The sequence below is a fragment of the Algoriphagus sp. AK58 genome, from assembly GCF_014324365.1.
GTDB lineage: Bacteria > Bacteroidota > Bacteroidia > Cytophagales > Cyclobacteriaceae > Algoriphagus.
Map to the genome: position 1 here is coordinate 346,029 of NZ_QEIG01000008.1, position 57,671 is coordinate 403,699.

The 57,671-nt window shown below is 45.1% G+C and carries 48 protein-coding genes (2 of these 48 cut by a window edge); 19 read left to right on the top strand and 29 right to left on the bottom strand.

Annotated elements, in window-relative coordinates; all coding sequences use genetic code 11:
* On the top strand, positions 1-201 hold the end of the coding sequence (locus DDT91_RS08350; protein ID WP_187175721.1) for a DUF6797 domain-containing protein. Its footprint begins 2,517 nt before the window's first position; the window shows 201 of its 2,718 coding nt (coding positions 2,518-2,718); its start codon lies beyond the left edge, outside the window; the stop codon is at positions 199-201.
* Between the two features lie 180 nt (positions 202-381).
* On the opposite strand, the gene DDT91_RS08355 is transcribed toward DDT91_RS08350, so the two are convergent.
* Positions 382-1,950 (bottom strand): L-serine ammonia-lyase, iron-sulfur-dependent, subunit alpha, encoded by a 1,569-nt coding sequence (locus tag DDT91_RS08355; protein WP_187175722.1) that lies wholly within the window; start codon positions 1,948-1,950, stop codon positions 382-384.
* A gap of 194 nt (positions 1,951-2,144) precedes the next feature.
* Between DDT91_RS08355 and DDT91_RS08360 the strand changes: the two genes are divergently transcribed.
* From DDT91_RS08360 to DDT91_RS08380, 5 genes are all read left to right on the top strand, one after another.
* Positions 2,145-3,020 (top strand): AraC family transcriptional regulator, encoded by an 876-nt coding sequence (locus tag DDT91_RS08360; protein WP_187175723.1) that lies wholly within the window; start codon positions 2,145-2,147, stop codon positions 3,018-3,020.
* Between the two features lie 216 nt (positions 3,021-3,236).
* Positions 3,237-5,480, top strand: a complete 2,244-nt coding sequence (locus DDT91_RS08365; RefSeq protein ID WP_187175724.1) for a S9 family peptidase — start codon at positions 3,237-3,239, stop codon at positions 5,478-5,480.
* 82 nt (positions 5,481-5,562) lie between these two features.
* Positions 5,563-6,483 (top strand): dihydrodipicolinate synthase family protein, encoded by a 921-nt coding sequence (locus DDT91_RS08370; protein ID WP_187175725.1) that lies wholly within the window; start codon positions 5,563-5,565, stop codon positions 6,481-6,483.
* Between the two features lie 76 nt (positions 6,484-6,559).
* Positions 6,560-7,948, top strand: coding sequence for an aminopeptidase P family protein (locus DDT91_RS08375; protein ID WP_187175726.1), 1,389 nt, complete (start codon positions 6,560-6,562; stop codon positions 7,946-7,948).
* A gap of 63 nt (positions 7,949-8,011) precedes the next feature.
* Positions 8,012-8,884 (top strand): PIG-L deacetylase family protein, encoded by an 873-nt coding sequence (locus DDT91_RS08380; protein WP_187175727.1) that lies wholly within the window; start codon positions 8,012-8,014, stop codon positions 8,882-8,884.
* A 16-nt stretch (positions 8,885-8,900) separates the two neighbouring features.
* On the opposite strand, the gene DDT91_RS08385 is transcribed toward DDT91_RS08380, so the two are convergent.
* The 9 genes from DDT91_RS08385 to DDT91_RS08425 all read right to left on the bottom strand — a co-directional run bounded on the left by DDT91_RS08385 (position 8,901) and on the right by DDT91_RS08425 (position 21,848).
* Positions 8,901-9,515 carry a tetratricopeptide repeat protein gene (locus DDT91_RS08385; RefSeq protein WP_255502052.1) on the bottom strand — a complete coding sequence of 205 codons (615 nt, stop codon included), beginning with the start codon at positions 9,513-9,515 and terminating at the stop codon, positions 8,901-8,903.
* Positions 9,516-9,544: 29 nt separating this feature from the next.
* Positions 9,545-10,888 carry a tetratricopeptide repeat protein gene (locus tag DDT91_RS08390; RefSeq protein ID WP_187175728.1) on the bottom strand — a complete coding sequence of 448 codons (1,344 nt, stop codon included), beginning with the start codon at positions 10,886-10,888 and terminating at the stop codon, positions 9,545-9,547.
* Positions 10,873-13,077, bottom strand: a complete 2,205-nt coding sequence (locus DDT91_RS08395; protein ID WP_187175729.1) for an urea transporter — start codon at positions 13,075-13,077, stop codon at positions 10,873-10,875. The genes DDT91_RS08390 and DDT91_RS08395 overlap by 16 nt, the downstream gene beginning before the upstream one ends.
* The gene (locus tag DDT91_RS08400) at positions 13,077-14,435 is read right to left on the bottom strand and encodes an alanine racemase (protein WP_187175730.1); all 1,359 of its coding nucleotides are present in this window, start codon (positions 14,433-14,435) and stop codon (positions 13,077-13,079) included. Before DDT91_RS08400 ends, DDT91_RS08395 begins: the two co-directional genes overlap by 1 nt.
* A gap of 13 nt (positions 14,436-14,448) precedes the next feature.
* Entirely contained in the window at positions 14,449-15,495 is a 1,047-nt protein-coding gene (locus DDT91_RS08405; RefSeq protein ID WP_187175731.1) for an ATP-grasp domain-containing protein, read from the bottom strand.
* Positions 15,482-15,739, bottom strand: coding sequence for an HPr-rel-A system PqqD family peptide chaperone (locus tag DDT91_RS08410; RefSeq protein ID WP_187175732.1), 258 nt, complete (start codon positions 15,737-15,739; stop codon positions 15,482-15,484). Before DDT91_RS08410 ends, DDT91_RS08405 begins: the two co-directional genes overlap by 14 nt.
* 774 nt (positions 15,740-16,513) lie before the next feature.
* Positions 16,514-18,205 carry a SusD/RagB family nutrient-binding outer membrane lipoprotein gene (locus DDT91_RS08415; RefSeq protein ID WP_187175733.1) on the bottom strand — a complete coding sequence of 564 codons (1,692 nt, stop codon included), beginning with the start codon at positions 18,203-18,205 and terminating at the stop codon, positions 16,514-16,516.
* A 24-nt stretch (positions 18,206-18,229) separates the two neighbouring features.
* Positions 18,230-21,616, bottom strand: a complete 3,387-nt coding sequence (locus tag DDT91_RS08420; protein ID WP_187175734.1) for a SusC/RagA family TonB-linked outer membrane protein — start codon at positions 21,614-21,616, stop codon at positions 18,230-18,232.
* A 19-nt stretch (positions 21,617-21,635) separates the two neighbouring features.
* The gene (locus DDT91_RS08425) at positions 21,636-21,848 is read right to left on the bottom strand and encodes a hypothetical protein (protein ID WP_187175735.1); all 213 of its coding nucleotides are present in this window, start codon (positions 21,846-21,848) and stop codon (positions 21,636-21,638) included.
* A 129-nt stretch (positions 21,849-21,977) separates the two neighbouring features.
* Here DDT91_RS08425 and DDT91_RS08430 point away from each other — a divergent pair, with 129 nt between their 5' ends.
* Positions 21,978-23,759, top strand: coding sequence for a metallophosphoesterase family protein (locus DDT91_RS08430; protein ID WP_187175736.1), 1,782 nt, complete (start codon positions 21,978-21,980; stop codon positions 23,757-23,759).
* A 166-nt stretch (positions 23,760-23,925) separates the two neighbouring features.
* Here DDT91_RS08430 and DDT91_RS08435 read toward each other — a convergent pair whose 3' ends face one another.
* From DDT91_RS08435 to DDT91_RS08445, 3 genes are read right to left on the bottom strand one after another with little or no spacing between them, the layout of a single operon-like run.
* Entirely contained in the window at positions 23,926-25,194 is a 1,269-nt protein-coding gene (locus tag DDT91_RS08435; protein WP_187175737.1) for a hypothetical protein, read from the bottom strand.
* A 39-nt stretch (positions 25,195-25,233) separates the two neighbouring features.
* The gene (locus tag DDT91_RS08440; protein ID WP_187175738.1) at positions 25,234-26,415 is read right to left on the bottom strand and encodes a DNA-binding transcriptional regulator; all 1,182 of its coding nucleotides are present in this window, start codon (positions 26,413-26,415) and stop codon (positions 25,234-25,236) included.
* Positions 26,416-26,418: 3 nt separating this feature from the next.
* Positions 26,419-27,675, bottom strand: a complete 1,257-nt coding sequence (locus DDT91_RS08445; protein WP_187175739.1) for an MFS transporter — start codon at positions 27,673-27,675, stop codon at positions 26,419-26,421.
* A gap of 176 nt (positions 27,676-27,851) precedes the next feature.
* Between DDT91_RS08445 and DDT91_RS08450 the strand changes: the two genes are divergently transcribed.
* The 5 genes from DDT91_RS08450 (at position 27,852) to DDT91_RS08470 (ending at position 34,663) form a co-directional block, all read left to right on the top strand.
* Entirely contained in the window at positions 27,852-28,946 is a 1,095-nt protein-coding gene (locus tag DDT91_RS08450; RefSeq protein ID WP_187175740.1) for an exo-alpha-sialidase, read from the top strand.
* 12 nt (positions 28,947-28,958) lie between these two features.
* Entirely contained in the window at positions 28,959-30,020 is a 1,062-nt protein-coding gene (locus DDT91_RS08455) for a polysaccharide deacetylase family protein (protein ID WP_187175741.1), read from the top strand.
* Complete coding sequence (locus tag DDT91_RS08460) at positions 30,017-31,216, top strand: exo-alpha-sialidase (protein ID WP_255502054.1); 1,200 nt, start codon at positions 30,017-30,019, stop codon at positions 31,214-31,216. The genes DDT91_RS08455 and DDT91_RS08460 overlap by 4 nt, the downstream gene beginning before the upstream one ends.
* A gap of 2 nt (positions 31,217-31,218) precedes the next feature.
* Positions 31,219-33,423: a hypothetical protein gene (locus DDT91_RS08465; protein ID WP_187175742.1), complete on the top strand. Its 2,205-nt coding sequence runs from the start codon at positions 31,219-31,221 to the stop codon at positions 33,421-33,423.
* Between the two features lie 709 nt (positions 33,424-34,132).
* Positions 34,133-34,663, top strand: coding sequence for an RNA polymerase sigma factor (locus DDT91_RS08470; protein WP_187175743.1), 531 nt, complete (start codon positions 34,133-34,135; stop codon positions 34,661-34,663).
* A 169-nt stretch (positions 34,664-34,832) separates the two neighbouring features.
* Here the strand turns inward: DDT91_RS08470 and DDT91_RS08475 are convergent, their stop codons facing one another.
* The 9 genes from DDT91_RS08475 to DDT91_RS08515 form a co-directional block, all read right to left on the bottom strand.
* On the bottom strand, positions 34,833-35,600 hold the full coding sequence (locus DDT91_RS08475) for an ABC transporter permease (protein WP_187175744.1): 768 nt from the start codon (positions 35,598-35,600) through the stop codon (positions 34,833-34,835).
* Positions 35,593-36,336 (bottom strand): ABC transporter ATP-binding protein, encoded by a 744-nt coding sequence (locus DDT91_RS08480; protein WP_187175745.1) that lies wholly within the window; start codon positions 36,334-36,336, stop codon positions 35,593-35,595. The genes DDT91_RS08475 and DDT91_RS08480 overlap by 8 nt, the downstream gene beginning before the upstream one ends.
* Positions 36,323-37,555, bottom strand: a complete 1,233-nt coding sequence (locus DDT91_RS08485; protein WP_187175746.1) for a nitrous oxide reductase family maturation protein NosD — start codon at positions 37,553-37,555, stop codon at positions 36,323-36,325. The genes DDT91_RS08480 and DDT91_RS08485 overlap by 14 nt, the downstream gene beginning before the upstream one ends.
* Before the next feature lie 19 nt (positions 37,556-37,574).
* Positions 37,575-38,009, bottom strand: a complete 435-nt coding sequence (locus tag DDT91_RS08490; protein ID WP_187175747.1) for a nitrous oxide reductase accessory protein NosL — start codon at positions 38,007-38,009, stop codon at positions 37,575-37,577.
* Between the two features lie 51 nt (positions 38,010-38,060).
* Positions 38,061-38,630, bottom strand: coding sequence for a hypothetical protein (locus tag DDT91_RS08495; RefSeq protein ID WP_187175748.1), 570 nt, complete (start codon positions 38,628-38,630; stop codon positions 38,061-38,063).
* A 132-nt stretch (positions 38,631-38,762) separates the two neighbouring features.
* A complete protein-coding gene (gene nosZ / locus DDT91_RS08500; protein WP_187175749.1) occupies positions 38,763-40,721 on the bottom strand; it encodes a Sec-dependent nitrous-oxide reductase in 1,959 nt (652 codons plus the stop codon).
* Positions 40,722-40,741: 20 nt separating this feature from the next.
* A complete protein-coding gene (locus tag DDT91_RS20595) occupies positions 40,742-42,520 on the bottom strand; it encodes a c-type cytochrome (RefSeq protein ID WP_255502055.1) in 1,779 nt (592 codons plus the stop codon).
* A gap of 28 nt (positions 42,521-42,548) precedes the next feature.
* The gene (gene ric, locus DDT91_RS08510; protein WP_187175750.1) at positions 42,549-43,268 is read right to left on the bottom strand and encodes an iron-sulfur cluster repair di-iron protein; all 720 of its coding nucleotides are present in this window, start codon (positions 43,266-43,268) and stop codon (positions 42,549-42,551) included.
* A 49-nt stretch (positions 43,269-43,317) separates the two neighbouring features.
* Positions 43,318-43,749 (bottom strand): Rrf2 family transcriptional regulator, encoded by a 432-nt coding sequence (locus DDT91_RS08515; RefSeq protein ID WP_187175751.1) that lies wholly within the window; start codon positions 43,747-43,749, stop codon positions 43,318-43,320.
* Positions 43,750-44,154: 405 nt separating this feature from the next.
* Between DDT91_RS08515 and DDT91_RS08520 the strand changes: the two genes are divergently transcribed.
* The gene (locus DDT91_RS08520; RefSeq protein ID WP_187175752.1) at positions 44,155-44,577 is read left to right on the top strand and encodes a GreA/GreB family elongation factor; all 423 of its coding nucleotides are present in this window, start codon (positions 44,155-44,157) and stop codon (positions 44,575-44,577) included.
* A 400-nt stretch (positions 44,578-44,977) separates the two neighbouring features.
* Here DDT91_RS08520 and DDT91_RS08525 read toward each other — a convergent pair whose 3' ends face one another.
* The 6 genes from DDT91_RS08525 to DDT91_RS08550 form a co-directional block, all read right to left on the bottom strand.
* Positions 44,978-45,652, bottom strand: a complete 675-nt coding sequence (locus DDT91_RS08525) for an HPP family protein (RefSeq protein ID WP_255502056.1) — start codon at positions 45,650-45,652, stop codon at positions 44,978-44,980.
* Between the two features lie 37 nt (positions 45,653-45,689).
* Complete coding sequence (locus DDT91_RS08530; protein WP_187175753.1) at positions 45,690-46,079, bottom strand: DUF302 domain-containing protein; 390 nt, start codon at positions 46,077-46,079, stop codon at positions 45,690-45,692.
* Between the two features lie 23 nt (positions 46,080-46,102).
* The gene (locus DDT91_RS08535; RefSeq protein ID WP_187175754.1) at positions 46,103-46,720 is read right to left on the bottom strand and encodes a trans-aconitate 2-methyltransferase; all 618 of its coding nucleotides are present in this window, start codon (positions 46,718-46,720) and stop codon (positions 46,103-46,105) included.
* A gap of 158 nt (positions 46,721-46,878) precedes the next feature.
* Positions 46,879-47,580: an anaerobic ribonucleoside-triphosphate reductase activating protein gene (locus tag DDT91_RS08540; protein ID WP_370539302.1), complete on the bottom strand. Its 702-nt coding sequence runs from the start codon at positions 47,578-47,580 to the stop codon at positions 46,879-46,881.
* Complete coding sequence (gene nrdD, locus DDT91_RS08545; RefSeq protein ID WP_187175755.1) at positions 47,546-47,716, bottom strand: anaerobic ribonucleoside-triphosphate reductase; 171 nt, start codon at positions 47,714-47,716, stop codon at positions 47,546-47,548. Before nrdD ends, DDT91_RS08540 begins: the two co-directional genes overlap by 35 nt.
* Positions 47,700-49,820 (bottom strand): ribonucleoside triphosphate reductase, encoded by a 2,121-nt coding sequence (locus DDT91_RS08550; RefSeq protein ID WP_187175756.1) that lies wholly within the window; start codon positions 49,818-49,820, stop codon positions 47,700-47,702. The genes nrdD and DDT91_RS08550 overlap by 17 nt, the downstream gene beginning before the upstream one ends.
* Positions 49,821-50,037: 217 nt before the next feature.
* On the opposite strand from DDT91_RS08550, the gene DDT91_RS08555 reads away from it, so the two are divergent.
* The 6 genes from DDT91_RS08555 (at position 50,038) to DDT91_RS08580 (ending at position 56,932) form a co-directional block, all read left to right on the top strand.
* Complete coding sequence (locus DDT91_RS08555) at positions 50,038-51,825, top strand: hypothetical protein (protein ID WP_187176138.1); 1,788 nt, start codon at positions 50,038-50,040, stop codon at positions 51,823-51,825.
* Between the two features lies 1 nt (position 51,826).
* Positions 51,827-52,237: a 6-carboxytetrahydropterin synthase QueD gene (gene queD / locus DDT91_RS08560; protein WP_187175757.1), complete on the top strand. Its 411-nt coding sequence runs from the start codon at positions 51,827-51,829 to the stop codon at positions 52,235-52,237.
* Positions 52,238-52,345: 108 nt separating this feature from the next.
* Entirely contained in the window at positions 52,346-53,074 is a 729-nt protein-coding gene (locus tag DDT91_RS08565) for a DUF542 domain-containing protein (RefSeq protein ID WP_187175758.1), read from the top strand.
* Between the two features lie 11 nt (positions 53,075-53,085).
* Complete coding sequence (locus DDT91_RS08570) at positions 53,086-54,222, top strand: hypothetical protein (RefSeq protein ID WP_187175759.1); 1,137 nt, start codon at positions 53,086-53,088, stop codon at positions 54,220-54,222.
* A 13-nt stretch (positions 54,223-54,235) separates the two neighbouring features.
* The gene (locus tag DDT91_RS08575) at positions 54,236-54,592 is read left to right on the top strand and encodes a hypothetical protein (RefSeq protein ID WP_187175760.1); all 357 of its coding nucleotides are present in this window, start codon (positions 54,236-54,238) and stop codon (positions 54,590-54,592) included.
* 75 nt (positions 54,593-54,667) lie between these two features.
* Positions 54,668-56,932, top strand: a complete 2,265-nt coding sequence (locus DDT91_RS08580) for a TonB-dependent receptor domain-containing protein (RefSeq protein WP_187175761.1) — start codon at positions 54,668-54,670, stop codon at positions 56,930-56,932.
* Between the two features lie 57 nt (positions 56,933-56,989).
* Here the strand turns inward: DDT91_RS08580 and moaCB are convergent, their stop codons facing one another.
* A protein-coding gene (gene moaCB, locus DDT91_RS08585; RefSeq protein WP_187175762.1) for a bifunctional molybdenum cofactor biosynthesis protein MoaC/MoaB crosses the window boundary here: on the bottom strand, positions 56,990-57,671 show its 3' portion. 230 nt of this gene lie beyond the right edge of the window; 682 of the gene's 912 nt are visible here — the last part of the coding sequence; its start codon lies beyond the right edge, outside the window; it ends in the stop codon at positions 56,990-56,992.

The window sequence follows — 57,671 nt, forward strand, 5'->3', positions numbered from 1 at the left end:
TATGGTTCCAAGCATTACAACGAGCAGACGCTGCAAGTCACCAAAGCAGAACTGAGTCCGGACAAAAAAACAATCAATCTTACCATCCCGAATATCAAGCCAACTTGGGTGATGGAGATCCAATACCAAATCAAGGATGATCGTGGAAATGCAAGGGAAGGATTGGTTCAGAACACCATTCATCAGTTGGGAGGAATGTAGCAAAGCGGACCGAAAAATTTGGAAAAAATAAAAATAGATAGATCGGGTAATTGAAAATCAGGCTGCTCCTTGGGCAGCCTAATTTTATTTTAAACAGGATGTAGATTTAGACCATTTCCGAAAGGAGACTTCCATTTACCTAGGGTAACGATCAAAAAATGATCGAGAATGTTAAGATCCTCAGCAGCTTTTATAAAACTGCTTTTGTCCCAACTTCAGCTCAATCTCTTTGGCTGCTTTGGTAATAGAAAGACCTCCCAGATTGGTACATCTCAATGTATTGGGAATACTTTTCCCCACTTCATACATGGTCTCAATCACCTGATCAAGTGGAATCAAATGATCGTAATCGGCCAAAGCCATATTGGCACAGGAGAGGGCATTGGAGGCGGCCATTACGTTACGATTGAGGCATGGTGCTTCCACCCGGTTTCCTATCGGATCGCAGATCATTCCCAAAGAACTCTGCAACGCCATAGAAGCAGCGGAGATGCTTTGGTTTAAGTTGCCTCCAGCCAGGTGTACTATCGCCGCTGCGGCCATGGTTGCCCCGGAACCGCATTCTGCTTGGCAGCCTCCGACCTCCGCAGCAAAAGTGGAATGGGCTGCTATGAACACTCCGATCAAGCCTGCTATGAGTAAGGCTTTATTTGTTTCTTCATCCGAAAGCCCCAAAGAATCCGCCACACCCAAAACGGCACCGGGCATTGCCCCGCACGATCCAGCCGTAGGGGCGGCGACTATTACACCCATGGAGCTTTTCACCTCCATGATGGCTGAAACATACATGATGATCCTGTTCAAGACATCCCCATCTACTAACTTCCTTTCCTCCATCATCGATTTGAATTTCACAGACTGTGGGCCAAGAATTCGGTCCTCGAATTTCGTTCCCTTCAAGCCTGTCTCCACTGCATTCTTCAGGATAAGCCGGATGTCGTTCATTTTGGTCAACACCTCCTCTTCCGAAATATTGCCACGCATGCTTTCATACCTTGCCGCGAGTTGCCAAAGGCTGAGGTTCTTGCCTTCATTGTAGGCAAACATTTCATCGCAGGTGATAAAAGGAACGCTGGTGTTTTTCCTAGTGAGTACCGGTAAAACAGGTTTCACTTGTTTAATAGAAATGACGCCGTCTATTGCTTTCAATTCTTCCAGGTAGGCTTCATCCAGAAAAGCCTGAGATTTCAAAATCAGGATTCCCTTTTCATTTGCATGAACTTCCAGGTCCTCCGGCAGCTTTGCCTCACTGAGGTACGCATTAAGCTTTTGAGAATCTGAAGAATAGACTAGCGTCAAAAAGCAGTCTCCTGCCAAGGATACCTTCACTCCATCAATTTCCAATACCTCAATCATTCCGCCTCCGGTGGAAATGGCAATGACCTGATGGGTTTCCCAAGGATTACGAAGGGTGATTTGATAGGTATTCGGGTGTTTTTCATTCAATTCCTTGATGGTAATGGTAGCCCTGATTCCCGCGGCACCCAGATGCATTTCAGAATCGACCAATCGTTCATCATAAGCCTCCCAACCCAAAAATCCCCCAAACAAACCCATATCCGATCCTTGGTCCTTGTGCGTAGTGGCCAAGGAACCCTCCGGATCAAAATCGATCCCAATGTCAGAAATACGACCATCCATTAGGTCATGGCAAATTCTCCCGATTCTCAATGATGCAGCGCAGTGGGAGCTGGATGGACCTCTCATCACAGGGCCGATCACGTCGTTAAAAATGCTAGGGTAAGTCATACTTCATTTGGATATGGTACATGTTTAAAGGTAGGCAGATTCTTATCTGAGGTATTGTGGAATTTTATCCAATTTATATACTATTTTAACATTTGCTCTTTTTACGAATCTCACAAATTGCTTAATACCGGTCAGAATGATAATTTAAGAATACATTATCTTAACTATCCCCGCACTATCAATTCTTTTATGTTATGCATCCGCTCCATTTTAAAGTACCTCGACAAAAGGAAGAAACCATTAGAGTAGAATGTTGGGACCTTGAAAATTTCTTCGAGCCCATTCACTTTCACGAGGAGTTCCAAATCACCTTGATCCTAGAAGGAGGGGGATCCCTATTTGTCTCAGACAGTGTGATAAACTTCAAGAAAGGAGAGATTTTTCTCTTCGGAAAAAACCTGCCTCATGTATTCCGAAACAGTGAAAATGATTATCAAAACAACGGACAGAAAAAAGCCCGGGCAATTTCAATTTTTTTTAATCAGGATGTGATCAACAATTCTTTGGGAGATATTCCAGAAGCATTTGCCATACGGAAATTGATTGATGGAGCAGTCTATGGAATCCGGGTATCCACAAGTATACAAGACAAAATAAGTCCACTCTTGATGAAATTGCCGGAGAAAAACACCTTCGAAAAATTTCTCTCCATTCTGGACATCCTCAATTGCATCTCCAAAGACAACCAACTTGACTTTATTTCTTGTTTGGGAATTCCAATCCACACCGTCCGGGAAAACATTCCGAAAATCAACATGGTATTTGATTTTATCCGGACAAACTATTCTGAAAAAATCACTTTACAGCAGGTAGCAGATTTGGTGAATATGACTCCCACAGCTTTTTGCAGATTTTTCAAGTATAAAAGCCAAAAAACATTCTCCAGGTTTCTGATAGAAGTCAGAATAGCCAACGCATGCAGGTTAATTTCAGAGCAAGACTACAACACCTCAGAATGTTGCTATAGTTGCGGATATAATAACCTCTCCAACTTTCATAAGCATTTTAAAAGTGTCACCGGAATGACTCCTTTAGAATTCCGAAAGAACATTCTTCTTGCGTCAAATTGAGTTTAAGAATAGATAGAATCTTCTTTGGGGATAGAATTATATTACTTACTCTTTTGTGAGTATCGCTCTCTTTTTGTATTTCAAAAAAATCATCATCAGTTAAAATACCACACCTTTTAGGTAAAATTTTACAGTAATACTTTATCTCGCCAAGTTAACTTTATCAGAAAGGATCAACGGGACAAAGCCCTGATTAATCCAAAAAACAATGCTAAAATGACCCATTTAGAAAGATTTAAACCTTTACTTACACTCTTCCTCGTTCTCATTTTTGGCGGCCAAGTTTACTCTCAAACAAAACTTACCCTCGAAGCTACCTACCGTGACGGAGTTTACAGACAAAACCGATTTGGACCAATCAGGTGGATGGAAGATGGATTGGGTTACTCAAGCATTGAAAAAAGCAATCAATCCGAAGGGGATGATATTGTAAGGTATGAGGCCTTGTCCGGAAAACGTTCGGTGTTGATCTCTGCTAAAGAACTGATTCCGACTGATAGCCAATCACCCTTGACTATCTCGGATTATCACTGGTCAGAGGACAACAGCAAGCTGTTGATTTTTACCAATACCCGAAAAGTATGGCGCTACCATACCCGAGGAGATTATTGGGTGTTGGATTTAAAAACCAGGAAACTCAGCCAACTGGGCAAAGGAATTCCAGCCACCACCTTGATGTTTGCCAAATTTTCTCCTGATGCCACAAGGGTAGCTTATGTTAGCGAAAACAACATATTTGTGGAATCCCTCGAATCGGGAAAAATCACCCAAATCACCACTGATGGCGACAAAGACATCATCAACGGTACCTTCGACTGGGTCTATGAGGAAGAGTTGGATTGCAGAGATGGGTTTAGATGGAGTCCGGATGGGAAAAACATCGCCTACTGGCAGTCTGACACCAAAGGTGTAGGCACCTTTTATTTGATCAACAACCTCGACTCCATCTATTCAAAACCTATTCCTCTGCCCTATCCTAAAGTCGGACAAACTCTTTCTGCAGTAAAAATCGGTGTAGTCTCCAGCGAAGGCGGTGAGACCAAATGGTTTGATTTCCCAGGTGATCCGCGAAACAATTACCTGGCAAGGATGGATTTTATCCCCAATTCTCAGGAAGTGATGGTGCAGCAGCTGAATCGTCCCCAAAACCAAAACACGGTCTGGGTTGGCAATATCCAAACCCTGTCCTTGTCCAAAATCCTGGTCGAAAAAGATGCTGCCTTTCTGGATGTACATGACAATATCCGATGGTTGGATGGGGAGAAATTTTTCACCTGGACCAGTGAACGGGACGGTTGGATGCATTTGTACAAAGTCTCCAGAGACGGGAAAACAGCAGAATTGGTAACAGAGGGGGAGTTTGATGTAGAGCGAATCAGCCATATCGACCCCGCGAGTGGTTTTGTCTACTACATTGCCTCTCCTGAAAACTTTACCCAACGCTACCTCTATCGCAGCTCACTGAACAAAAAAGGAAAAGCAGAACGAATCACTCCAATGAGCCTTTCCGGGCAAAACGGCTATCAGATTTCCACCGATTCAAAATTTGCCATACACACGTTTCAAAACACCACAACTCCGCCCGTTTATTCTTTGGTCAGCCTGCCAAAACACGAAACAGTCCGAGTTTTGGAGGATAATCAGGCACTTAAATCCAAATATGACGCATTAGGTCTTAACCCCAAGGAGTTTTTCAAAGTGGATATTGGTGATGTAGTTTTGGATGGATGGATGATCAAACCCAAAAATTTTGATCCCACTAAAAAGTACCCACTTATTGCTTTTGTCTATGGAGAACCTGCAAGTTCTACGGTTCAGGATAATTGGGCAGATGGAGACTTGTGGCACCACTATATGGCAGATTTGGGATATGTCATCATCAGCATTGACAACCGAGGCACCAAAACTCCACGAGGCCGGGATTGGCGAAAATCGATCTATGGACAAATCGGGATCTTAGCCTCCTATGACCAAAAGGCAGCTGTGGAACAAGTCCTGAAAACCTATCCGTTTATTGACCCTTCCCGAGTCGGTTCTTGGGGATGGAGTGGAGGCGGACAGATGACCTTGAATTTGATGTTCCGTTTTCCGGAGCTTTACAAAGCTGGAATAGCACTAGCCTTTGTTTCTGATCAACGCCTTTATGATGCCACCTATCAGGAGCGTTACATGGGTCTATTGAAGGATAATGAAGAAGGGTACATCAAAGGATCTCCGATCTCTTATGCCGAGAATCTACAGGGCGAACTCATGATTATCCACGGCACAGCAGATGACAACGTGCATTACCAAAGCTTTGAAATGCTGGTGGATAAACTGATCAAACTCAACAAACAATTTTCCATGATGTCTTATCCCATGCGGTCCCACAGCATCAACGAACGGGAAAATACCTCACTACACTTAAGGGAAACCATGAAAAACTTCTGGCTGAAAAGTTTACCGCCTGGGGGAAAGTAAATTTTTTAAAAAACAGCCCGCAATTCTATGAAAGTTACCAGCTCTAATAAAAACCTAAAATTTTAAACTTAAACGCAGCACTATGATTAATTGGAAAGGAGTATACCCAGCCATTACCACCAAGTTTACCTCTGATGATCAGCTTGATCTTACTGCTTTCCAATGTAATCTTCGGGTGCAGATGGAGGCCGGAGTTCATGGAATCATCCTCGGAGGGAGCTTGGGTGAAGCCAGCACATTGACTAATTCAGAAAAGCAGAAATTGATCCAATCCACCTTAGAAGTTGTTGGGAGAAATATTCCGGTAGTCCTCACGATAGCCGAGCAGTCTACCAAAGGAGCAATTGAGGCAATAACTTCTGCAAATAACAGCGGGATAGAAGGTTTCATGGTTTTACCCCCAATGCGGTATAAAGCAGATGACCGGGAAACTGTCACTTTTTTTAAAGAAATCGCCAAATCCACTGATCTGCCCATCATGATCTACAACAATCCTGTGGATTATAAAATTCTGGTGACCTTGGACATGTTTGAGGAATTGGCGGAGTATAAAAATATCCAGGCAGTCAAAGAATCGACAAGGGATCTTGGAAATATTACCAAAATGATCAATCGATTTGGCGATCGATTCAAAATCCTATGCGGAGTGGATCCTTTGGCCTATGAAAGCTTGGCACTTGGAGTAGATGGATGGGTCGCTGGTTTGGTTTGTGCTTTTCCCCATGAAACAGTTGCCATTTATAACCTCATGCAGGAGGGCCGATTTAAGGAGGCTTTAAAAATTTATCGTTGGTTCTTTCCTCTTTTGGAATTGGATATTCATCCAAAACTGGTTCAATACATTAAGCTCGCCGAGGTAGCCACCGGATTGGGCACAGAACATGTTCGGGCACCTCGACTACCTTTGGTCGGAGAAGAAAGACAAAGGGTATTACAGGTGATCCAAACCTCACTTGCCTCCAGACCCGTCTTACCCACAGTAGAGAAAGTAAGCATTTATTAACTTTAAATCCCTTCTACTTCCAAGGAACAAGACTTCGAAAATTGATCATTAGGCCTTAAATCACGGGATTTCATAAATGAAAAAATTCAGCATAGAAACTTATCAAGGAAGAAGAACGAAGTTGAAGCAGAAAATGGGGTCTGGAATATTGCTTTTCCTCGGCAATGAAGAAAGTAGCAGTAACTTCAAGGACAACTGGTATCCTTTCCGTCAGGACAGTTCCTTCCTCTATTTTTTTGGATTGGACATGCCCGGACTCGCTGCGATCATCGATATTGATCAGGATTTGGAAATCATCTTTGGGGATAATTTAACTACTGAGGAGTTGATTTGGCAAGGAGCCCATCCCCCTCTTTCTGAATTAGCTCAAGAGATCGGAGTCAAGCTTACCAAATCCAAAAATGAGCTGCCTAAGTTTTTGGAAAAGAACACTAAACAGAAAATCCATTTTCTTCCTCCTTACCGTCCGGAAAACAGACAGAAACTTGCCGAGTGGCTTTCTATATCCTATTCCGAAATCCCGTCCCAAGCATCGGTTGCCTTCATTAAAGCGGTGGTAGCTTTACGGTCAATCAAGACTGATGAAGAAATCAGGGAGATCAACAAAGCTGTGAACATCTCCGTGAGCATGCACAAAAAGGCGATGAAGGAAGCCCAACCCGGCATGAAGGAATACCAACTCTTGGGATTGGTAAATGGGGAAGCCCTCGCTATGGGAGGACATCTGTCCTTCCCCCCCATCATTACCATTGATGGCCAGATTCTGCACAACCACAACTATTCCAATACCCTGATTCCGGGAAAAATGCTTTTGGGTGATTTTGGTGCGGAATCAGCCATGCGATATGCAGGGGATATTACCCGGACATTTCCCGTGGGACCTGAATTTTCCTCCTCTCAAAAAGAAATCTATCAGATCGTATTTCAGGCCTACCAAACTGCCGTTGCAGCACTGAGGCCAGGAATTCGATTTAAAGACGTGCATTTGCTAGCCTGCAGGAAACTGGCAGAAGGCCTGAAGGAATTGGGGCTTATGAAAGGCAATTTGGACGATGCGGTCGATAAGGGCGCTCATGCCTTGTTTTTCCAATGCGGATTGGGACATATGATGGGCTTGGATGTGCATGATATGGAGGATTTGGGTGAAGAATACGTAGGCTACACCGACGAATTCAAAAAAAGCAAGCTGTTTGGACTGAAATCCCTCCGATTGGGGAAAGAACTCGAAAGCGGTTATGTGATTACCATCGAGCCCGGTATCTATTTCATCCCGCAACTGATCGATCAGTGGCAGTCGGAGAACCTCCACAGCGAATACATCAATTATGAAAAGTTGGCCCAATACCGAAATTTCGGAGGCATCCGGGTGGAAGACGGCTATTTAATTACCGATTTAGGTTCCCAGATTTTAGGAGATCCTCTGGAAATTGAAATCGCAGATGTAGAACGGATCCGGAGAAAGTAGACTCGGTCGATTCTTTGATTTCCACAATCCTTTTGGTAGCTTATTCATTCCAAATCCCCTGATATGAAAAAAGCTCTCCTGCCCTTCGTCCTACTGTACTTTGCCTTTTCCCTTGCATTTTCACAGGAAAAACCGCTCCGAATCCTGATGATCGGAGCTCATCCGGACGACTGCGACATCAAAGGCGGAGGCACTGCGGCCCTTTTTGCCAAGATGGGCCATGAAGTCAAGTTCCTTTCTATCACCAACGGAGATGCAGGGCACATGGAAATGGGCGGAGGCATGCTTGCCAAGCGGCGCTATGCCGAAACGCAAGAAGTGGCAAAGCGACTGGGAATCCAATACGATGTCTTGGACAATCACGATGGGGAACTGCTTCCCTCTTTGGAAATTCGACTCGATGTGATCCGAAAAATCCGGGAATGGGGTGCGGATGTGGTGATTTCCCACCGGCCCAATGACTACCATCCCGATCACCGATACACCGGCGTTTTGGTGCAGGACGCGGCCTTTATGGTGGGTGTTCCCAATATCGCTGCCGATACTCCTCCTCTTCGCAAAAATCCGGTTTTCCTTTACTACCAGGACAATTTTCAAAAGCCCAATCCCTTCTCACCGGATATCGTGATCGATATCACTTCGGTGATTGATCAGAAAATCTATGCCTTGGACGCGCACACTTCACAGTTTTACGAATGGCTTCCTTGGATCGGAAATGAGACCGATGTGATTCCCGAAGAAAAAGAAGAGCGTATCGCTTGGCTGAAATCCAAGCGGGCTTTAGCTCCAAATCCAAGCGTACAAAAAGCACTGGAAGAATGGTATGGAAAAGAAAAAGCGGCTCAGGTGAAGTTTGCCGAAGCTTTTGAAATCTGTGAGTACGGAACGCGGCCTACTCGGGAAGACATCTTAAGGCTGTTTCCGATGCTGAAATAAGGAAAGAAAAGCCAGACTACTTCAACAACGACAAACCTTCCAATGCCGAAGCATCTCCCGGGTTATTCAAAAGCACTTTTTGGAAAAGGACCGTAGCCTCCCTGGCTTTCTTCAGTTTGAGCTTGGTCCACGCGAGTAGAAGCAACCCGTCATAATCGAAAGGATAGAGGTTGACAACCTTTTCAAGGTAGGAATCTGCCTTTTCAAAATTGCTGCGGTTGTAATAAATCAAACCCAACCGATAATTAACCACGGAATTCTGAGGATCTATCTGAAGCATTTTAAGATAGATTTCCTCTATAGCTGTCCATTTTCCTTGCACGGAAAGTGGTAATACCAAACCAAACTTTGGCTCTAAAGCATATGGTTTCAGGTTAATTGCTAGGTTATAGTAATCCAAAGATTCTTTCAATTGTGATGCCTGATAACTCAACCATCCCAACCTCAGGTTCATTTCATAGGAATCGGCCTGATAGACAGATTTAATTTTATCGATTGCCCCTTTGAAATTTCCTGATTTCTCAAACGCATAACTTTCTTTGAATGCATCGACTATTTTATCCTGGGCTTGTGCCAAGGTAAAGCCTGAGAGCAAAAGGATGAACCCTAGCACCATTATTTTCTCAACCAAGGTTTGGGAGAGGCGAGGTTTTTTTAAAGTTAAAATGTCCATGATAGTATTGCGGTTATGGATTGGAGAGAGTAGGACTTAACGTTTTGCTCCACCGAGGGCGGTAGAGTCTGAAAGCTGCTGGTATTAGAGAAATTCGTATAATCCAAAGTCAGTTTCCATTGGGGATTAGGAAGAATAATTACCCTGCCCCCCCAACGGTTCTGGATTTTGTCGAGGCGGTTAAATACTACCAGACCTTGCTTGTAGAAATAATTCTCAAGCTCTCCAAATGTGGCGTATCCTTCCAACCAAATGAATTCTGTCACTTTACCTCCGAGTTCCTGATTGAAAATGATTCTCTGGGAAGAACTGGCATTAGCAAACTCTTGATTCTGATAGGTTACGACTGAAAAGGTGTAAAAATTCAGGTTTCCTCCCGGAAAGAGCGTCAGATTCAAATCCGACTGGACTTGCTTGCCATTGTTAATGGTACCGTAAAAAATATTCGCTCCTAAATTGAGATAGGTTAGATTTTTGGAAAGCCCTCCAAACACCAAATAGTCAGAATCCTTTTGATCTTGAATTACTACCAGGGCTTGCTGACCATTACCCATCTGCTGCACTTCCTGCAGAGGGAAGGTATTATTTATAAAATGCCCGCCTGCGGTAAAATGAAATCCCTGTCCTAAGTAGTAAGTTCCTGAGAGAAAATATTGCCAACTGTCAGAGATGTAAGAGGGGTTTTGAAAGGAAACCCCATTCCCTTGACTGTATAATAAATGAGTCGCCCGGAGAATGCTAAATCCCTGATATAGTTTAAATCTATCACCAAGATTCAGATCCAAACCCAAAAAGCCATAATGATGAAAGCGGGGGATAAATTGATACCCTTCTGTTTGCGGATTTGTACTCGCCGAAAAATTATCAATGACCTGTTGATTCACCTGACCGGTGTAATTGTAGGCAAACTCCAACCCATCCAACAAATCGGCGCCATCTGTTTGAGTTTTGTTTTTCATTTGCGGGGAAAATCCTGCTGAAATCAACCTCGCTTGAAATTTTCTTCCCGACCAGAGGTAAGCATAGTACAGGTATTCCCTGACATATTCCTCCTCATCGTTGATTTCCTTTGCTATTTCTAAATGGTGTGCGGCCTGATGATAATCCCCTTTTTCAAAATAAGCGACTCCCAACCTAACCCTGAGGTAATAGTAATCTATTCCCTGATCAATCGCCGACTTGCCTTCATTGATCAAGGCATTCCAATCCTTTTTGACAAAAAGCTCAGAGGTTTTTGCGTCTACCAGAGACAAACTTGTATTTCCCTGTCCCAAGGCACCACCTAGCGGTAAGAGGATACACAACCAAACCAAAATTAATCCCTTATACATGATGCATTGATTTTTTGAGTTCCTCGCTCAAAGGAAAATGACACAAGCCCTCCCTGATCGATAACAAGTTGGAATTTGGAAACTTCAAGAAGCTTTCCTAGCCTTCGTTTTTTCACCTCCCCATTCATAATCAGAGGCTTGGCTGAAAAGCCCCGAAAAGATTTAGGGTAATTCAACTCATAGTCTGCCCTTAAGTATGAATAAATAGGTGCCAGAAAATCCTGAATAAAAATCCTCTTAGGATGAAAGATCAAATGAATCGGAAAACTGTCCTGTATTTTGAGATTGGGAGTAAATCCAAAACTCACCTTGAAAGCTGAAAGAAAAAAGTGGTATAAAAGTGACTTTCTACTCCCCTCAAAGTGGGTAAAATGCAGCATTAAATCATCCACTTTGAAATAAGCCTTGGCACCTGATTTCTCACATTCAAGGTATTTATTCAAGTAATAGTCACGCTTCACTTCCCAAGACACTTTCCCTTCTTGGGTTTCAAAATCAAGCTTATCCCCCACCACAAATGAAAATGCCTTTTTCAATTCTGCCTGAGGCACAAGCGAGGAAACCAGGGCGTTTTTGGGGGGAATTGAGACCGCCATTAGTTTTTCCTTTCCTTCATGCCGAATCCAAATGTCTGAGATGGGATAATCAATTGTCGCTGAACCTACGTAGGGAGTCGCCTGCATCTGAAAGTGCAAATGAGGGTAAGGAGAATTTCCGGAATTTCCACACTTGCCTACTACCTGTCCTTTTTCCACAGCATCTCCGGGCTTTAGAGGGATAGACCCCTTCTTCAAATGGCTCAATTTGGAATATAAAAATTCACCATGCTTGATGACTATGGTATTCCCCCAATTATTTTCCAGATTTCGATGGCCTATGACATTATCTTCAACTTCATTTACCACCTCTTCTACCACTCCTTTGGCAGGGGCAAGTACATTTTTGTTGAAGCAATAATAGTCCTCGGCAAAATCTCCTTCCTTTCGGAAGGTGCTACCCTCTTCGTCTTTTATTTCAAAATCCCAGGCATATTTCCAATCATCTTTGTGTGTGTATTCCCCATTGTGCCCTTGGGTTACGGTCCATTCTCCAAAAAAAGGCAAATAAATCGGGACTGGACTATTCTTCCCAAACCGCTTCATGAAATTGGAGAAGGAATAGAGATTCCTTTCTGGAGAATTTTGTTGCCAAAAAATTGTACTCAGTCTTATCCTGTTGTCTACTCTAAACTTTAGTGCATACAAAACAATAAGGGTAGAAACATTGAAGGGAAAAGAATGAACCGGAAGATTAAATAATGAAAATACCTCCTGAAGAGATATGCTGATCAATACTACCAATGGGATTATCAGCAATACCATTAGATAACTGCTCCGGTTGGGTATAATAAAATAGCCCCCCAAAGCAATGGCTACCAATATGTAATTAAAAGCAACGTAACTAAACGTCACTTCGGAAAATGAAACCCCAAGCAAGAGGTAAAAAAAATAGGCTACATAAAATCCCAGAAAAGAAAGTGTGAAAGCGATTCTGGAATATATCAAAAGACCTACCGCCGCTATTATTCCTGCAATGAGTGTTTGCTGAAAAAAAATAGCCCCCAGAGAAAGAAAATAAGACTTTAGAGAAGGGGGAATTCCTAATTGATTGACCCATTCATAAAGCTGAATCAAGCTGCCTCCACCTAAAGTGTAGAGATCGTTGAGGACATAGACTCCTCTTTCACTAAGTCCCAAAGCTTCAAAGTGTCCGGAAGTCAAACGAATCATCCAAAAAATCAGAATAAAGGGAATGCTCAAAAAAGGCAATCCATATTTACCCAAAAATCCTTCCAAGGTCACGGAAAATAAAACCGCCAAGACTCCTGAAAGAAATACAAGGATCAACAGCAGTAGGCCGGGTTCGAAGTATATCCCCAATCCCACTCCGATCAAAAGAGCATTAAACCCATAAAATCCTTTTCGGATATTTGACTCATAGAATCCCAACCCATTGGCAGTAAGCAAGGCTGTACAAACCGCTAATAGACCATAGATACCCACATAAAGGTCAATGAAAGTTAAAAGAAGGAGAGCTACTCCAAATCCCTTATTATCCGAAAAAAAGACTTGAGCATAACTCTTGGTCAGGGATTCCCAAAACCAGCCCCATGCTTTGTAAGACAGCCGTACAGTCAAGGCAGATGACATTACAGGTTGAAATTTTTCAAATGATCAGGAATTTCCTCTTGGGAATTGATGGTCTCCAGGCTTTCTCTCCTTCTGATCAAATGCGGCTTACCTTTCATATCCAGCATTACCACGTTTGGTCTGAATGTAATAAATTGAAGCCATTGGGTGTTGTTGTAAGCACCTACCCTCCGGATGACATAATGATCGCCCTTTTTAAGAAGGGGAAACATGAGATTGCCCCTGACTACATCGATATTCATACAGAGAGGACCGTAAAGGGTCGTATCCTCAGTTTGGTCTGAGACAATCTCCACAGGTCTGATGTCATGGTCATACCAAAACGAGGTAAATAACAAATTGACACCTGCATCGATAATGGTCGCTCTTCTCCCATCTGAAAGTCTTTTAGTAGCCAATACGGTACCTGCCAGATATCCAGCTTCATCAATCAAGGCCCGCCCTGTCTCCAAAACCAGCATGGGAAGATGATCCGGTTTGATTTCCGAACTCATTAATCCCGAAGTGATGGCTTCGGCAAAATCATCAAAAGAAGGGGCTGTATCTGTGCCGGGATAATAGGCACCACGAAGGGTGTTTTTAGAAGCAAACCCTCCTCCCATGTCGATGTACTTAAGGGCAAGACCATATTTTTTCTCCAATTTTACGGCCAAGCTCGCCAGCTTTCCCGCAGCAATGCGATAGGCTTCCGTACTGAGAATATAAGTACCGATATGGGTATGCAGCCCGATCAAATCGAGTGTTTTACTGGCCATTACCCGATTGATGGCGTCCCAAGCTTCCCCATTTTCATAATTGAACCCAAACCGGTCCCAAATCGGATAGATCCCCACATCCATATTTACCCGGATTGCCACTTTTGGTCTTTCATTCATTTCCCTGCTCAAATGGATGATATCATACAATTCATCAAAATGATCGATATGAATCAGGGAGTTGTTGGAAATAGCCAATTTGAGGTCTTCAATAGATTTGTCCGGACCATTGAAAATGATTAACTCCCCCGGCACTCCATTCTCAAGAGCTTTATGGTATTCAAATCCAGACACGACCTCTGCCCAAGCTCCCTCCTGATGGAAAATATTGCAAACCGCATTGAGGTAATTGGTCTTGTAAGACCAAGAAAACTGCACATTAGGATAGCGGGAACTAAATGCCCGGTAGGCTTCCCGATAGGTCTTTCGGATGGTTTGCTCGGAGAGGACAAACAAAGGAGAACCAAACTCCTCTAGTAGAGATCGAATGGAGCTTCCATCAATATGGCTGATGGGCTCCAATCTTCGTGGGATTCCGTATTTACTGGGAAGACCTGCATTCACTCGCTGGATAATGGGCCTTTCAAATGTCAGCTTGCTCATAGTTTTCGGGATTTTATACTTCTCCTCTAGTAGAAAAATGCTCGAATTCTTTCAGATCACAGATCATGTCATAGGAATATCGGATAAACATCTTTCCAACTTCATATCCCTCAAAGGGATTTACCTCTTTTCCCAAAGCCAACAAAACCAAGGCTTCGGGAAGATTCTGCCCTGCAGCTACCGCCAGATAAACCCACGCAGGCAGCCTTGGATTAATTTCGATCATGTACAGTTCGTTGGATTTGGTGCGGATCAATTCGAGCTCCATCCCTCCCCTCCAATGGGTTTGGGAAAAAATCTTTTGGGTCAAGTCCATCATATCCTGATCCTGTAAGGTAATTCCTCCCCATCCTTTTCCTTTGTCAGTGATATAGGTTTTTCTCATGGGAACGGCTCCTACTACATTCCCTCGCCCATCTCCCAATGCCACCACATTGACTTCGGTACCTCTTACAAATTCCTGAATAACGATGGGAAGACCCCACTTCGCGGCAATTTTGTGAAAATAGATAGAAACCTGTTCCAGATCATAAGCAATGTAGGCATCATAAAACTTGCCCTTCACGACTACTGGATACTCAAATTGATCTTGAATTTTCAGGAAATCATGGATGCTTGCGACTGTATCACTGTAGGGTACTTTTACTCCATATTTTTTACCGTATTCCGGTAAGTTGGATTTATGCCTTTCTTCAAATTGCTGGAGTGTAGGCAAGAAAGTATTAATTCCCAGCTCATGAAGAACTTTTTCAGACTTCATCACCGTGAAAAGCTCGGAATCGAAATTGGGCACCAAAACCTGAATATTTTCCACCTGATGGATATACCGAATTCGATCCAAGAAGGGCTCTACTCCATCAGAAGGATAAGGTACTTTATAGGTCTTGTCCACCAGATCATGCATGTAAATGCCCGGTTCCAAATTTTCATAGGCCAACCCTACTACCCTCACATCCAACACCCTAGATTCTTTCAATCCTCTGATCACAGGAATCCCCGGCCCAGGGCTATCTATGTTGTTTAGCCCGGAAAGTGCGACGGTGACTTTAATCTTCTCCATTTCCTTCAATCAGATTCATGTGCTTCAGGGTTGCTACAAAATCCAGGTAATACCTTTCAAAACTTTCTGGATCTACTTCGTATTTGTCCAAAAAAACCTGCAGGACTCCTTGATAATCCTTCCCTTCCTTTATAAGTTGGACGATCTCAAGACCTGTGGTATTTAGCGTAAAGGAATCCCCCGTCCGTGCATCAAACACAAACCCTGAATCACTGATGGCGATATTATTTTTTATTTTGAGCATAGCATTCTCATTTTTCTCTCACATCCAACACTTTATCAGATCCAAGAAGGGATAAATTTCCTCTGTCATAAGGTATTTTTTCACTTCCCCCAGAATTGTACTAAACTACGACCGACCTTCTTATTTTCATCCAATTTTCAAGAGAAAATTCTGGATCTTTACCTGTCAAAAGAAAAAAAAGTAACTGTTATTTTCTATGACAAAAGTCTCATTGTGAGATTTTTTAAAAAATTAATTCCAAATCTTGAAAGGAGGCAAAATGACCGGATAAGGTAAAAATTAACCACCATTTAAGGCGGAATTATTCCTCATATTAACTCCCTTTGAAAACAATTAGTCAAAAAATTGTACAGCTAACTCTTAAAAAAAATCAACCTGAATAATCAAGCAGAACTAAGAATAAAAAACGACTCATCAATTCAATTTGTCTACAAAATACATCTAGCTCATAAGATAGATCCTTATCAAAATTATGGAACACTAAAAAAAGGGAACTTCAATTTACTCAAACCATAGTCCATCCTATCTCTTATCTTCCCAAAGGAAAATGGCTTCAATTGATTTATGCAATAAAAAACTTAGTCCCAAGATTAATCCAAAACACCCTGTTTTCAGGAATTGGAAAGTTGAAAAACCATGAATAATGATCAAGCCTACTCAGAAAACACTTTTTGATAGCTGTATAGGTTAGGCTATCTGGACAAAAAAACAAGATAAAAGAAAAAGTTGCCTTTATAAAAGGCAACTTTCTCAAATCTCTATCTAATTTCTTTTTTACCAAGGCTTATTAGTCCCCTGATTAATCCAAGTCTTAGACCATTGATTATTAGGACCTCTTCCTCCCTCATAGGGCGTTACTTCTAATCGATTGATAGCCTCGGTTACCCGTTCGTTGTTGAAATTGATTTCGTTTCCTCCATAGATAAATCTAACAGGCAGCACAGGTTCAGGAGATGCTGGACCAACTTTCAAAACTGGGAAACCGGTTCTTCTGTAATCAAACCAAGCTTCAGAGGCATTAGTCCAGCTGGCAATCCATTTCTGTTCGATTATTTGCTTGACAGTTCCGTTATATGCCACTTTTGGCTGCTTGATGTAAGCATCAAACCCATTTAAAACTCCCCAAGTTTTCAACGAGGACTGTACCCCATTTCTGTAATGGGATTCCGCATTCCCTACAGCATACCCCTTGAGAGATGCTTCAGCAAGAATGAAATAGACTTCGGCAGCGGAAATAATTCTAGCCTTTAGCAAGGCATGCTTAGTTTGTCTATAAATATCCGCCAATTGGGAGGCGTGCTGGTTTTCAAGGGTCTGTCCGGGAGTAGGATTTCTATTGTATTCTGACGGAGACAATGCTCCTGGAGGAAGTCCTACAATCGACCGGGTGTCCAATTTTGATCCTAAAATATCCGGATTATAGTGCCTTGTGAACTTATTTCCTGCCGCAATTTGAACCAGGTACTGCTCATCGGTCAATGAAACCACGCCCTGCTGCAACACACCATTACGTCGTATAAATGGATCTACTGCGGTTGTCAGAGTCTTGTCTTCCACCCATTGACAATGTACCTCTCTAAACCAAACTTTGGTACGAGGATCTTGAGTTTCCAGCATATAATCCAAAAGAGTATTGCAAGGCTTAAGTCGACGAAAATTGGAACCCGCATCGAATGAAGTCGCTGTTGGCCAAGAATCAGCCGCAGAAGCTCCTATATAATCCATGACCACGTCTTCAGAAGCATCTGTCAGGTAAATCCCGGTTTTTGCCACTTCTTCAATACCTGCCTTTGCGAGATCGGGCAATTTGTCCGAAACCCGTAAATAATAGCGAAGAAGCAGAGAATTGGCAAACTTTTGCCATCTGGCCACATTTCCTCCAAAATAAACATCGTACTGTGGAATTACAGTTGCGTTCGTTGAGGTAGCAAATAATGCTGAAGCGGCCTTCAAGTCCGCAATAATTCCTCGGTAAATTACCTCTTGGCTATCAAATTCAGGCAATTGGTATTCTTTTCCAGGTTTATCCCCCTGAAGAGCTTTGGTATAAGGAGCATCCCCCCAAAGGTCTGTAACCATCCCAAAAATCAAAGACTTCATGGTCAGGCCAACGGCTTTATGGAAAGGAGAATTAGTCTCTTCGGCACGCCGGATCATAAATTCATTGGTACGAAGTAACCCATACCAACCTGTCCAATCCTGAAGTCCCCATTCGTAGTGATTATGTCCCCCATTCCAGCCATCTTTCTGAGTGTGCTGTACCACCCCAGCAAGATCTTGATAGCCCAAATTGACCAAATTTTGACCCACTCCTACCAAAATGGTGGGCATCAGCATGTTTACGTTTGCATTGGAGGGAGATACTCCATTTGGGTTTTCATTGACTTCATCCAAATCTTTACATCCTCCTACAATCAAAGAGAATAACAAGACTAAGGTTCCGATTTTTATATTGATATTTTTCATGACTTAAGCTGTTTCGGGTGGAGATTAAAAGTTTGCACTAAACTTGAATCCAAAAGGCATCGTCCAAGGGTTAACATTTTGGAGTTCGATCCCCTGCCTAAAGAGGTTTGCTGAATCTCCTTGCTTGGAAGCCGTCACTTGGAAGGCTCTTTCAGGATCGATTCCTATGTCTGCCTTAGTCCAAAGAATCAGATTTCGGGTGTAGACGGAAAAATGAGCATTTTGGAATCCTTTAATATTTGGCAATTGGTATCCCAAGGACAATTCTCTCATTTTCAAGAAAGAAGCATCAAAGGTAATCTGCTCATTGTAGCTCCAAGGGTACGCAGATGATGCAGGGTAAATCTTGGTTCCTGGTCCTCCCAAATGTTCGACATACTCGCCATTTGCATTTCGAATGACCCCTGGAACAAAAACACCATCATATCCAGCCGCAGCCATGTTGACAGGCAGACCTCCTGATTCTTTATCATACCCACCCACTCTGGGGAAGTTTCCATTTTGAGGAATGATATATTTTTCAGGGTTGGACTTAAGTAATGCGATAAGTTCTTCCTGAGAATAAAGTCCTCCCGGTATCAATTGGTCCATCTGCCTCTTTGACTTCCAATCCGACTCTCCATATCGGTAGGTGTAGGACATAAAATCTCCTCCCAATCTCAGATCGAAACTCGCATCCAAGGTGAATCGCTTATAGCTAAGTCTGGTTTGAACCCCTATCAATGCATCCGGATTGAAATTCCCAACCTTTCTTCTGTCCTCTCTGCCATTGAGAGGAATCCAGGAGCCGTTGGCATTGAGAATCGGCCAGCGATAGTAGGGGGAATTGGGATCCGTCACCGTGGCGAATCCTCGGCTATACAAATCCCCAATCTGCCCTCCTACAAATGTGGATGCGCCTCCGTTGTTGTCTTCCCACAAAGTAATGAAGTCCATTCCGTCGGCAAGCTCCTCAAGAGTAGTCCTGATGCGGGTATAATTCGCATTTATATCGAGTGTAAACCCATTGGCATTTTTAATCGGAGTGCCTCCAAGTTGAATTTCCCATCCTTTGGAAGAAAGCAATCCTGCGTTTACTTGCTTTTGAGAATAGCCGGAAGAACTTGGTGTAGGTACACTTAGAATTTGATTCTCATTTTTCTGGTAGAAATAGGTTCCTTCAAACCTCACTCTGTTGTCCCAAAGATTAAAGTCTAACCCCAACTCTTGAGAGGTATTGATTTCTGGTTTAAGATTTGGATTTAATAATGTCCCCGGATAATTGGTTGTAATAAGGCTTCCCCAGTTTGAAGTTCCCAATATCGGCTCCAACGCATAAGGACTGGTGTCATTACCTGCCTGAGCAAACCCTGCTCTCACTTTAAGCATAGAAATGGTCTCCGGCAAATTGAAGGTGTAATTTGCCAACCAGCTTAAGGACACTGAAGGATAAAAATAAGACCGATTAGATGAAGGAAGAGTGCTTGACCAGTCATTACGGCCAGATAAATCCAGATAGAGTTGATCCATATATCCGATGGATGCAATGGCGAATAAGGAATAGATCGCTTTTTCGGAATAGAAGTTTGAATACCTCAGTCCAGTATTGGGAACATTACTGATTCTATACAGTCCAGGTACAATCAATCCCGCATTTGGGGCACTTCCCATGTAATTGTCTCGGTAGTATTGTTGCATGATATTTCCTCCACCACTGAGAGAAATGTTGAAATTGGAGATGGACTTTCTATAGGTGGTCAAAAACTCAATATTGCTTTCGGTTCTTCCAATATCCTGAAGGTGGTAAGCCCCTCTTCGTTCTCGGGTGTAGGACCATGGAATTTTAGTCTCTCTGTTTTCGGTATAAGTGTCTAAAGTTAGCCTTACATAAGAGGAGAGAACTTCAGAAAACTTGTAGTCAAGTTTTACATTACCAAAAACCCTGTCCCTTACAAATCCATTATTTATACCGTAGGCAATGAAGTATGGATTGTCGTGATTTACTGAGACGGTTTTTTGCTGAATTTCTTCTTGACCTTCCAGCCAGTACTCCTTCAATTCCCGAATATCCACATGCGACCAGTTATACACCGCTTCCAGAGGATTGGCTCCTCTATTGGTGGTAGCGGCCCGGTTATTGGACTTGGATCGGGACAGGTTGACGTCTGCGCTTAGTGATAATTTGGAAGTAAATTGGTAAGTATTTGAAAGGGAAAGATTGTTCCTATGCAAGTCCGTATTGGGAATCATTCCCTTGTGAATCATATTGGAAAAACCAAGCCTATAGGTAGCCTTGTCTGTAGACCCAGCCACGCTGACTGAGTTGGTAGAGGTCACGCCGGTTTCTAAAAAGTTCCTCATATTGTCAGGGTAGGATTTCAATTCGGTTGGAATCTTTTTCCCATCCTCTCCCATAGGACTGTTCCATTGCACGGCCTTATTCCCTGCGTCCAATTTCAGCCCTGCCCAATAGGCTGATCGCTCATCCAATTGGTCGTTTCGGACCCCATTGGCATACATGTAATGAAAATCAAGAAATCTATATGGCTTTTCGAACACATTGCTGGTAGTAAAATTGACTTTGAGAGATTCTCCCTTTCGACCCTTTTTGGTGGTAATCAAAATCACCCCGTTTCCTGCCCGGGAACCGTATAATGCCGCAGCACTTGGCCCTTTCAGCACTGTTATGTCTTCAATATCGTCAGGGCTGAGATCAGAGATCGGGTTACCATAATCGACTTCATTTCGATCACCCATGTTTCTCACATTGTTCAGGGTATTAGATACCGGAACACCATCTATCACAAACAAAGGCTGATTATCACTGCTCAAAGAAGTAGCCCCTCGAATCACTACACTGGTTGAAGATCCTACCCCACTGATCTGATTAATCGAAACACCAGCTACCCTTCCTGCCAGGGCGTTGATTGGATTTTCCTGAGCTACTGTTCTCAAATCTTCTCCCTTTACCTCTCCTACAGAATATCCCAAGGATCGTTTTTCCCTTTCAATCCCCAAGGCAGTTACTACTACCTCACTCATTGCCTGAATATTTTCTTCCATGGTTAGATCGAGTGTGGACTGTCCTGACACAGGAACCTCTATGGATGTAAATCCGATGTAAGAAAATACAAGAACAGGCTGTGGGCCTCGAACTGTGATCGAATAGTTTCCTTCTATATCTGACACCGTTCCATTGGAAGTCCCTTTTTCCAAAATAGTCACTCCCGGAAGGGGAAGTCCATCTGTTTTGGAAGTTATTTTCCCTCTTACTGCCACCGATTGGGCTTGTAAAAAATCCTCAGGAATGCCTGAAGCACCATAGGCCAATGCCACTGCACTTGGAGCAAGAAGCAACACAAAACCACAGATCAGACACCAGGATAATACCTGACGCAATTTGGGTTTAATCGGGTAAATAAATTGTTTCATATGTATGAATTTGGGTTGGTTAAGATTTGGGGTTTTCAAGAGTCTTTTTTTCCTCATCAAGGCTAGGGTCAGGTCCTTTCATAAATCGGTCAAAGGATTTTCGGAATTCAAGATCAAAATCATCAGCTTGCTTTGGGTCTTCGATTCCTTCCAGAAACAGCGTGAATTCTTCCCTTGTAATCTTTCCTGACTCCAGCTTTTTGAGTAAATCAGATGCGTTGAGCCTTTTCATAATGATCTCATTCACAAGAATTACTGGCGTAATGAAAAAAGAGACTATCCTTGATTGAAAAAATCTGAAATAGTCCCTTTCACTGGATTTTGAGTATTGAAATGGATTAGTCCCCGCATTATCCACACCATGAACCACTACCGATCGAATTATCCTAAACACCTTTTGACACTAAGTCTTGTAGCCTTCACTTTTTGCGCAGCCCCTCCCAAAAATCTTCCCGACCTCAAGACTACCGTAGATCAGATCGTCACCTGGCTCTATGAAGAAATTCCCTCCGACAGCCTCAATTTGCTGGATGAAGCTTTTTTCGACTCCTATTTGACCGAGGAGGAAAAGGCGGTGATGAGTACGCAGTACTGGATTTTTGAAGTCAACCAGCCTGTGAGAATATCACTCATGCGCCATGTAGACCAAAAGACGGTTCCCTTTTGGCTTGAAAAATCGGGTTTTGTCAAAACCAACCTGCTGGTCAAAAATGAACTCTCTTCATATGAGGTCTGGCAAAAAGAAGAGCACTCGGGAAAAGTCAACTTGGGCATCAATGGACTTGACAAACACCGACCGGTGTATTTTATCAGTCTCAAACCTTTGGAAAAAGGAAAAAAACTGGAAATCACACCGATTTTTCCCGCGCAACAGCATTTCGAAACTTTGGAACCCGGAGCATTTACCTATCACGACTGGGATGGGCTGAAAATCACCGAAGTCCCCGATGAAATCCGTGGAGAAATACTCTTTACCACCATCCGTGGACGGGCGAGAGAAGCTCATTTGGTCGAGGCCTTCCGAAGTACCGATTTTCCATCTTCGGAAGTTCCGGATCTACCGGTGTTGCACTGGCATGCTGATCCCAAAACCTCCATTTCCATCAATTGGCGCACTTCTCCAAAATCTACGACAAGTAAGGTCCTCTATTGGAAAAAAGGAGGAAAAGACACGCTCAGCTTGGCATCTTCCCCTCAGGAAATAGAAGACCGCCTACTTCAGAACGACCGCTTTACCCTTCGCCATACCGCGCGAATCTCCGGTCTCAATCCGGGAACTGCTTACCACTACCAAATCCAGTCCGATGACGAGCTCAGTCCGGTTTATTCCTTTGAGACAGCAGCTGACCGCACACCCAATTTTTCTTTCATTTGGTTTGGTGATATGCACAACGATCCCAAAACAGGCCAACTGGCAAAAGATGCTACTACGCGTTTTCCTGAAACCAAATTCTACATTTCCTCAGGCGACTTGGTCAATACCGGACTTCATCGGGATGATTGGGACAAGCTGTTTGCCTTCACCGGAGAAAGCTTTGCGCATCGCCCCTTTATGCCCGTACCCGGCAACCACGACTCACAGGATGGGTTGGGCGCAGGCATGTTTCAGGCGCAATTTGACCTTCCTGTCAATGGGCCCGGAGGAGAATATTCCGAGAGAACCTATTTTTTCAGATATGGTGAGGCTCTTTTCTTGATGATGGATGGCACGCTTTCTATCCCTGACCAAGCGCCTTGGTTGGAAAAAGTACTCGCCGAAAATCCTGCCCGTTGGAAGTTCTTGACCGTCCATTTCCCTGCTTACAATTCTGTAGAACCTTATCCCGAAATCCAGGACTTCTGGGTTCCCATTTTGGAAAAGCACGAGGTGGACCTGTACTTCAGTGGGCATTTTCATTACTACATGCGATCCAAACCTTTGAGGGAATTCAAGCCCGGATCAAACTCCAACCTGATTTTTGTCCACTCGGCTTCGGCACATGGGAAGGGTTTCGAAAGCGATAAGCAGGACCAGTCCTTCACCGTTCTTTCCTACCCCGATGATTACCTCTACCAAAAAATCGACATCGAAGGAAATACCCTGACGCTGAGTTCCTATCTCGCCGACGGCAAACTCCTGGATCAATTCACCATCAAAAAGTAAAGATGTTGTCCGCAGAAAATTCCCTTGTTTATCATTCAGACGGTCTGGCGCTTTCAGATCTCAGGTAAATGCATGTCAAAACGATAGTAATCTCTTTGGATTTAGTCCTGCACTCAATGACCTCAATTTCTAAATATCAACCATTCACATAACCTCAGCCCATCATTCAAAACCGCGTCTGCATCCCAGGCAATCCTTCATGAAGGGAAGAGGAAATCGCCGCCAACAAGATCAAAAGGCCCAAAATCAGAAAAAACAACTTCCAGATTCCAGCCCCTTGGATTCCCTCCCCTGAGAATTGTGCAGAACTTTTGGGGACCAAAAACCAAATCAGCCCAAAGTTGACCAAATACAAAAATTGCTCAGGTCGATATCCGCTCATGAATGAGCCCGTAATCAAAAACGTGTAGGCCAAATAAGCCAAAAACAAAGACCAACAAACCGATTGAAGAACCGAAACCGTACTGACTGCCAGATCATTTGTCAGCGTTTTTGCTTTTTTCCAGGCTAATCCCAGCAATCCTAACCAGATCAAAAATGCCAGCGCGGGTATGGCTTTAGCCCAAAATTCCATTTGTCCAGGGGCTACCTTTTCCAGCATTGGGGTGATCTCTTTTTCCCAAAAACTTTGCTCCCACACGAAAAACGGTATCAGTACAGCTAATCCATAAATCGGCCAAACGGACTTCTCAGCTGCTTTTTTAGCAGGCTGCCAAGAGGATGTCAAAGCCCCATAGGCCATCCCGATTCCGCCAAAAAATCCCAAGGAATACTCCATCACATTCCAAAAATTGAATGTCAAACCGGACAATTGACCCATCGTTTGAAGAAAATTACCAAAGCCAAAACCAAACCCTGCACCCAACCCTGAAAACAGAGCTACACGGAGGGCATTTCGATAGCCGCTCCGGTAAAGAAAATAAGCCAAAGCCAAGGCGGCACCGGCACATACTCCCCAGGCCTCAGACCGTGGCGGAGTCATCAGCCAACCCAGTTGCTCGATGATGAAATAGTAAAAAATCAATCCGCCAACAGTCAATTCTACCGTGACCTGATGCCAAGGAACTTTCCTCTCTTCCGAATCAGTCAATCCAAGTCCAAACAATCCCCCTCCTAAAAATCCGTACAATCCCCCCACCACCAAGAGACTCAATAGACCATAGGAAGCATTCAGAAAATCCGGGGATTTGCCATACCCGACCAACACGCCATAACTCATCATTCCTCCCAATCCCCAGCCCATCGCTCCAAAAAAAGAGGCTTTCAGTCCCGATTCCGCCCATTCACTCCTTTTGGCCACCATCACCAGCATCAAACAGGCTATCGCTCCAGCCCAGGCAGCCCCTTGCTCATGTCCAAATTGCCCGCGAATGGCCCAGGTGGTACCCAAAGTCATGGCGGTAAGAAGAATAGGAAGTAAATTTTTCTTAGGCATGGCGTTTATTGGTAGTTACCTCCCCGACCCAAAAAGAGACTACTTAAACATTTTATCTGCCTTGGCTTTCTCCACAAATCTCCTTCGATACTCCAAGGGAGTGCATCCCATCACCTGTCTAAACTGACGGGCAATATTTTTACTGTCAGAAAGACCCATTTCCAATGCAATTTCGAATACCGACAACTCACTGCTGACCAGTCTCTGGGCCAGCTTTTCGATCCGCAGCTTAAAAATGTACTTGTAGATGGGAAGCCCCGTCACCTCCACAAATCGTTTTTCCAGGGACCTCCTTGACATCGGAACCTCTTTTACGATATGATCTACGAGGAGATTTTGGTCGATATTTTTATGGATAAAATCCAACACGGTAGCTACATAGTCATCCTGAGAGGCATAGATATCGGTGGAGTTTCGTGTGACCACCTTCAGGGGAGGCACCAAAATATCCCGGTAAAACTTGGCCCTTCCGGTGATCATCAAGTCCATCGCCCGAGCCGTATCGTAGCCCGCCCGCTCGATATCCAATTCGATGCTCGACAGCGGTGGATCGGAAAGTTCACAGAGCATGACATCATTATCCACTCCCAAAACAGCCACCTCCTGAGGCACACGGATATTGTTTTGCTTGCAGGCTTCGGTGATATGAACCCCCTGATTATCATCACAGGCCATCAGCGCGATGGGCTTGGGCAGACTTTTCAGCCATTTGCTGAGTGAGTTGCTTTTGTAGTACCAGATATCAGTGGAGCGGGCTTTTTTATGCTCAAAATAGTGCACATGAAATCCCGCCTGATTCACTGCGGATTCAAATCCCTCTGCCCGTTCACGGGACCAGACGATGTTGTTGAATCCATAAAAGGCAAATTGGGTGTACCCTTTGTTCAAAAAATACTCCGCACCGAGCTTGCCTGTCTCCCGATATTGCCCGGTGATATTGGGAATAAATCTGAACCGCTCCTTGAAATCCTGTGCGATCACCGGAATGGGAGATTGATACAGATCATTCTCCATCTCATTGTACAGCTGCCCGATGATTCCATGCGCCTTCCAGTCCTTGGCCCAGTTCAAAATTCCTTTGGCCCCCAGTGTCTCCCGATAGTACAAAGGCATTCGACAAAAACTCCAATGTCCATGTTCAGCGGAATATTTACTGATCCCCTTCAGCAGGCACTTGCTGTATTCTTCGGCAAAATCCAAGAGCAAAATGATCTTGTACATGACTTATTTGGCAGAAAAGGGATCCTTCAAAGAGTTGACCCGCGCATTGCTGACCAAGGGTTTGGCCCAGATGCCTACCGAGAAAATGTAAGCCAATGGCAAAAACAAAAAGAACATCGCCGACTGCAAGCCCATCCAATCAGCCAGACCACCTACAATCAAGGGCATGACCGCACCTCCCATGATCCCTGAACACAGAATCCCGGCCAAAGTCCCATGTGCAAAATCGACCGAATTGAGGGCAAGGGAAATCAAAATCGACCACATCACCGAAAGGAAAAAGCCACTCAAGGCATAGGCCACCAATACCGCATCTCCCGAACCAAGCAAGCCCATGCCCAAACACACCATGGCACCCAGTGTGAAAATCATCAAAACCCGCTTGCTGTCCATCAATTTAAGCAGGACCAAGCCCAACAAACATCCCACCGTCAGCAATCCCCAGAAATAGGAAATCACCTGAGCTCCGGTGGTAGCAGGATCCACGCCATGATAGTCCTGCAAATACTGACTGACCCAATTGGCGATCCCCTGTTCTGTCCCCACATAGCAAAAGACTCCCAAGAAAAACAGCCAGACTTTCCCTCGACTCAGTAATCGGCCCAAGTCTCGGCCTAAGTCGACTTTTTCATCGGATTTCAACTCCACCTCGGGAAATTTCACCCGCGTAATCACCAAAAACATCAGCAAGGCAATCACCGCAAAAAGGAAATAGACCGACACCCAAGGCATAGATTCGGGCACCCATTTTTCCAGGATTCGGATCATAAAGAAGTCATTCCCTGAAAAAAGATTCTGCACCAGATAGCTATACAACCAAGGGCTCATGAAAGACGCAGCCCCAAAAGCCAGCTGCCCCAACACGGAATTGAATGCAAAATGCTCCTCCCCTCCCGCAACCCGAAGAAGAGGATTGATCACCACCTGCAGCATCGCCATCCCGACACCGATGATAAAAAGCGAAATCAAAGCAAACTGGAATTTAGGATTCAGTGCAAAAACCAAAGCGCCCAAAGCTCCCAGAAAAAACGCCAGCAGGAGGATCCGCTTTTCCCGATACTTCTCCACCAATAGACCGGAGGGCAAAGACATCACGCCATACGCCACAAAAAAAGAGAACGGCAAAAAACCCGCTAATCCCATACTCAGCGAGAAACTCGATATCAGATCCGGAATGATTGGCCCAAGGATATTTGACATCAGGGAAATGACGAAAAATATCAGGAAAATCAATAGGAGGATCAGGGTTCGTTGCTTCATCGTGCTGGGATTGAGGGTGTACCCCGTCAATATACAAAAGCCCGAAAGGAAAAAAATCCTGTTCGGGCTTGAGATTCGATTTTTAGCAACAAAATAAAATTTCGACAAAAGAATAGCCTGATTTGGAAACAATCAGGTAATATTCCAGACAAACCACATTTATTTCCCCATTTGACATGCGTACAAACAGGTACCTGACCTCAGTTTCGATCATTCTCACCAGCTTGCTGATCGCTTGCTCCTCCCCCAAGACAGATTCCGAATCCAACGCTAACGCACCTACTGTCACCCTTCAGGAGGTAAGCCGAAGCATGATCTTCGATTCCCATCCGGGCTTTGCTCAGGCACATGCTTCCACCGTTGAATCCCTGGGAAATGGCACTTATCTCGTCGCGTGGTTTGGAGGATCTTATGAAAAGCACGACGACGTGGGAATCTGGTTGTCCAAAGGTGACGGCACTACCTGGTCTGAACCTCGGGTGGTAGCCAAAGTCCGCAATGATCCGCATTGGAATCCGGTCCTTCATCGGGATGAGAATGGCAAAATCGTGCTTTTCTTCAAAGTCGGAAAAGAAATCGACCACTGGGAAACTTGGATTCAATATTCGGAAGATGGAGGCGAAACCTGGTCCAGCACCACCGAACTTGTTCCCGGTGACAAAGGAGGACGAGGTCCCGTGCGTAATCACCTGACGATTCTTTCGGACGGCACGTGGCTGGCTCCCGCTTCCCATGAGTTAAATAAAGTATGGAATGCCTTTGTGGACCTCAGCAAGGACCAAGGAAAAACTTGGGAGCGAACTCCCTACTTCGATATCGACCGTAATCTGATTCCTGAGGAAGGAATCATTCAACCTACTGCCTGGGAATCTTCACCGGGAAAAATCCACCTTCTCCTTCGAAGCTCTGCCGGAAAAATCGCCCGTACCGACTCCAATGACGGAGGAAAAACCTGGGCACCGGTGTACCTCACTGACCTACCTAATAATAACAGTGCGATCGAAGTCGCTCATCTCGGCGGAGAAAAAATCGCGCTCCTCTACAATCCGGTCGAAGGCAATTGGGGCGACCGAAACATCATTGAACTGGCCGTTTCCTTGGACAACGGAAAAACTTGGCCTGTCCGTCACACGGTGGAAGAGACTCCCGATCCTGACGGAGAATTTTCCTATCCCTCCCTGATTTTGGATGGGGACCACTTGGTGTACACCTATACCTGGAACCGTAAAAAGGTGGCATTTGGCAAAGTGAAAATCGAAGGACTGCAATAACCAAGGCCGAGAATGAGAAAGTCTATTTTTCTAAGTCTATGTATAATTGTTTTTTTCTGGACAAGCTCCAGCCCAGCTCTTGGGCAAACCTATGCCGAAAAGCTAGGGTATCCCAAGGGCAAAAAAGTGGTCATCTTTCATGTGGATGATGCAGGCATGTCCTATGAGTCCAACCAAGGGACCATGCAATCATTGGATTTTGGAATTGCCACTTCCTGCAGCATCATGATGCCTTGTCCTTGGGCTGCAAATTTTATCCATCAGGCCAAAGCGCATCCGGAATGGGACTTAGGCCTTCACCTCGTCCTGACTTCCGAATGGAAAACTTACCGTTGGGAGCCTTTGGCTGGAAAGCAATTGGTTCCCGGACTCCATGACCCGGACGGTGCGTTTTGGCACACCGTGGAGCAAGTCGTCCAGCATGCAAGCCCAGAGGAAGTTTACATCGAACTCAAAGCTCAAATCGACAGGGCATTGGGTCTTGGACTGAAGCCCACACATCTCGATTCGCACATGGGGACACTCTTTGCCCATGATAAATTTTTGGAGAAATACATCCAAGTCGGTGTGGAGTACGACATCCCGGTGATGTTTCCCGGAGGCAACAATGTCCTTTTGGAGGAAAGTATGACAGCCCCCATCATCAAAAAACTCAAAGCAGAAGGAAAATACCACGACGGTATGCCCATCCCCAAACCTGAAATCCTCCTCAAAAGCCAAGCGCTGGGAAAGCAAATCTGGGAAAAGGGCCTACCCGTATTGGATGACCTTCATACCATCAGCGGAGATTGGAAGCCGGACCACGCCCACTCCCATGAGGAACTGGGGCAATACAAGGTCAACCAGTTTAAGCGGATTTTGGAAAAAATGGAGCCCGGTTTGGCGATGATCATCATTCACAGCATCGAGTACTCAGACTTTTTCAAAAGGATTTCCGGATCCGGAGACTCCCGATACGGGGACCTGCTTGCGATGACCGATCCGGAGTTGAAATCCTATATCGAAAAAGAAGGAATCATCCTGACCACTTGGAGGGAAGTGATGGAGCGAAGAAAAAGACTCATTCAACCATGAAAAATAGATTAAAGACACCGATTCGTAGCTGGATAGGTAGATTGGTGATGTGGTGCTGGGCTGGCCCTGTGCTCGCCCAGACCACTATCCTTCCTGCTGAGGTTCGACAGGAGATTTTCCCTCCTCAAACGCAGCATGTGCATGGCAGCAGTTTAGCGGCCTTGCCAAACGGAGATTTACTCGCGGTTTGGTTTCAAGGATCGGGTGAGCGCACCGCCAATGACGTCAAGCTCATGGGGGCCCGGAAAAGCAAAAATGCCGACACTTGGTCAGCGCCTTTTCTTATGGCAGACACTCCTGATGTCCCCGACTGCAACCCGGTGCTTTTTCTCAATCAAAAAAATGAATTGTTCCTCGTCTGGATCGCTGTCCTGGGCAACCGATGGGAGCATTCGGTATTGCGGGTTCGGAGAAGTACCGACTTCCAAAATCCCGGGGCGCCTCGCTGGCATTGGCAGGACAATATTTTACTCCAGCCTGGAGAGGAGTTTGTCGAAGAGGTAAAAATCCGGATGAAAGAACTTCCCGACTCCCATCAAGGCTGGTCAGAATACGCCCCTTCCTACGAAAACCTGATTCTCGAAGCCATCACCGATTCCAAAAAGAGAAGCATCGGCTGGATGACCCGGATCAAGCCATTGATTGCCGAAGGAAAGATCATTCTTCCCCTTTATTCTGATGGGTTCAACTTTTCCCTGATGGCCATCTCCGAAGATGAAGGAAATACCTGGAAACCCAGCAAGCCTGTGGTAGGGAAAGGCCCTATCCAACCGGCTTTGGCCCAACGGAAAAACGGGGACATCGTCGCCATGATGCGGGATTCAGGGGATTCTCCTACGAGGATTCAGCAAAGCATTTCCAAAGACAGGGGCATCTCCTGGTCCGCTGCTCAAAAGACTTCTTTTCCCAACACTGCCAGTGTGGAACTAGCAGTATTGCAGGATGGTCGCTGGTGGATGGTCGGCAATGACCTGCATGATGGGCGCTATCGCTTGGCACTTTGGATTTCTTCAGACGAAGGACAAACCTGGTCCAATCCCCGGTATTTGGAAGATGATCCGGAGAAAAAGGGGGGCTTCTCCTATCCAAGCCTGATTCAAGACAGTTCGGGCAAAGTGCACCTGAGTTATTCCAGGCATTTTCCCTCCGCTAAGACCATCCAATACCTTCAACTCGATCCTCAAAAAATCCGATAATCATGCTATTCAACACCTGCGTCAGACTACTCCTAGGATGCTTCTTTTTACCGCTTTTTGTTCACGGCCAAACAGCCAAGCAAGTACATCGTGACCGGGTATTTCAACAGGATTATGCTGTGAAATATGTGGGCGACAATGAGGCAAAAGAGCGGTTTAGCCTGGCGGTTGATCGCAATGGGACGATTCAGGTTTTGGAAAAAGGGAAGTTGCTCCGTCCTGCATTTGGAGCATTTCAGCAAGATGGCATTTTGGTCGCTGATCAAAGCTACCTCCCGATGAAAGACAAAAACATCCTTGCCATCATCCAGCATGAAGATCAACTGGTCTACTTGGACGATAAGGCCGTCCTCAGCAATGCCTGGGCAGGTGATCTGTATTTGATGCACGATCTGAAAAATCCTTATGCACTGACTGGAGGAAAAGAGATGGATTTTGTAGTCGTCAGTCCAAATCAACTTCAATACCTCAAAAAAGGACAAAAGACCTCAGCCATCTCCATTTCTGAGCCGATTTTGGACCTCCGGTTTGATTCCAAAAGAAATCGGTTTTTGCTCTTGCAAGCTTCAGGCATTTCATCCTATTCACCAGGAGGAACCCAAATTTCACCAATCGCCAAAGGAGAAAAACTAAAAGCTTTTGCCTTGGACACTCAAAAAGACTTGGCCGTAATCGGGACTGAAAACGGATTTTTCACCCTGAATCTATCTACCAATCAAGCCTCTGGACTTCAGACCAAACTCCCTTGGACCGAAATCACAGCAGTGGAGGTCAATGGGTCAGATTATTGGTTTGGGAGCAAAAAGGGAGTATTCCGATTGGATGAAAAAGGCACGGTTTCCTACTATTTCGGAGACCGATGGATACCGGGAGAGGAAGTACGGGATTTGGCTTTGGACAAAAATAGGGTCCATGTGCTGACTGAAAAAGGGCTTTCCACCCTGGTGTTTGAGAAGATGACTTTGGCACAAAAAGCAGAAATACTCGAAGCCCAAGTCCGAAAAATGCATATCCGAAACGGGTTTAACGCCTCCCTCCAACTCGCTGAAAAGGGAAATATCAGCACGGGCCGGCTCAAAGATTCCGACAACGACGGACTTTGGACCGCCATGTATTTGGGTGGACAGGCATTCCGATATGCAGTAACCCAAGATCCTGAAGCTTTGGCCAATTGCAAAGAATCGCTTTTGGCCATGGAGCGGCTCTACACCATCAATCCGGTCGAGGGTTTTCCTTCCCGATCTTTCGAGAGAAGTGGCTACATCAACCAACTATCGGATCCCGATCGCTGGCAACATGCCTCAGATCCGGAATGGGACTGGAAAGCCACTACCAGCAGCGATGAAGCCATCGGACATGTGTTTGTATTTGGAGTCCTGGCAGAGATCGTCGATGATCCCTGGATCAAGGCCAAGTCTATTGAGCTTCTCGACGCACTCATGAACCACATCGTCAAAAATGACCTGTACCTGATCGACTACGATGGGAAACCTACGCTTTGGGGCAAGTGGCATCCAGACTATGTCAATGGATTTCCCGAGCAAGTGGGGGATCGTAAGCTGAATTCCTCCAATATCATTGCCATGCTTCAGACGGCCTTTCACTTCACCGGTAAGCAAGTGTATAAAGACAAGGCCTTCGAGCTGATGGAAAAGCACGGCTACTTGGAAAACCTGATGCGCCCCATGTCAGTCATCGGACAGGCCGGGGACGGAAGCGATGACTGGAGCAAAATGCTCTCCGAATCCTGGAATCATTCCGATGACGAAATGTACTTCTTGGGATATTGGGGACTGTATCGATATGCGTTTACTCCGGAACTGAAAGCGCAGTTCAAAAAGTCCATTTTGGACCACTGGGAGGCAGAAAGACCGGAAAAAGAAGCCCTTTGGAATATTTTCACGGCTCTGGTACAACCAGAAAACTTTGACTTGGAGCCCTCCATTTGGTTCTTGGAGCGTCACCCCATCGACTTGATCAGCTGGAATACCCAAAACAGCCACCGCAAAGACATCGTGACCCTTCCGGCTAATTTCCGTAGACAGTCTACGGAAACCGTTTTGCCTCCCTCCGAAACCCGGATCATGAAGCACAATGCCAATCGGTTTACCCTTGACGGAGGAAGTCAGGGACTCAGCGTATACAGTGCCGGCGACATTTGGCTACTGCCATACTGGATGGGCAGGTATTTGGGAGTGATTGAATAGAGGGAGGACATGATCTCGGAATTGTAATTCGGATTATACGCTATTCTGCCAGTAGATGAATATTCCCTTGATATTGTGCTGGAAGACTGATGACGAAAGACCGAAGAAGTCAAAGAATTGACATTTACCAGTTCATTTGACCTTCAAAATAAGCTACTGGCAAAGATCCGTATATTCATAATTGGAATTCCGGATTTAGAAATATTTGGCTCGAGGGGAAAGAACATGGGTTGATGCCCTTCCTCAGTTCACAAACTCGCCTTTACCCAATTGATTTGAGCTGATCCTGGTTTTGATAAGCTAAGAAATTACCGATTAGACAGTATCCAACCGGGAAATCCAGCTTTTGGAGAATCAGTGCATTTTACTTTAGAAATTAGTCCTAGTTGAGGATCCTGCTTCTGAAGAAGCAGGACAGCAGAAACCTCTATGTTTTTAAGCAGGCACTCCCAGTTAAATTCTCCTATTTACAATTTGGTAAACTTCAGCCTCATTTGTTGAATTTTTTAAAGAAAAGTAAAGGAATCTTAGTCAATTTTCACCCAAATTTTATGGAGAATTGATATTGACGTAATCTATTCATTTTGAACCATCTAGAATTAACTCACCATTTAAAAGATTTTCGCAAATCGAGGATTTTTATTCGCAATTAGCGTAAAAACTTGGGCTGATTTTTTCAAAATTTCTACTGCCAATCCAGCCCAGCACTATGAATTTGTCAGATCCTATCCTCCTCCAAGACTTCAAAAATGGAGAAAAACACGCCGTTGATGCGTTTTACTCCCTTTATAAGAAGCCCGTATTGCGTTTTATCCTTTCGATGGTCAAAGACCCCTTCGAATCCGAAGGGATCTTCCATGAAGTATTTTTGAAAATCTTCCGAAAACGCTGTGAACTCGAATCAGCTGACCGGGTGCAGTCCTACATTTTTACTATTACCAAAAATGAGGTCATCGATTACTTCAAGCGATTGAAGCGGGATCGGGAACGATTGGAGAGTTTTTATAAAAACCGGATTGAGGACAGAAACGGCGAGGAAATGGCCGCCGAAGAAATGATTTTCCAACGACTGGAATCGGCGGTGGACACACTCCCGTACCAACGAAAAAAAGTATTGGAACTCTCCTACTTCGAGGATAAATCCTATCAGGAAATCGCCGAAGAATTGGGAATTTCAAAAAACACCGTCAAAAACCACCTGATCAAAGCAAGGATTAATCTTCGCGATCGGCTTTCCTGATGTTTTTCTCTGGCGATTAAGCTTGGAAAAATTTAGGAAGTTGAGGCCTCCAGAAACCAGAAGATTTTTTGTATCCTAAGTAGGGAACAATCATTTTGAACCTTTCACTGGGCTTGCGGATCTGAAAGACTCTTCATTCCTTAAACCTTCTCAATGGTCAAACAAACCATCAAAAATCCCTTTTCTTAAATACTCTCATCGCCAGAAAATTCGGAAATAACATCCAGATAAGCAGCGCTCCGACAGCAATCAATATCCCCAAGCCGCTGGAGAAAAACTGCTGGAAAAACGCTCCGGTATAGCCCATCAAAGCGGATATATCCAACTGCATCAGCATCAGAATCCTACCCAAATCCACCGGATTGAGCATCACCAGTGCCAAGGTAGTTTTCTCCAAAGGATAATCCGCAAAGCTGTAAATCACATACAAAACCAGTCCGTCATAGACCAGCGAGAAATAAATCCATAGCGCCAAGCTGATTCCGATAGCCTTGGCTTTGTCTCTGGTGAGCACACTCGCCAAGAAAGCAAATCCTGCAAACACCGAACTCAGCACCACGCCCACGGCAAGCAGAGTAAGCAAGCTGCCATCCGCCCCCCACAGCAACATGGGAAGCCCAAATCCCAGCAAAATTGATAAGCTCAGCATGATCACTACGGCAAACAACTGACTCAGAAACACATGAATCCGCTTCACCGGCTGGGCAAGCATGAGCTCGATAAACTCCAGGTTGTTGTAAAAATGGGTAGTGGCAAAGACAGCCGCAATCAGCGGAATAAACAGGATCATGATATTCATCAGACTGAGCGACACCTTGCTCAGGTCATCCGAAACCTGGTAAATCGAAATCGCCACCAACGCCAAAAACACCGTGTAGATGATCGCAAAGCGGGATTTCAGAATATCGTAAAGCGCGTACTTGAGTAACTTAAACATGGCTCAGAAGTGGTTTACTTGACTTTTTTTTTAGGGTCCACTGCATCAGTTTGGCGATGGCAGGGGAAAACTTGCTCTCTCCGGTGATTTCCTTCAACTCCTCGATGGTATCGGAGAAAAAGACCTCTCCTTCGTAGATGTAAATTGCCCGATTGGTCAGCTCCTCGAGATCACTCAGGATATGGGAAGTAATCAGGATCAACTTTCCTTCCTCCCGCTCTTTTTTAATCTTAGCCTTAAGCACTTCTACCGCAATTGGATCTAATCCGGCAGTGGGTTCATCCAAAATCAGGATCTCCGGATTGAACAGGAAAGCCAAGGCAGCGGAGACTTTTTGTCGAGTCCCTCCGGAAAGGGTCCCCATGGACTTGTCTTTCATTTGGTCAAGCTCAAAAGCCTCCACCAGTTCCAGATCGTACTCTTTGATCTCGGGACGCATGTCTTTCATCATGGAGAAAAGCTGTCCGATTTTCATATTGGCAGGATAATGCCCGATCTGTGGCATATAGCCAATCTGCTTACGATACCTCACATCGCCCTTGATGGATTGACTGCCCACGGTAATGTCCCCACTGTCTGGTATCACCATGCCCAGGATGGTTTTGATTAGCGTGGTTTTTCCCGATCCATTGGGGCCCATGAGCGCATAACTGTTTCCAAGCTCAAACTCCAGGTTGAATTCCTTCAGCACCTGCAGCTTGCCAAACTTTTTGGATATGTTTTTAACCGAAATCATAAGGTCGCATTTTGGGGGAGTGGTCAATCATTTCGTTGGGGGTCATCGTAGGCAGGATTTTTTCCATCCTGTCCAAAAGGGTCACCATAAAGCTTCTCCATAGCATCACCGATGCTGGGATTTTCTCAACGATCATGCTATATAGGTTGATGGGACGGTAAGGCACATCTCCGATTTTGTCGCGGTTTAGGTCGTAGCCCTCGTATTTGTCCCAATAGTTTTCTTTGAGCTCATTGAGCACGGTGTTGCCATTGGTACTGATGTCAAAGGTGTTTCCGGAGAAGTTGTTGGCCTGGAAAAGGTTTTGGTCACAACTCGCCATGAGCTTTAGTGCCCAGCCGTTTTCCTTGAAGTTGTTTTCTTTAAACTGGATCCGACTGCTGCCCTCCATATAGATACCTACGGTATTTTTCCGGAAGATATTGCCGATCACTTTACTGTCAGAGATATCCTTGAGCAGGATGCCATAGGCGCTGCTTCCCCAATTTTCTTCGAATCGGTTTTCTTGCATGGTCACGTTTTTGGTGTACATGACTGCCACGCCTGCCCCGTTTCTTTTGAAGGTGTTTCTCAGGTAGGTATTGTCATGCGAAAACATGAAGTGCAAGCCATAGCGCATATTGCCTTGAATGAGGTTTTCTTTTGCGAGGGAATTGGTCACAAACTCTAGGTAAATCCCATCTCGATGCCCGGAAACCTCATTTTTCTCAATCAAGTTGTCCTTGCATTTCCAGAGATGAATCCCATTGCCAACTTCGAATTCTCGCGTAGCGGATGCTTTGACTTTATTATTTCGGATAGTAAGCTTGGAGGAATTGGAAAAATGAAGACCAAAAAAAGCATCCTCCAGGATATTGTTTTCGACCGTGCAGTTTTTGGAATCAAAGAATTTGATCGCCGCAGAGTCGTCCATGTTAGACTTACCGGTTCGGATAAATTTCAACCCTCTCACGAGGACATTTTCGGCGGCCACCAGGAAAATATTCCCCTTATTTTCCCCATCCACCACAGGGTAATTTTCCCCAATCAGGCTCAAAGGCTTTCGGATCGTAACAGCTGATGCTGTATAAACCCCCGGAGAAAATATCAGCGTATCACCTGCCACAGCCCCATCTACCGCAGCTTGGATGGATTGGCCGGGCTTAAGGATGATCTTGGCTGCTTCCGCAGAAAATCCCCTGAAGGTTAGGATTAGGATGAAAATGATCAGTCGGTTCATGACTTTTAGAGTTTAGGCATTACTTAAACTGGGTGGTGAGTTCGCCCCAAGCGAGGTACACGCCACCATTTTTCGCTTTGTACTCTTTGAGAAGTTGGTAATCAGGGAAAGCGACTACCTCAGAAGCCATAGGGGTTTTGAATTCGGGCGACTTGAGGTAATGGGCAAAATTGGCATCGATCAGGGTACCGGGATTGAGGTAGTCCATGACGAGAACATGCTTGAAAGTCTGGCTTTTTCCCTCCTCAGAATCCATGTATCCAAGCATGCAGTTGACATCATCGAAGATGAAAATCTTGCCTTTTTCAGTGACCAATTCGCCTCCAAACTTTGGGTCCATCAAGGTCATTTTGCAGTGGTAGCAAGCGTCCTGCCCTAGCACAATCGGTCGAGGATCAGCGCTGCATGCCGCCAACATCAGCACGGGAATCAGGGAAATCAGTAATCGTTTCATAACAAAGGAGGGTTAATTAATGGTCCTTAGGTCGTCGGGTAATTTTTAGAATCATTTTCCTTTCCAATCGAGGAAAACAGCAAGCATCAGAAGGCCTACCCCGCCCATCAAGATCCAGCTTCCGGTATCCGGACCGGAATAGGCCAAGAAATTAAGGAGTTGTTTGTATCCGATCAGTGGGGGTTGGTAGCTCATTCCTTCCACTTTGATGGCCGCTTTGGGATCGAGCTCATGTCCATACTCATAGCCCCATCGATACATATCTGCCAGTATAGCCATGCCAAAGAGTATCAAGAGGCCCAAAAAAGAGTAGAGGGACCATCTTTTCCCAATGAAAAAGAAAAGGAATCCTATACCGATCATGGCTCCCATCACATAGATGAGATAGGTGAATTCGGGAAACATCTCTACTCCGATATGCTTCATGCCGATGTAGTGGTTGACTCCGTTGATCTGGTCCACATTGCCGCTGAGGTGATCGATCCATATTTTCATATTCAGGCCTTCCGGATACTGAGGAGCCCAAAGGCTGATCTGCCAGAGTGGAGTGAAATAGCTTGGGATCAACGTCAACACGGCAAGCAAAAGCAAAATCCGGTTGGTAAGACTTAGGGATTTCATGAGGAATGGGGAGAAATAGAGGCTGCCAATCAATAATTGGTGTCACATGGAGCGAAGTCGAAATGTGGTTAACATTCCTTCGACCCCGCTCAGGCTGACAACAAGATTCTCGACAGCCTCTAGAGTAAATTTTTATTCAGAAACTCCGGTGGAGTATTTCAGAGGAATATTGGATCCTTTGGGAGATACTCTCAGGTAACCCTGCATCTCTTGGTGTAGCGCCGAACAGAAGTCTGTACAGTAGAATGGAAACACCCCTACTTTTTCAGGCACCCACTTCAGGGTAGCGGTCTCACCTGGCATGATCAATAGCTCGGCGGTATTGGCTCCCTTGATGGCAAATCCGTGAGGCACATCCCAGTCCTGCTCGAGATTGGTCACGTGGAAGTAGACTTCATCTCCCACATTGACCCCTTCGATATTGTCAGGACGGAAGTTGGATCGGATGGAGGTCATGTACACATGGATTTGATTGCCTTTTCGCTCCACTCGGGCATCATTTACTCCCTTGAGTGCATAAGGACTTTGATTTTTCTCGATCGGGTAGAATTTTACCTGCTTGTCTTTGATTAAGGACGCAGGGAAAGCTTCCGCATAGTGAGGCTCACCGATCGTCGGGAAGTCCAGCAGCAATTGCATTTTGTCTCCAGAGATATCGTATAACTGGGCCGATTGAGTCAACTCAGGTCCGGTAGGCAGGTAACGGTCTTTGGTGATTTTGTTGTAAGCCACCATGTATTTGCCATGAGGTTTTCCTGTCGGACCACCTGGAATCATCAAGTGACCTACTGAGTAATAGGTTGGTACTCGATCGACTACCTGAAGAGATTCAATATTCCACTTCACTACTTCGGAAGACACAAACATGGAAGTGTAGGCAAAACCTTTCCCGTCAAACTCGGTGTGCAAAGGACCTAATCCCGGCTTTTCGACTTCACCATGAAGCACGGACTCGTACTTTAATACCGGCATTCCGTCGAGGGTACCTTCGAAATCTTGTTTCTCAATGGCAGCGAGCATTTTGGTGAAAGAAAATACGGGGATCACTGCAGCAAGCTTACCGGAACCTACGATGTATTCACCGGTAGGATCGGTATCTGTACCGTGCGGAGATTTAGGACAAGGAATGAAATAGACGATATCCTTCAATTCTTTTGGATCCAGGACCAAGACTTCCTCTTTGATGGTAGAGGTGGCAGAATGGGTCTCCTCATTCCATACATTGTGAGCATATTTTACCTTTCTCTTGGTTCCCTTTCCTGCTTTCACATACTCCTCAGCTTTTTTCCAATTGACCGCCATGATGTAATCTTTGTCCTTTTGGGAAGCATTCACCTCCAAAAGGGTATGCGCCATCTCCGTATTGTAAGTGGAGAAGAAGAACCAGCCGTGGGACTTGTTTTTACCTGCACGTGCCAAGTCAAAATTGAACGGAGGCGCTTCAATCTGGAAAGAAAGATCCATATGGCCAGTCTGCTGATCCACACCGATAAAGGAGATATACCCTTTGAAATTGTCCTTGTAAGAATCAATGGAAACATCTTGAGTATTATCTGAAGGCACGGAGAAACGGGTGCCTGCTACTACATATTCGGTGTTTTGGGTCAAGAATGGAGAGGAGTGATTGCCAGCGGAATTGGGCAATTCGATGATTTCGACGGTCTTAAACTGAGTCAAATCTACTCGGGCAATCCGCGGGGTATTATTGGCGTTGCCGAAAGCCCATCGGGCATCGTGCTCGGCATTGGTAGTAGAGATGGCAATGTGGTGCAAATCATCCCAAGGCACGAATCCATGCGAGGTGTTGAGCATGGGCTTGGTTTGCTCAGAGAATCCCCAACCGTTTTCCGGATGAACAGAAAATACGGGAAGGATTTTAAATACCCTACCGGAGGGAAGCCCTACGACAGACATTTGACCATTAAAACCACCGGAGACGATATTGTAAAACTCATCGTGCTGGCCGGGTGCCACATAGACCTTGGAAGCCGCGTCGCCAGTGATGGCGCTTTGAGCTCCTTTGGGTTTACATCCTGGTGCTATTGCCGCCGCTATCAGCCCTGCCGCAAGTAGCCATTTGTGTGTGTTCATTTGGATTTTAGTTTACTGGGTTAGTTTGCAGCAGCATCTCGCTGTCCTGCTTTTTCTTCGTCATTTTTTCTCATGAATTCAAGGATGCCACGTGCATCATCTTGGGAGATGTTTTGATTGGGCATCCGAGTAAGGCATTCTTCCAAGAGCTTCTGAGCCTGGGGATCCTGATCCAGCATTACATCTACATTGGTGATCATATTCATGATCCACTCGGGACGTCGACGGTTGGTCACTCCTTGGAATCCCGGCCCCACCAATCGCTTATCATTCAATTGGTGACAAGCGGTACATTTCATGTCTACGATCGCCTTGCCTTTGTCTGCCAGTGAAGCGTCTATACCGCTTCCGAGGTCCACATTTTTGAATTCACCGATTCCTTTTGGATCAGCTTCTGGAGGTGCGGCTTCAGTGGCTGAGGCACTCGATTCTGTAGAGGAAGTCTGAGACTCACCCCCACCACCACAGGAGGTCAGGAGCATCGCTACGATGCCCATAGACCAGATCATTGCTTTTTTCATAGCTTGGGATTTGTGTTGATTTGGATTTGGGAAAGGAAGAAAGGATGGGCTAGGATGAATTTGGGGCAGAAACAAACTGCCAAAAGCCAAAGCCAGTCCGATAGGAAATAACAGGGAGAAGGCAAAAAGCCCGAAGTGATACCATGAGAGGTAGCCCCACTGAAGCCAGACCAGAGTACCCTGACCGAAGAGGAGCAACTCGGTCCCAAGAAATCCCGCCAAGACCAACATCCATGCGGATCTGGAAAGTAGGGACAGTGGAAGTTTGGAATCTGCCATTGAAATCCCTATCAATCCAAATGTCATGGCTCCCAACAAGACAAGGTGGAGAAAGCCAATAACATACATTCGAATGGTATAGGAAATCACTGCCACCTCAGGAATCACCAAGAGCAACTGCAATAAAGCCTTGGCCAGTAAACTTCCAAGTCCTATCCAGATCAGGTTTTTGGCATAAGGAGGAATGGAAATGACCTTTAACCCCTGACTTACTTTTGAAACAACAATCAAATAGGCTATGCCCTGAAGTGAAACAGCCAGAGAATTGATCCAAAAAAAGACCGGTGAGGGGTCAGCCCAAGTGATCACCAAGGCATAAGTAAGGAGCACCGAGGCCAACAAGACTCTTTCAACAATAACAGAAAAGAAGATCTTAATACCTCTTTTTTCTGCAAAAAAAACGAGAACACCAAGTGTACCGAGTACAAACCAGCCATTCAACTGAAAGTGTAAAAACCACTGAATGGTCATGAAATACAATTCGTGCATTCTACCAAATATGACTGTCACCGGGCCTAGAGCCCACAGTCCAAGAGTTGATATCAGGTAACCCACCAATGACCAGCGTATCAAACACAAGGCAGGAGTCAGCTCTTTTTGGGAAATGGTACTCCAAAGTTTACTTATGAATCCATAAGAAACCAGCACAAACAAGGTGGAGAAACTGATGCTAACGACCCCATATCCTTGAACAGGAAATGACAGCAGCATGCCGATCAAAGAGATCAGGAGAGCGACAAATAGCTTTCCGTATTTGGGTATGTATTGACCCACCTCTTCCAAAGAAAAGATCATCGCACCCATCAGCATCATAAATCCCCACCCCAGAAGCGCAATATGTGAATGAGCATGAAGAATATACCGATACTCCAAGACCGGTATCTCCACCACATGAAAGGCTCGCATGATAAGTCCCAAAATGGAAGCAACCAGAAAAAATCCCAGCGCCCATCGGACCCATATCCTTGCAAACAAATCATTTGGTTCAAAAGCCTTCATAACTATACTGGGATAGGAATATTTTAATTCATTGATTTAGATCAGAATAGAGCATCATAGCCTTGGGAAATAGGACATTATTTTCCAAGTGAATATGAGTATGAAGATCTTGCTCAAACTCCTGAAGCATGGAAAAGGCAACCCGATACGTCTGACAGGCATCCGCCGGCGGAGTATAGCTTTGAGTCAGGGAATCTATTCTTCGGAATCTCTCTCCTTCGGTGTCATGTTCCTCTTCCATCATAGCGATGGGATTCTCGATATGTCCGAAATGAGGTTTGGAAAGAGGGAAATTATTCTCCTTGGCATCTTCCATTGCTTTGACATAGGGAAAGAGAATAAACTCCTCTTTTTTCATGTGAATAGTCAGTGCATCCGCTGCCGCAAAAAACTCTTCCCGAATCTGGGAAAGCTCGGCATGTCGGTCACCATGAACGCGCTCGATCTTTTCGAGATAAAACTTCAAGGCAGGAATGGTCTCTTCTACATATTTATGGTGAACACTGACGATATGATCGATCAGTTGGCTAAGCGACATTTCCTGATAAGGACTTTGGTCAGCCACCTGCATTATAACTTCGAGCTTCCCGACCACCTCTTCTACATTCAAACCACGAGTACTGCAGGCATCGGAAAGTTTCACTCCTCCTTTACAGCAGAAGTCGATTCCAAACTCGGTGAACACCTTAGCAGTGCGGAAATTCTCCGCTACGATTTTTCCAACTTTCTTTTCTGTGAGGAGTGTCATTTTCTTGAATTTTAAAGGATTTGTTTGTCTTTTATTTTTTTAAATTTTTTTAGGTCTTCAAAAAACTTACACCATTCATGATCCCTTTGGCCATATCTGTGAGGGTAGTGGTCATCATCATTCCGGTCAAGTGGTCCCGAATAGCCTTAAACTTATGATGAACCGCACAGGGATGCTTTTCCGAGCATTCCTGCAACCCCAACGCGCATCCCGTGAAAATAGAATCTCCATCAATCACCTGAACGATTCGATACAAGGGGGTCTTACGCCCTTCCTCGCTGATTTCAAATCCTCCATTTGGCCCCTTGATGGACAATAGCAAATTTTCTTTAACGAGGGTCTGAAGAATCTTGGCTGTAAATGCTTCCGGAGAATTGACAGCAAAGGCAATTTCCTTGAGCCCTGCTCTCTCCTGACCTTCCGGCAGGGTGGCCAGAAAAACCATAGAGTTGATCGCATATTTACAGGCCTTGGAAAACATCTTCTGTTGGATTGATGAGTCAAATGTAAAAGAAAATTAATAAAGGATAAAAATATCCTGTAATATTTTTTTAAAAAAATTTTATTGAATACTCCACTGAGCAAACCTGAAAGTGTTCAATTCCCTAACCTGATTGGCAAATCATGGAATAAAGGGGTATCTTTGCCAAGCTTTTCATCGAAATGAAACTCCACTCACTACCATTCTTCCATTTTTCTTTCCCTGCTGAGACCTATTCGGCAGAGGTTGCCCAGATGGTGGTATGTCATAGCAAAGCTTTTATCAGGTATCCCTCCGAAAACTAAGCGGAGGGCAAAATCCGTACACACAGTTTCCTATTCTAGCCAACTCTAAAAGGAGTATGGCCTTTTCCTTTTGTACTACCTGATCAAAGCAGTTAAAATCATGAAACCTATTCTAAGCATTTCGGACTACAAGACTATCCATACTCTACTTCAAAACCTTCCTTCCCATCTCAAAGGAAAAGAGGTAAGCCAACTCCAACATGAAATCAAATCTGCTGAAATCATCGCAGATGAAAGTATCTCCGAGGACATTATCCAGCTCAATTCCAAATTTGAAGTCAAAGAACTTGGGAGCGGAAAAACCATGAATTTCCAACTAGTACTCCCCCATCAAGCCAATTTGAATCAAAATAGAATTTCTGTTCTCAGCCCGCTTGGCGTGGCTCTGATCGGCTTTCGCCAAGGGATGACTGTGGAGTGGGTGCTTCCCGGAGGATTGAAAAAACTCCAGATCAACCGTGTTGAAAAATCCAGTCCAATTAAGGACTCTAGCCCCTCTCCATCCCAAACAATGAGGGTATGAAATGACCCTACGCCATCTCTAGAAGGTTAAATGCATCAAGTTAGACTGATCGCCGAGAGCTACATCTTGCAGCCCTCGGACGAGCTGTCCCTGAATCAACATACCCGGAAAGGGATCCCTCTCCAAATGAGTATTGAATCTTAACGGCAAAAAACAGAGGTAGTCAACCCAAAACATTTGAGAAGCAACTTGTTAAAGAAGTAAATACTCATTTCGATGCAATCGAAAAAAGCTGCACAAGGTCGAGAAAGAACTGGAGAAACCCATCCCGTTTATGGTGTGAGTCTTTTCCAAATAATTAGGAGAAAGCCAACTCAGCACAACTCGAGGCTTTTTCCTGAGGGGTGGTGCTGAAGGAATTGGAGGAGAATGAACCGAACCAATTTTGGACTGGAGCAGGTTATCGTCTTTTCCAAAACTGAATTTTTTCCCAATACTTCAGCTCTCGGATATTGACATCCCAATAGGGATACAACCGGTTTTTAGAAAGGTTATTGATCAAAACTGAAGACAGAAAAAGGGTCAAAATCCCTGTCATCACCGGATTGATCACATAGAAATAACCCATCTGCCTCACCTCCTCCGATCCGATATTTGCAATCAGCGCAATAGCCCCTCCGGGAGGATGGAGCGTTTTGGTGTATTGCATGGCCAAAATGGACATGGAGACCGCCAAGGCGGGAGAAATCCAAATGTAATCCGTGCTCGAAAAAAGCTTGTAGACACTCACTCCGATAAAAGCGGAGATCAGGCTCCCAAAGATCAGGTTTCTGGGCTGAGCGGCTGGACTATTGGTCATGCCAAAAAGCAATACCGAACTCGCCCCAAACGCACCGATGAGAAATAGCGCATCAATATTCCCGACGGTATGGAAAATGTTCTGCATCAAACCGATGCTACTCAGCCCTAAAAATGACCCCACAAAAGCCCAAAGGTTGTCCACGGGATTATGGGAGGTCTCGCGGTAGGCTATCAGTCGAGCTTTCCTCAGTCCTCTTTTTATTTTTGGAGTAGGCATGGCAAAAGGTTTGGCGGTAAAAGTACATCCTAACCCTGCCAATAACCAATTTAACATCAGTTTCCCACCTGAATCAAGCGGAACACAAGCTCATTTATAATCTTTCCAGCATACCCATCAACTTGGCCCTAACTTCCCCTGCCAAGGATTCAATGGCAGGATTTTGCACGACGGACATTGCGGCTGCAGGATCCATCATAGCGACTTCATATTCATCACCGCCTAAACTTCGGATGGTTACATTGCAGGGCAAAAGTGTGCTCACGTGTGGCTCGGCAGTTAAGACCTTATCCGCAAAAACCGGATTACAGGCTCCAAGGATCAAAAAGGGTGGATAATCTTTATCCAGCTTTTTCTTCATGGTAGCCTGAATGTCAATTTCAGTAAGAACACCAAAACCGACTTCTTTCAGACCTGCTTCTACTTTGGTTCGGAGCGTAGCCAAATCGGCTGATTTTAGGATTTTGGATTGATAATAGTTCATGATCTTTTGAATTATGTGCAAGATTATTTTCTTCGGAAAAGCCCCACAGAATAATTCTGCAATGCTCCTGAGGGCGTAATATGATCGTAATTCAGACCTTGGACGAGTTCAAATTCCTGACTGAAAAACCCCTCCAAATCAGCAACATCGTACTGCAGGACAGGAAGTCCACTACAAGTTTTGGGGCCGGATTTGGAAAAGGTCATGACCAGCAGATACCCTCCCGAAGGAATGGAACACTCTACTAGTCTCAGGTAGGTTAGCTGCTCGTTGGGCTCGGTGAGAAAATGAAAAACTGCCCGATCATGCCAGAAATCAAATTTTCTTTCCGGTTCAAAATCAATGACATCCACCACCTCCCAATGGACGCTTGAGGCAGATTTACCCAATCGTTTTTTGGCTTTTTCCAAAGCCGAGGCAGAAATATCCAATACAGTTACTTGCTCAAAATCATTTTCCAAAAGCCAATCCACCAACAATCCATCCCCTCCTCCTACATCGATGATTGATGCATTTTTGGGAAGATTTACTTCGGAAATAAACTCGATGGAAACCTGCGGTAAGGGCTGAAACCAGCCCACCTTGGTCGTATCATTGGTCTGATAGACCGTTTCCCAGTGACTTTTCCTGACTTTTTCCATGATTTATAGAAGAAATTCAAAAGTGGATAATAAAGTCTTTTTAATCAGTGACTTGGGTTACAGATCAGCTCAGCAAACCACGAATATTCAATAAATAAAAAAGTCCAATAACCATAAATTTTATCCAAGATTGGAGAAATTAAATCCTTACTTCAGCATCAATTTCTCCACACTCCTGCTTCGGTTTTTAGGACAGGCTTTCTACTTTCTCCAAGTTCTCCAAGCGTCTGCTTATCTCCCCGGAAATGCTGCAAATAATAGGTGCCCGGGTAGCCTTTTCCCCTTAGCCAAGTCTCCATAGCCTGAAGATCCGAGGTAGTCAATTGCTCCGAGTGGACCGTGGTTCGTACCTCAAACCCCACCTTGGATTGGATGAGGATTTCTAAAGATTTTTCGAAAGTGGAAAACAGATCAGACTTGGTTACTTTCCAGTAATTTTCTGGCATGGCTTTGAAATCCAAGGCCACATAGTCCAGTAGATTTTCCTCAATCAGTTGTCCGATGACCTCGGGCCTACTGCCATTGGTGTCGATTTTCACCTCAAAGCCCATCTTTTTCACTTCTCTCACAAAGGGAATCGCCTGTGGATGAATCGTACACTCTCCACCGCTAAAGACCACCCCATCCAGCAATTGTCTTCGAGAAATCAGAAAGGCCTGCACGTGTTCCCAACTCAGTTTTCCCTTGCCCAAGACAATCTCTGGATTGTAGCAATATCCACAACGCATGTTGCAGCCGGCAAACCAAAGGATGCAGGCCGTGCGGTCGGGAAAATCCAGCAATGTAAAAGGGGAGATGCTGAAAATAGGTCTCCCCTTTTCCAGTCTACTCGTTAAAGTGGGTGCGTTGCTTGTGTTCACCTTTTTTGCCGATGTTGAAACTCTCCACAGGGCGGTGGTAGCCCATCACGCGGGTATAGACCAAGCATTTGGTGCGCTTTTCCTCGTGGACTTGAAGCAGAGGTTGGGTTTCGATGTGTTCAGTGTTTGTCTGCATAGTGGATTGGATTTTGGTTTAAGTCATTCAAAAGGGCTTCGTCGCATTGAGGACAATATTCGTGTTCACCGTTGAGGTAGCCGTGAATCGGGCAAATACTAAAAACCGGCGTTACGGTAATGTAAGGCAGCTTGAAGTTGGACAATACTTTTTTGACCAAGCGACGGCAGGCTTCGGGCGAGGAGATTTTCTCCCGCATATAAAGGTGCAGCACGGTGCCTCCGGTGTATTTGCATTGGAGTTCGTCCTGCAGCATCAAAGCTTCAAAGGGGTCATCGGTAAAATCTACCGGGATTTGGGAGCTATTGGTGTAGTAAATATTATCGCCCATTCCTGCCTGGATGATCTCAGGAAAGCGCTTTTTGTCCTCCTTGGCAAACCGGTAAGTGGTACCTTCTGCAGGCGTAGCCTCGAGATTGTAGAGATTACCGGTTTCTTCCTGGAATTCCTTCATCCGATTGCGGATGTATTCCAGGAGTTCAGAAGCTAGATGTTGGCCATAGTTGCCTGTGATATCCTCTTTTCCTATAGAGAAATTAAGAATCATCTCATTCAATCCATTCACTCCAATAGTGGAGAAGTGGTTTCGGAAATGCTTCAGATAGCGCTTAGTATAGGGATACAAGCCACGGTCGTACATTTCCTGAATAAAGACCCGCTTTTTCTCCAGAGTGGACTTGGCGATCTGCATCAGATAATCCAGGCGCTCATAGAGCCCCTCTTTATTGCCCGCATACAAATAACCCAATCTCGCCATATTAATGGTTACTACACCGATGCTACCGGTCATCTCCGCACTACCGAAAAGGCCATTTCCCCGCTTGAGCAGCTCCCTCAAATCGAGCTGTAAGCGACAGCACATGGAACGAACCGCGTTAGGCTTGTAGGCATTTGGATTTTCGACCTTTTGGCCGTTTTCATCATAGGTATATTGGCTTCCGATAAAGTTTTGGAAATAGGAGGAGCCGATTTTTGCAGTGTTTTCAAAAAGCAAATCTGTATTGGGACCGTACCAGTCAAAGTCCTCCGTAATATTAACTGTGGGAATTGGAAAGGTAAACGGCTGTCCATTGGCATCTCCCTCGGTCATGATGGTATAATAGGCCTTGTTGATGAGCTGCATTTCCGGCTGAAAGTGCTTGTAGGTCAAGTCCTCCAGAGAATTTACTCCTCGTTTTCTGGCCTTTTCCATCAATAAGTCCGAATCAATCCCCATGAAGAGATGTAGGTCGTTTCTGGTCGGCATCTGGTCTTTTAAGTCATCGGGCACCACCCAATCCAAGGTCACATTGGTAAAAGGAGATTGGCCCCATCGGGCAGGTACATTGAGATTATAGACAAAAGACCGGATGGCTTTTTCGATTTCCTTGTAGTTGAGTTGATCCTTGAAAACATAAGGAGCCAAATACGTATCGAAAGAACTGAAGGCCTGTGCACCAGCCCACTCGCTCTGAAGAATCCCGAGAAAATTGGCCATCTGCCCCAAAGCCTCCCGAAAATGAGCCGGAGGACGACTTTCGACCCTGCCGCGAACCCCGTTGAATCCTTCATTGAGTAAAACTCTCAGACTCCAGCCTGCACAATAGCCGGTGAGACAGTCAAGGTCATGGATATGAATGTCTCCAGTTCGATGGGCGTAGCCCTCCTCTTTGCTGTACACTTTATCCAGCCAATAGTTGGCAATGATCTTGCCCGCCACATTGTTGACCAATCCGGCATTAGAGTAGGAAGTGTTAGCGTTGGCATTGATTCGCCAATCGGTTTGTTTGATGTATTCCTCAATAGTCTGGGTACTGTCTACATAGGTGGTGTCTTCACTAAGCCCGGCCACATGCTCTCGCTGAAGCTTACGGGTGTGGCGATAGAGCATAAAGGAGCGCATGACTGCGAAGTGGCCAGCACGATACAATTCCTTTTCGATCAGATCCTGGATTTCTTCCACGGCCCAGGTCGTTTTGGAATCCAGCAAACCTAAAATCCAATCAAAAACCCGACTATCGTAGGCAACCGAAACACTTTGAAAGCCCTTTTTTAAAGCATCTTCAATTTTGAAAGGAGCAAAAGGCTCATATTCCCCATCTCTTTTGATTACATATTTTTCCATACAATATCCCATTAAAAGACTTTTTGATCCTCTAATATGGAATAAAAAACGAGCCAACAAGGAAAATCGACTACTAATAATCCTCAGGTTTTGGACTGATTTAAATCATACTATTTTGTCCGAAATATCAGGTCAAGTTTCTTTTTGCCCCTAAATTTTGAAGGTAGTTTTGCTACCTCCAATCTATTGACCATTTGCTTCACCTGATTTTCATATGATGTCTACACCTCATTCCTTTCACATTCCTGTCATGGGCCTTGGCTACACCGTGGACACCCCGATCAAAGTAGCGCCTTTGGGGATTTCCAGTGTCGTTTCTATTATGGATGATCATCTTTTGGAAGAAATGAGAAAGATCTATTCCGAAAAATCAGGACTACCCTTTTTTCCCATTTCTGAAAAATCAACAGACTACCGCGCCGAACGCATCAAAGCCTATCTCAATCTGCTTCAGGATCTGGTAGACAAAAAGCTGAGCGAAATCAAAGACTTCGAATCACTTGAAGATGATTCATTTCTGAGTTATCTGGATCTTTTGCCAAGCAATCACCCTATCCATTCGCTTATCCAAGAGGCAAAAGATGCTGACTTTTTCCAAAAGCAACTCTATATCGCACAGATCCGCGAAATGATCCAACCCGGTAGCATCGATGTCAACATCATGACCAAGGTGGATAAACTCAACTCAGACGCAGATGGCAATGAACTGCCCAGAGAATTTTCGGATGCGCTATCTGCTTTGCGAGGATTTGCCATGAGCAAAATCGAAGGAGCCGTGATCTTCTCAGCAGGAATGAACCCTGCCCTTTATGCCTATGCAGAGCAGTTTGCTGACTTTTTCCCCAACTCAATGGGTGAAATCAAAAAACGAATCATCCTTAAGGTCAGCGACTACCGATCTGCCCTGATTCAGGGAAAATTTCTAGCGAAGAAAGGGCTTTGGGTTTCGGAATTCCGAATCGAATCGGGCTTGAACTGTGGGGGACACGCTTTCGCTACGGATGGATTTTTGATCGGCCCGATCTTGGAAGAATTCAAAGCCAACCGTGAGGAGCTCAAAACCGCACTCTACGATCTGTGCCAAAAAGCCTTACAGGAAAAGGAGAAAGTAAGCTTCTGCGGTATGCCTTCCCTTAAAATCACCTACCAAGGCGGAATTGGTACCCATGAGGAGGATGAATTTCTCCGAACGTTTTACCAACTCGACGGGACGGGTTGGGGCAGCCCTTTCCTGCTTGTCCCTGAAGCGACTTCAGTGGATGAGGAAACCTTGCAGCGGATTTTGGCAGCTAAAAAGTCTGACTATTTCCTCAGCCATGCCTCTCCTCTTGGTGTCCCGTTCAACAATCTTCGAACCTCGAGTGGAGAAGAGCAGCGAAAAAACCGAATAGAAAATAATCGACCAGGAAGCCCCTGCTACAAAAAGTTTCTCTCTTTCAGTACCGAATTCACAGAAAAACCCATCTGCACGGCTTCCCGGCAGTACCAAAATCTAAAAACCAAACTTTTCCAAACAGGAGCTATTTCTCAGGCAGATTTGGAGGATACTTTAGCCAAAGACTGTCTCTGCGAAGGACTGAGCGCGCCTGCCATTTTGGCCAATGGAAGAGAACCCAAACGCAATCTGAATGCGGTCACCATCTGTCCAGGGCCCAATTTGGCCTACTTCAAAGGCATCTTCAGTCTCAAGGAAATGGTCGATCACATCTACGGGAAAATCCGACTTCAACTTGACTACGAGCGGCCTCATGTCTTTGTCAAGGAGCTCCAACTCTATATCGATTACCTCAAAAACGAATGGGAAAAACTGGGCCCAGAAGTGAATGTCAAGCAGGCAACTTACTTGGAAAAATTCAAAGCAAACCTTCAAAAAGGCACGGAATACTACCAGTCCCTGATCGATCAGTTTCAACTGGACACCGAGGAAGTGATCCAACAAATGAAAGATCAACTGCATCAGGCCTTGATGAAATTAGAGGATTTAAAACCTGCGCTTGTAGAATAAGATGATATGTATTACCAAAAAAATCGAGTTTGAAGCTGCCCATCGACTCAGCAATTACCCTGGGCCATGCAAGGAAATCCATGGCCATACCTACAAACTCGAGGTGACCGTGACGGGACCAATCGACACAGATACCGACATGGTGATGGATTTTAAAGACTTGAAAAAAATCCTCCAAAGGGCCGTTTTGGATCATTTTGATCATGCCTTAATTCTGAAGGAAAGCGAAGAAAACCGGGAAATTTTCTCAGGCTACTCAGGTAAAATCACTTGGATGGAAACCGAACCTACAGCCGAACGAATGATACAGTGGATCTTTCTTCAAATCAGGAAGGAACTCCCTCCTACTCTGGACTTGGTCGACCTTACGCTGTATGAAACCACTGGAAGTTTTGCAAGCTGGAAAAAATAATACAGGATATTTTTGTCTTTTAATAAAGAGCTGGTAAATTTGGATAGCAAAGAGGGACATAGTCCCTTTTCTTTACAACTTAAAGAGGATTACTTTATCCTTTTTTATATGGAAAATATTTCATCCTTATCCATCAGCGAGATCGTCTCCAAAGACTATAGAGCAGCGCTCGTATTTCGATCCTTCGGAATTGACTTTTGCTGCAAAGGGCATGAAACGATCTCGGAGGCTAGCCGCAGAAAAAAAACTGATCCTCAGTTGATTCTTGAAAAATTGATCGAAGTAGTTACCTCACCCACTGAGGAAAGCTTTGATTTTAAAAATTGGCCACTTTCGCTCTTAGCCAATTACATAGAGAATAAACACCATGCAATGATCCGGGAAAGAGTCCCTCTGATCAGGAAATTCTTGAAAAGAGCGGTCAATGTTCACGGCTCTCATGAACCAAACCTGAAAAAAATAAAAGCATTATTCCAAGATTCTACGGATAATCTGCAAAAACACCTTGAACAAGAGGAGCTAATTGTATTCCCCTTTATCAGAAAAATCTCCTCCGATCCTGACCGAAAAAATTTGCTTTTGGGCCCCTCTTTTCAACCCATCAGTGAACTGATCTATCACCTGATGGTCGAGCATGAAGAGGAGGAAGCTATTTGGGAGGAAATCAGAAAACTTACACATAATTATTCCCCTCCGGATTATGCTTGCAATACCTACAAAGTAGCTTTTGCCTTATTGGAAGAATTTGACGTAAGCTTGCAAAAACACATGCATTTGGAGCGAAACATCTTATTTCCTCAGGCAATCGCCTTGAATCTGGAAAAGAATCTAAACTAGGAGGAAAAGAAATGTTTGTTGCTTCCAATAAAGCGCTCTATCTACTACCACTGGTTTTGCTCAGCTTGGTGCTCGGCATTTCAGGGGGTTGGATTAGGCTGGGCAGCTTGGTCGCTCCCATTTCCGAGGCAGGGATTCACCATGGATTGATCATGACGGGAGGATTTCTAGGTACCCTGATTTCGATCGAGCGGGCGATGGTCATGGAAAAGAAAGCTTGGCTGATCATTCCCTTGCTGACAGGCACCTCGGTGATCGGATTTCTATCAGGACATGCAAGCATAGGCTTTGTCCTGCTGATGTCTGGCTCTGTCGGGTTGAGTTTGATCATGCATTTACAGACGCTCAGGCACCCTAAATTCCATACAGCACTTCTTTATGGAGGCGCAGCTTCTTGGTTTGTGGGCAATTTTCTTGCCTGGCAGACTGGACTCATCGCAGCGGGCAGCACTTGGTGGATTGGTTTTCTACTGTTTACCATCGTAGGCGAGCGTCTGGAGTTAAGTCAATTTTTACCTGTCCCCGCATGGTCCAAAAACGCTTTGAAAACTCTCTTGGCTATATTCACTCTCGGTTTGATCATCCCCTTCCATACCTGGGGCAATGAAATAATGGGGATCTCTTCCTTTCTGATTGCAGGTTGGTTGTTGATTTTTGACATGGCAAAAGTCGCTTCCCGCAAACCCGGACAATTCCGATACATCGGGATTGGGCTGCGGGTCGGTTATGTGTGGTTAGGACTTCACGGTTTGATTTTACTTGGGCTGGAAAATCATGCGCTCTACTACGATCTCATGCTGCACACCTTCTTTCTGGGTTTTACTTTTTCCATGATCTGGGCCCATGCACCAATTATCTTCCCGACCATTTTTGGGATCCGCGAGACTCCTTACCATTCGGTGTTATGGATCACATGGTTCGGTTTTCAAGGGAGTCTTTTGGGAAGGATTCTGGCAAGTTTGTCGGGGGAAGTTGCACTTCGCAAAATCTTCGGCGTAGCCAATGGATACCTGATTCTGGTCCATTTCATCCTGATGGCAGGAATAGTGTTTTGGAAGATCCGGCAATCAAAAAAAGAGCATCCTGACAGTAACCCTAGTCACCCTGAGGAATTGAAAATCGACACACCTTTGCATCCCCGTGTTTAAAACTTGGCTACATATGGCCCTTACTCTGCTCATTCTCCTCAATGGGATGGGCTACACGCTGATTCAGGTTCATTTTTATCTGGATCGGGAGCAAATCACCGCACTGCATTGTGTCAATAAAGACAAACCCGAACTCCAATGTGAAGGAAAATGCGAGCTATCGAAAAGACTATCCAATAGCAAGGACCAACAGGAGAATCAGGCAGAAATCACCCTCGAAGAGCTTTCTTTGACCTTCTTGCCAAAAAATCAGGAAAAACTTGGACTTTTCATTCCTGAAGAAAACTTTGAAATCGTAAATACCCCAATTCACAAAATGCCCCACTCTCCGGATCGGGGATCTGATTTTTTTCATCCTCCCCAAGTGTGATTTTTTCTTGAGATCCTAATCAACTATCAAAGGATACAAGTCTCAGATCCATTTTGATTTCTTAATCCCATCATCATGAAAAAGCTCTTCTCGCCGGCTGCCAGGACGATTTTTGTCCTTGCCATGGCACTCCATATCCAATATCCTGCTTTTGCCCAGGAAAAACAATCTCTACGTATCCTCGATCAGATCACCCTCGAGGGCATCCCCGGTGTCACTTACCGCTATGGTTTTCAAAAAGGAATCTCAGACGAAAGTGGTGCAATTTACCTGTTGACCGATAATGAAACTTGGCTTTACCTCAGCCACCTTAGCTATGGCAGCTGGACACTCGACCCTTTGGCAGTATCCCTAGCCATCAAAAACGGAGTGATCTCCAGAAAAGAACAGCTTCATGGCCTTCAGCCCGTGTCGGTCATTGCCCTGAAAATGAGTGAAGAAAAAGACAAGAAAATCCTCATCTCAGATCAGGAGCGACTTCACCATGACGCGGGAGCGATTCTAGGACTTGATCCCGTGGTCTCAGGCATCCGCAAAAGCAGCAGCTTTGGCTTTGATCCGGTCTTGAGAGGTTTTAAGTTTGATCAGCTCAACATCGTGGTGAATGGACTCCAATCGGCCAATGCAGCCTGTCCCAACCGCATGGATCCACCAACTTCCCAAGTAGCCCTCAACCGCATCCGAGAAATTGAAATTCTCAAAGGCCCCCATGCATTACGCTATGGAATCGGACTAGGCGGGACTATCAATTACATTCAGGAGACTCCCGATTTCAGCTCCACTCCGGGAGTTTATGGCAGAATTTCTTCTCTTTTAGAGTCCAACGGCGATGTCTGGAGAAATGATGCCCGTGTAGGATTTCAAGGAACCAATTACGACATCGGAGTCTTGGGAAGCTACTCCACAGGAAAAGACTACATCGATGGAGATGGAAATCCTGTTCCAGCGGATTTCAAACGAGGAACATTGGGCTTTTATGCTGATTTCATGGCTTCAAAGAAAGATCTGATGCAAGTATCGGTCAACCGCAACTTTGCCCGAGATGTGGATTTCCCTTCTCTTGGAATGGATTTACGTACCGATGACACTTGGATGGGAAGCCTCAAACATACGCGCAACTTTTCTGGGCGGAACCTGGCCCAATGGAACAACTCCGTTTATTTCACCCGAGTGGATCATCTGATGGACAATCTGCTTCGCGAACCCCGCATGATGGATGCAGCCACACCTGCGATCACCCAAAATTGGGGATTCCGTAGCGAAGGTGAATGGAAATTTGCTCAGGGAAAACTTTTTGCTGGAGTGGATTTCAAAGAGGAGGCTGCCGACGGCACACGAACCCGTGCCATTACCATGGGCCCCATGAAAGGGAAAACTTTTTATGACAATCTATGGCAGGACTCGCAGATCCAAAAAACCGGACTTTTCGCCAATTACCTTATCCCAGTAGGAGGAACTGTCATCAGTACCTCCGGTCGATTGGAAGTAAATCAGGCTGTGGCCAATAATGCCGCAGAGGAATTCGCTCAGTTGCATAGTGATGTAGAAAACACACAACTCAATCCGGGAATAAGTATCGGTGCACAACGGGATTTGGGAAAGGCGTTTAGCCTCGGTATTTGGGCTGCTAGTGTAAGGAGAAGCGGAAGCCTTCTGGAGCGATACATCAACTTTCTGGCCGTGGGAATGGATCCATGGGAATTGGTGGGTGACCCGCAGATTAGGCCCGAAAACAACAACGAACTGGACTTGGTGCTTGGATTCAGCCGTGAAAAAATCTCCCTCGAACTCACCCTTTTCGGCTCATATATGACCGACTACATCTCTTCGGTAAAAACAAACCTCAAGCCTCGCTTGGCTACCAGTCCGGGAGTTCGTCAGTATGTGAATATAGAGGAGGCGATAAAGACTGGCTTCGAACTCAATTTCAAACAGCAACTTGGCGCTAACCTTAGCCATAACCTTGGGGTAGCTTACACATATGGCAAAGATCTGATTCTAGATGCGCCACTTCCCGAAATTGCGCCTTTAGATCTCCGCTATGGCTTACGGGGTCATTTATTGGACGGAAAGCTTCAAGCAGGTCTCAATCTGAGACATGTACTGGCTCAAGAGCGAGTTTCGGAGGCATTTGGAGAAGGCAGTACTCCGGGTTTCACCCTACTTGATTTAGATGCCAGCTATCCCATCGGAAATATGCTTTTGGTCAAAGGTGGAATTCAAAACCTCTTCGGAGAAACGTACTACGAGCACTTAACCCGTCCCATCGGAACAAACAAAACGCCGATGTATGCACCGGGGAGAAATTACTTCGTGATGGTAAGTTTTAAGTTTCCTTGATTGGCTGACCAAGATGCAGACCTGCCAGGTATTGAAAACCTGGCAGGTCTTTTTACCTCAATCGTGCCTAGCACCTTCCATCACTTTGAAAATGTGAAGGATAGCAGGAAAAACTGCATCGATGGATTCTCCTGCTCCCGAAGTGGAGCCCGGCAAAGCCAAAATGATCGTATTCCCGATCTGCCCAGCCAATGACCTGGAAAGCATGGCATAAGGCGTGCGCTGCTGCCCGTAGTTACGGATAGCCTCCTCAATTCCGGGGATGCGCCGATCCAATAGTTCCTCCAATGCTTCCGGTGTCACATCTCGCGGAGAAAGTCCAGTTCCACCGGTAAAAATCACCAAATCCACCCCTGAATCCGAGGCTTTTTTTGCATGGTGTTGGATCTGCTCCCGATCATCGGGAATAATCACCTTATCAAGGAGATCGACCCCAAACTTTTCCAGTTTTTCCCGAATCACTTCTCCTGCTCGATCCTCTCCCTTTCCTGCTGCTATCGTATCCGAACAAACTACAATGCGGGCTGTAATGGACCTTTCACCCACAGGAGTTCGGTCAGATTTACCTCCCTTTTTCTCCACCAATTTGATCTGCTCGATGGTCACACCTTTATCGATCGGTTTGAGCATATCATACATGGTCAGCGCCACCACAGAGGCCGCATGCATGGCTTCGACTTCTACGCCTGTTTTGTAAATCGTGTGGATTTCTACAAAAATCCTCACTTCCGTCACGTCT

Bases quoted from the DNA above. Each gene is read 5' to 3' on its own strand.
- DDT91_RS08355 (WP_187175722.1), bottom strand. From the start codon at position 1,950: ATGACTTACCCTAGCATTTTTAACGACGTGATCGGCCCTGTGATGAGA.
- DDT91_RS08360 (WP_187175723.1), top strand. From the start codon at position 2,145: ATGCATCCGCTCCATTTTAAAGTACCTCGACAAAAGGAAGAAACCATT.
- DDT91_RS08365 (WP_187175724.1), top strand. From the start codon at position 3,237: ATGACCCATTTAGAAAGATTTAAACCTTTACTTACACTCTTCCTCGTT.
- DDT91_RS08370 (WP_187175725.1), top strand. From the start codon at position 5,563: ATGATTAATTGGAAAGGAGTATACCCAGCCATTACCACCAAGTTTACC.
- DDT91_RS08375 (WP_187175726.1), top strand. From the start codon at position 6,560: ATGAAAAAATTCAGCATAGAAACTTATCAAGGAAGAAGAACGAAGTTG.
- DDT91_RS08380 (WP_187175727.1), top strand. From the start codon at position 8,012: ATGAAAAAAGCTCTCCTGCCCTTCGTCCTACTGTACTTTGCCTTTTCC.
- DDT91_RS08390 (WP_187175728.1), bottom strand. From the start codon at position 10,888: ATGTATAAGGGATTAATTTTGGTTTGGTTGTGTATCCTCTTACCGCTA.
- DDT91_RS08395 (WP_187175729.1), bottom strand. From the start codon at position 13,077: ATGTCATCTGCCTTGACTGTACGGCTGTCTTACAAAGCATGGGGCTGG.
- DDT91_RS08400 (WP_187175730.1), bottom strand. From the start codon at position 14,435: ATGAGCAAGCTGACATTTGAAAGGCCCATTATCCAGCGAGTGAATGCA.
- DDT91_RS08405 (WP_187175731.1), bottom strand. From the start codon at position 15,495: ATGGAGAAGATTAAAGTCACCGTCGCACTTTCCGGGCTAAACAACATA.
- DDT91_RS08410 (WP_187175732.1), bottom strand. From the start codon at position 15,739: ATGCTCAAAATAAAAAATAATATCGCCATCAGTGATTCAGGGTTTGTG.
- DDT91_RS08415 (WP_187175733.1), bottom strand. From the start codon at position 18,205: ATGAAAAATATCAATATAAAAATCGGAACCTTAGTCTTGTTATTCTCT.
- DDT91_RS08420 (WP_187175734.1), bottom strand. From the start codon at position 21,616: ATGAAACAATTTATTTACCCGATTAAACCCAAATTGCGTCAGGTATTA.
- DDT91_RS08425 (WP_187175735.1), bottom strand. From the start codon at position 21,848: ATGAAAAGGCTCAACGCATCTGATTTACTCAAAAAGCTGGAGTCAGGA.
- DDT91_RS08430 (WP_187175736.1), top strand. From the start codon at position 21,978: ATGAACCACTACCGATCGAATTATCCTAAACACCTTTTGACACTAAGT.
- DDT91_RS08435 (WP_187175737.1), bottom strand. From the start codon at position 25,194: ATGCCTAAGAAAAATTTACTTCCTATTCTTCTTACCGCCATGACTTTG.
- DDT91_RS08440 (WP_187175738.1), bottom strand. From the start codon at position 26,415: ATGTACAAGATCATTTTGCTCTTGGATTTTGCCGAAGAATACAGCAAG.
- DDT91_RS08445 (WP_187175739.1), bottom strand. From the start codon at position 27,675: ATGAAGCAACGAACCCTGATCCTCCTATTGATTTTCCTGATATTTTTC.
- DDT91_RS08450 (WP_187175740.1), top strand. From the start codon at position 27,852: ATGCGTACAAACAGGTACCTGACCTCAGTTTCGATCATTCTCACCAGC.
- DDT91_RS08455 (WP_187175741.1), top strand. From the start codon at position 28,959: ATGAGAAAGTCTATTTTTCTAAGTCTATGTATAATTGTTTTTTTCTGG.
- DDT91_RS08460 (WP_255502054.1), top strand. From the start codon at position 30,017: ATGAAAAATAGATTAAAGACACCGATTCGTAGCTGGATAGGTAGATTG.
- DDT91_RS08465 (WP_187175742.1), top strand. From the start codon at position 31,219: ATGCTATTCAACACCTGCGTCAGACTACTCCTAGGATGCTTCTTTTTA.
- DDT91_RS08470 (WP_187175743.1), top strand. From the start codon at position 34,133: ATGAATTTGTCAGATCCTATCCTCCTCCAAGACTTCAAAAATGGAGAA.
- DDT91_RS08475 (WP_187175744.1), bottom strand. From the start codon at position 35,600: ATGTTTAAGTTACTCAAGTACGCGCTTTACGATATTCTGAAATCCCGC.
- DDT91_RS08480 (WP_187175745.1), bottom strand. From the start codon at position 36,336: ATGATTTCGGTTAAAAACATATCCAAAAAGTTTGGCAAGCTGCAGGTG.
- DDT91_RS08485 (WP_187175746.1), bottom strand. From the start codon at position 37,555: ATGAACCGACTGATCATTTTCATCCTAATCCTAACCTTCAGGGGATTT.
- DDT91_RS08490 (WP_187175747.1), bottom strand. From the start codon at position 38,009: ATGAAACGATTACTGATTTCCCTGATTCCCGTGCTGATGTTGGCGGCA.
- DDT91_RS08495 (WP_187175748.1), bottom strand. From the start codon at position 38,630: ATGAAATCCCTAAGTCTTACCAACCGGATTTTGCTTTTGCTTGCCGTG.
- nosZ (WP_187175749.1), bottom strand. From the start codon at position 40,721: ATGAACACACACAAATGGCTACTTGCGGCAGGGCTGATAGCGGCGGCA.
- DDT91_RS20595 (WP_255502055.1), bottom strand. From the start codon at position 42,520: ATGAAGGCTTTTGAACCAAATGATTTGTTTGCAAGGATATGGGTCCGA.
- ric (WP_187175750.1), bottom strand. From the start codon at position 43,268: ATGACACTCCTCACAGAAAAGAAAGTTGGAAAAATCGTAGCGGAGAAT.
- DDT91_RS08515 (WP_187175751.1), bottom strand. From the start codon at position 43,749: ATGTTTTCCAAGGCCTGTAAATATGCGATCAACTCTATGGTTTTTCTG.
- DDT91_RS08520 (WP_187175752.1), top strand. From the start codon at position 44,155: ATGAAACCTATTCTAAGCATTTCGGACTACAAGACTATCCATACTCTA.
- DDT91_RS08525 (WP_255502056.1), bottom strand. From the start codon at position 45,652: ATGTTAAATTGGTTATTGGCAGGGTTAGGATGTACTTTTACCGCCAAA.
- DDT91_RS08530 (WP_187175753.1), bottom strand. From the start codon at position 46,079: ATGAACTATTATCAATCCAAAATCCTAAAATCAGCCGATTTGGCTACG.
- DDT91_RS08535 (WP_187175754.1), bottom strand. From the start codon at position 46,720: ATGGAAAAAGTCAGGAAAAGTCACTGGGAAACGGTCTATCAGACCAAT.
- nrdD (WP_187175755.1), bottom strand. From the start codon at position 47,716: ATGCAGACAAACACTGAACACATCGAAACCCAACCTCTGCTTCAAGTC.
- DDT91_RS08550 (WP_187175756.1), bottom strand. From the start codon at position 49,820: ATGGAAAAATATGTAATCAAAAGAGATGGGGAATATGAGCCTTTTGCT.
- DDT91_RS08555 (WP_187176138.1), top strand. From the start codon at position 50,038: ATGTCTACACCTCATTCCTTTCACATTCCTGTCATGGGCCTTGGCTAC.
- queD (WP_187175757.1), top strand. From the start codon at position 51,827: ATGATATGTATTACCAAAAAAATCGAGTTTGAAGCTGCCCATCGACTC.
- DDT91_RS08565 (WP_187175758.1), top strand. From the start codon at position 52,346: ATGGAAAATATTTCATCCTTATCCATCAGCGAGATCGTCTCCAAAGAC.
- DDT91_RS08570 (WP_187175759.1), top strand. From the start codon at position 53,086: ATGTTTGTTGCTTCCAATAAAGCGCTCTATCTACTACCACTGGTTTTG.
- DDT91_RS08575 (WP_187175760.1), top strand. From the start codon at position 54,236: ATGGCCCTTACTCTGCTCATTCTCCTCAATGGGATGGGCTACACGCTG.
- DDT91_RS08580 (WP_187175761.1), top strand. From the start codon at position 54,668: ATGAAAAAGCTCTTCTCGCCGGCTGCCAGGACGATTTTTGTCCTTGCC.